Below are 55,453 nucleotides of genomic sequence, written 5' to 3' on the forward strand. Positions count from 1 at the left end.
ATTTTTAAACCTGCTTCTCCGAATATGGTGATAAAGGATAGCCTGATGATTATGCAAAGTCGGAATGCGCCTTTTTATATATTCCGTTATCCTGAGTTTACTTACATAAAAACCGTCGGAAGAACCGGTAACGGACCGGATGAATTTGTTGCGCCTTATGTGATAGCTTCCCTTAATCCTGCTTATTTGTGTTATTTGTTCGAACGACCTAAAGGAATGCTTTACGGGCTTGATAAAAAGTTGGAGATACATCCGATACAAAAGATACATAGTTCAAAGTCGATGTGGGACTATATTGAACACATCTATGCTGCCGGTAAGAATAGTTTCGTTTATCCCAAAGGACGAAATATATATCGGGCTACTTTGGAAGGAGATTCCGTCAGGACAGAAGAAATAAAGGACATGACCCTGAAACAGGCAAAGAAGATGCCGGCTACCGGTTGTCTTGGCATCAATCCGGCGCGTCATCGAATGGTTTATGCATATAAATATGCCAGAATTATAAAGTTCATGGACTTGGACAGTAATGCAGAACGTACGCTTAACTTCCAGCAGTCCGGTTTTGACGAAGGGACTCTGCACATCGCAGATGGGCTGGATGCTAATGTGACGTATTATATGCAGGTGCTTCCGACCCGTGACTATGTATATATCACTTATTCGGGAAGAACGCCTTATGTAGTGGCAGCGGAGAACAACAAAGGGAAGCATCATATGTACGTTGAGAAATACGACTGGAATGGGAATCCTGTAAAGAAGTATAAGTTGAATGACTTTTGTGTATATACGGTTTTGGACGAAAAAACGAACCGTTTGGTATTGTCCACTTATTACTATGATGACCCGCTGGTGGTATATCAGTTGGATTGATGCAGAGAATATGTTTGTCGATTAAAGAAAATAAGCCCGGTAAAATGAACTTTTATCGGGCTTTTTCTTTACTTTTGTATAAAAGGAAAAAGGTTATGATTAAGAATATATTGACAAATTTAAAGATTGAGCAGCTGAATGCAATGCAGGAGGCGGCTATAGATACTTGGAAAGAAGGAAAAGACCTGATTTTATTGTCACCTACAGGCTCCGGCAAGACTTTGGCTTATCTGTTGCCTTTGTTACAGAGCTTGAAACCTGATGTGAAAGGTGTTCAGGCCATAGTGCTTGTACCCTCCCGCGAACTGGCTTTGCAGATAGACCAAGTTTTCAAATCCATGAATACACCCTTTAAGGCTGTGAGCTGCTATGGTGGACGCCCTGCCATGGAAGAGCACCGTACTATCAAAGGAGTGCAGCCTTCGGTCGTCATAGGTACTCCGGGGCGTATGAATGACCATCTTTCGAAACAAAATATCGATGCAGAAACAGTGACTACATTAGTCATTGATGAGTTTGATAAATGTCTGGAGTTTGGTTTTCAAGAAGAAATGGCTACCGTTATCGGGCAGTTGCCCCGTTTGAAGCGGCGTTTTTTGCTTTCGGCTACCGATGCCGAGGAGATTCCTCAATTTACGGGTCTGAACAAAACGATTAAGTTGAATTTCTTGAATACCGAGGAACAAACAGTGCAGCGCTTGCATTTATATAAAGTGCTCTCTCCCGGAAAAGATAAACTGGAGACATTGTATAAATTGCTGTGTACATTGGGCAGTCGCTCTACATTAGTATTTTGTAATCATCGTGAAAGTGTGGAGCGGGTAGGGAAGTATCTTCAATCCAAAAAATTCCAATGTGGTATTTTTCATGGCGGTATGGAGCAGGATGACCGTGAACGTTCATTGTATAAATTCCGTAACGGTAGTTGCCATGTCTTGATATCCACAGACCTTGCCGCCCGCGGACTGGATATCCCCGAGATAGAAAATGTGGTTCATTACCATCTCCCGGTCAATGAAGACGGATACATCCATCGTAACGGCCGGACAGCCCGTTGGGAAGCTGAAGGAAATTCTTATATTCTACTCCATCAGGAAGAAATGCTCCCTGAATACTTGACGGAAGTCCCTGAAGAATTCCTCTTACCCGAAGTGACTCCCAAGCCGTCATTACCCGAATTTGTGACCTTATATATAGGAAAGGGCAAAAAAGATAAAATCAATAAGATAGATATTGTAGGGTTTCTCTTTAAAAAAGGTAACCTGAATAAAGATGAAATTGGGCGGATTGATGTGAAAGACCATTATTCGTTTGCCGCAGTATCTCGCAAAAAGATAAAGCAAACACTTAATTTGATACAGAATGAGAAAATAAAAGGGGTGAAAACGCTGATAGAAGAAGCAAAATAGTGTCATTATGTCATTTTACAACTCCTAATAATGAACGAATAATTCTAAAAGATTATTTTTATATGCTTTAAATCATTGTTTGTTGGAGTATAGCTTACAAAATGAAAGCATTGAAAAATAGATTTAACTAATTTGAAAGAAAATTATGTGGAAAATCGTAATTTTATTAGCGTTTTTTTTGGAAAGCTGAAAATAATGTGTAAATTCGCAAATGTAAGACATAAACAAATTGTATAACCAAAACTAACTTCAAATGAAAAAGCATAATTTCAATGCGGGACCATCTATCTTGCCTCGCGAGGTTATAGAGAAAACAGCTCAGGCTATTTTGGATTTTAATGGCTCCGGGCTTTCTTTGATGGAAATCAGTCATCGTGCTAAAGATTTTCAGCCTGTGGTAGACGAAGCAGTCGCTTTGTTCAAGGAATTGTTAAACATTCCTGAAGGGTATTCGGTACTGTTCTTGGGTGGTGGCGCCAGCTTGGAATTCTGTATGGTGCCTTTCAACTTCCTTGAAAAGAAAGCTGCTTATCTTAATACCGGTGTTTGGGCGAAGAAAGCAATAAAGGAAGCGAAAGCGTTTGGCGAAGTTGTCGAAGTGGCATCTTCTGCGGAAGCAACGTATACGTATATCCCGAAAGATTATACTGTTCCTGCCGATGCGGATTACTTCCATGTCACCACCAATAATACAATTTATGGTACGGAGCTTCATGAGGATTTGGACTCTCCGGTTCCTATGATTGCCGATATGTCATCTGATATTTTCTCTCGTCCGATTGATGTTTCTAAATATATCTGCATTTACGGCGGTGCACAAAAGAATCTGGCTCCTGCCGGTGTTACTTTTGTTATTGTGAAGAATGATGCTTTGGGCAAGGTATCACGCTATATTCCTACTATGCTGAACTATCAGACCCATGTGGACGGAGGTTCTATGTTCAATACACCTCCTGTTCTTCCTATCTATGCAGCGTTGCAGACTTTGCGCTGGATTAAGGCTAACGGTGGAGTGGCGGAAATGCAGAAGCGTGCCAAAGAGAAAGCCGAAATGCTGTATGCGGAAATTGACCGTAACAAGTTGTTCCGTGGTACAGTAACGGATAAGGCGGACCGTTCTTATATGAATATCTGTTTCGTTATGAATGATGAATACAAAGATTTGGAAGCAGACTTCCTGAAGTTTGCAACCGAAAAAGGTATGGTAGGTATTAAAGGTCATCGCTCTGTGGGTGGCTTCCGTGCATCTTGTTATAATGCCATGCCGAAAGAAAGTGTTCAGGCTTTGATAGATTGCATGCAAGAATTCGAGAAACTTCATTAATTGATTTATAAGAATAAGGGCGTGCTGTGAGTACGTCCTTATTTATTAATACAAATAAGACCATGAAAGTATTAGTAGCAACAGATAAACCGTTTGCTAAAATTGCAGTAGACGGTATTCGCAAAGAGATAGAAGCAGCAGGTTATGAACTGGCATTATTGGAGAAATATGGAGAAAAGGCAAAATTGCTGGAAGCGGTTAAAGATGCCGATGCCATTATTATCCGTAGTGATGTAATTGATGCTGAAGTATTGGACGCTGCTAAAGAGTTAAAAATTGTAGTGCGTGCCGGAGCAGGGTATGACAATGTGGATTTGGAGGCTGCTACGGCTCACAATGTATGTGTCATGAATACTCCGGGACAAAACTCCAATGCTGTGGCCGAACTGGCTTTCGGGTTGATGGTGATGGCTGTCCGCAATATGTATAACGGTGCTTCGGGTACTGAATTGAAAGGTAAGAAACTGGGTATTCATGCATACGGTAATGTGGGACGTAATGTAGCTCGTATTGCCAAAGGCTTTGGTATGGACATCTATGCATACGATGCTTATTGTCCGAAAGAGGTCATTGAAGCAGACGGTGTGAAGGCGGTTGCATCTACCGAAGAATTGTATGCTACTTGTAATATTGTATCTCTGCATATTCCTGCTACTCCTGAAACAAAAAATTCTATCAATTATGATCTGGTAGACAAAATGCCTAAAAACGGTCTGCTGGTTAATACTGCACGCAAGGAAGTTATTAATGAAGCCGACTTGCTGCGTCTGATGAATGACCGTCCTGATTTGGAATATGTTACTGACATTATGCCTGTACATCATGCCGAATTTGCTGACCATTTTCCGGGTCGTTATTTCTCTACACCGAAGAAAATGGGCGCCCAAACTGCCGAAGCGAATATAAATGCCGGTATTGCAGCTGCCAGGCAGATTGTGGGTTTCCTGAAAGATGGTTGCGAAAAGTTTCGCGTAAATAAATAAGTATTTATAACTTATAAATCTAATATTCTATGGCTATAATAAAACCCTTCAAGGGCATTCGCCCTCCGAAAGAACTGGTGGAGCAAGTCGCTTCCCGTCCTTATGATGTGCTTAATTCGGAAGAAGCCCGTGAAGAAGCAAAGGGTAATGAGAAATCACTTTATCATATCATCAAACCGGAAATAGACTTTCCGGCAGGTACAGACGAGCATGATGCGAAGGTGTATGACAAGGCTGCTGAGAATTTCCGGATGTTTCAGGACAAAGGTTGGCTGGTGCAGGACGAAAAGGAAAACTATTATGTGTATGCACAGACCATGAATGGTAAGACTCAGTATGGTTTGGTAGTAGGTGCCTATGTTCCCGATTATATGAATGGTATTATCAAGAAGCATGAATTGACCCGCCGTGACAAGGAAGAAGACCGGATGAAACATGTACGTGTGAATAATGCCAACATTGAACCGGTATTTTTCGCTTATCCCGATAATGCAGAACTGGATGCTATTGTTAAGAAATACACTTCTCAAAAACCGGAATATGATTTTATAGCTCCGGGTGACGGCTTCGGCCATTCATTTTGGGTTATAGACCGGGAAAATGATATTGAAGCCATTACTAAAGCTTTTGCCGCAATGCCTGCATTATATATTGCTGACGGCCATCACCGCTCGGCTGCCGCAGCATTGGTCGGAGCAGAAAAGGCAAAGCAGAATCCAAATCATAAAGGTGATGAAGAATATAATTATTTCATGGCAGTCTGTTTCCCGGCTAATCAGTTGACTATCATCGATTATAATCGTGTGGTGAAAGATTTGAACGGCTTGACTCCCGAAGAGTTCTTAGCGGCTGTCGGAAAGAACTTTGTCATCGAGGAAAAGGGTGTGGAAATCTATAAACCGCAAAGCCTCCATAATTTCTCCCTTTATCTGGAAGGCAAATGGTACAGCCTGACTGCCAAGGAGGGAACTTACGATGATAATGATCCTATCGGAGTGTTGGATGTAACTATTTCTTCTAATCTGATATTGGATGAAATCCTTGGTATTAAAGATCTTCGTTCTGATAAACGAATCGATTTCGTGGGTGGTATCCGTGGCTTGGGAGAACTGAAAAAGCGTGTAGACAGTGGCGAGATGAAAGTTGCTTTAGCGCTCTATCCTGTTTCAATGAAACAGCTGATGGATATTGCCGATACCGGCAACATTATGCCGCCGAAGACTACTTGGTTTGAACCAAAACTTCGTTCGGGATTGATTATTCATAAACTGAATTAATTTTTTGGAGAGGTGTATCAGAAGAAACTTTGGAGTCTTGATACACCTCTAAAACAATACAGTGATAAGAAGAAATCCAACTCTTCATATTCGGAAATGATTTATTATTGTTGTTGTATAGGTGGAATATAGATAAATTGTTGTTAGGACAAAAGAATAAATTTCTTTCCCTTTGTTTATTGCGAACAAATATCTAATTTCGCGGCGATTTTAAGAAGATAGACTATAATGACTAACAACAAGACTAAAGGATTTATCCTTGGAGCGATTGCAGCAGCCAGTTACGGCATGAACCCCCTTTTCACTCTTCCCCTTTACAGTGCAGGAATGAGCGTAGATACAGTATTATTTTACCGTTATTCGCTGGCTGTTATCGTTCTTGGCATTATGATGAAATTTCAAAAGCAATCTTTTGCCATAAAAAGGGTAGATGTGCTGCCACTCTGCATAATGGGATTATTGTTTGCTTTCTCTTCTTTGTTCCTTTTCATGAGCTACAACTATATGGATGCAGGCATTGCTTCTACCATTCTGTTTGTTTATCCGGTATTAGTGGCTATTATTATGGCGGTGGTCTTTAAAGAGAAGGTTTCCCCCATTACGATGTTTTCCATTGCTCTTGCCTTTGTAGGTATATCCATGTTGTGCAAGAGTCCGGGCGGACAGACACTCAGCCTGGTAGGAATCACATTTGTCTTCCTTTCTTCATTGTCTTATGCCATTTATATAGTGGGGGTCAATCGCTCATCGCTCAAAGATATGCCGATTGCCAAACTTACCTTTTATGTTTTGTTGTTCGGATTATCGGTGTATGTAGTGCGTTTGCAGTTCTGTACAGAATTGCAGGTCATTCCAACGCCGATGCTATGGATAAATGCTGTTTCGCTGGCAGTCTTTCCTACTGTCATCTCACTGGTGACAATGACTAAGGCTATTCATTATATAGGTTCTACTCCAACTGCCATCTTGGGTGCATTGGAGCCGGTTACCGCTTTATTTTTCGGGGTACTGGTATTCGGTGAACAGTTGACTCCACGCATTATTTTGGGTATCTTGATGGTGATTACCGCAGTAACTCTGATCATTGGAGGAAAATCATTACTGAAGAAAAGAAAGATTAGAGTAAAACACAGCAGATAAAACGGATTGTTGTATCTTTGCCCTTGCAACAAATTATTATATTTTAAACAATGAAAAAGCAATTTATGCAATGGGCAGGACTTGGAATGTGGGTAGCACTGACCCTGTCTGCATGTACCCCTACAAAAAGAGAAGTAGGTAATCTGAATGTTATTCCTCAACCGCAAGAGGTCGTTCAAAATTTTCAGGAAAATCCTTTTGTTATTCATTCGGGCACAAAAATTGTTTATCCGGCAGGTAATGAAAAGCTGGAACGGACAGCTGAATTTTTGGCTTCTTATATAAAAGAAGCCACGGGACTTACCGTTCAATGTACGACAGAGAATAAAGAAAGTGATGCCATCATTCTGTCTGTTGATACTGCTATAAAACAAAAAGAGGGATATCGGCTGGAGGTAACATCCAATAATATCCGTTTGGCAGGTGGAAGTGAAGCGGGAGTGTTTTATGGTATTCAGACTTTACATAAATCTATGCCGGTGACGAAGGATAGAGAGTCGGCATCTGCCATTCCTGCCGGTATCGTCAATGATTATCCCCGTTTTGATTATCGCGGATTTATGGTCGACGTAGGTCGTCATTATTTCCCGGTTTCTTATCTGAAGCAGATTATCGATATGCTGGCGTTACATAATATTAATTATTTTCATTGGCATCTTACGGAAGATCAAGGGTGGCGAATTGAGATTAAGAAATACCCTAAGCTGACCGAAATAGGTTCGACGCGCCCACGTACCTTGATGGATTGGAGCACAAGAGAATACGACGAGACTCCACACAGCGGATTTTATACTCAGGAAGAAGCAAAGGAGATTGTGAAATATGCAGCAGACCGTTTTATTACAGTTATTCCCGAAGTAGACCTTCCGGGACACATGATGGCTGCATTGGCTTCATATCCCGAATTGGGTTGTACCGGAGGTCCGTATGAAATACCGTGCGAATGGGGAGTTTTCCCGGATGTGTTGTGTGGCGGAAATACGAAGGCTTTGGAGTTTGCCAAAGATGTATTAAATGAAATAATGGATATTTTTCCTTCCCCTTACATTCATATCGGTGGAGACGAATGTCCGAAGGTACGCTGGAAAGAATGTCCTAAGTGTCAGGCGAAGATTCGCGAACTGGGACTGAAGGATACTCCTAAACACAATAAAGAAAACCGGTTGCAGACCTATTTTATGGCTGAAGTCGGAAAAGTAATCAGTGAGAGAGGACGTAAGATGTTGGGATGGGATGAAATGCTTGAAGGGGGCTTGGCTCCGGGGGCAACCGTTATGTCGTGGACAAGTCCCCGAGGCGGCATAGAGACAGTGCGTCTGCATCATAACGCTATAATGACTCCCATTCAATACCTCTATTTCAGTAATCCTACCTACAATCGCATCAAGGGAACAAAGAGCCTTGAGCGCGTTTATACTTTCGAACCGGTATCGGATGAATTGACAGAGGAAGAAAAACAATATATCATAGGGGCTCAAGGATGTATCTGGACTGAATGGACTCGTGACAGTCTTAAGATGGAATGGCAGATTCTTCCTCGTATGGCAGCCCTTTCCGAGATTCAATGGACAGAACCTGCGCATAAGGATTTTGACGGTTTCCTGAATCGTCTTCCGGCTTTATTGGCTATTTATAAAGATCGTGGTTATGACTTCCGTCAGGATATTTATGATGTTACCATTCAGGTTGTTCCCGAAGAACAAGAAGGAAAAGCTAAAGTCTTTTTTCTTACTTTCGATAACGCCGAAGTGCACTATACATTAGACGGCAGCGAGCCCAATGCCCAATCTTCTCTTTACACAGATACATTGCACCTGGATAAGGATGCAGTTATTCAGGCAATAGCCGTTCGTCCGCAAGGCAATAGCAGTATCAGTAAGGAAGAAATTCATTTCAATGCTGTTACCATGAAGCCTGCGACGCTGAATGTAGAACCTCACAAATCATATACTTTTCAAGGAGGAAGTACATTAACAGACGGACTTTATGGAGACTTGAACTACCGTTCCGGTCGTTGGGTCGGTTTTTATGGTAACAATCCGGATATCACCATTGATATGCAGGAGCCGAAAGAAATCTCATCGGCCTTTATCAATACATTATTGAATCCGGGAGATGCCATATTCGGAGCGACCGGTCTGAAAATAGAAATCTCTGATGATGGAAAAGTTTTCCGTGAGATAGCCTCTAAGAAGATTCCCGTATTGGAAAAAGGAACAAAGATGCAAATTCGTAAAGAAGAGATTTCGTTTGATAAAGTCAAAACCAGATATGTACGGATAATTGCAGAGACAACTTCAAAACTTCCTGCCTGGCATTCTATGCCCGGAAAGAACGCTTTCTTGTTTGTGGATGAGATAGGAGTGGAATAATATAAAATTAAAAGGAGGCAAAACGTTGATAATGCTATTATTTTGCTAGTAGGGGGGTGTCAAAACTAAACCGGCCTATCCCATCGTCAGCTGTAGGGGCAGGGTTTGCCTGCCCGAAGACATAAAGCCAACTGTTTTCGGGCGAGCGAACCTTGCCCCTACGAACGAAACGACAGTTTTGACACATCCTCTTTCTTTGAATCGAAATTGTGAAAGAAAAATTGTATGTTAAAAATCTATTATGATTAAGTGGCTATCCTTTGTCCGACTGTTCCTTACGAGAAATCTCTCAAATCCTTTTGAAGTTTCTTTCGGGCAAAGTGCAAACGGCTTTTGATTGTTCCGATGGGCAAGTCCATTTTTTCTGCTATCTCTTTATATTTCAGTCCTGATACAAACATCATAAAAGGCTGTTTCGTGTCATCGGGCAATTTGTTGATTATCCTATACAGCAGTTTTAAATCATAAGTTTCTTCAAATTTGTCATCATCTTTGGCTACCTGAATCTGTGCATAGTCCGTGAAGTTGGAATCCAGGAAATTAAGCTCACGAACAGAACGGCGGTAATTATTGATGAATAAATTACGCATGATGGTATACATCCATCCTTTAAAGTTTTCCTGGCGGATAAATTTCTGTGTATTATCCAGAGCCTTTAAGATAGAATCTTGTACCAAGTCGTTTGCAGAATCCTGATTTGCAGTCAATTTAAAAGCGAAGCTCATAAGTTCCGGTTGCATCGCTACTATTTTATTTATGATTTTAGAGTTTTCCATATCCTTCTTTTGTTGTTTTACGATATACAAAGGTCCGTTTTATGCAAGAAAAAAGAAATGGCGATTTATCCGAAAAACTTGGCAATTATTCCTTAATGCATGGAGAAGGTCGGTAAAGAACTAAAATAAAAGGAGGGTAGTAATTGTGTACTTCGATTATATTCTATACATTTGTGATAACGGATAAAAACAGAAGAATACGATGAATATTAATAAAATTATAGCTGGTTATAGAGAGGCTTTTGGCGAAAAGGCTGAACTTTCGCATTCTGCCGTCCCGATGTCCTGCTTTAAAGTGATGTACCACACCATGCGCAACAGTTGTCTGTTCGATACCTATGCATGGGGAAAAATCAGAGAAAGAATCAATGGATAATTTTGCGGCAATAGACTTTGAAACGGCAAATAATGAGCGCACCAGTGTGTGCAGTGTGGGTGTTGTGATAGTAAAGGATGGTGAGATTGTAGATAAGTTTTATAGTCTTATTCATCCCGAACCGGACTATTATTTGTATTGGAACACACGTGTACACGGGCTGACTCGGGAAGATACGGCCAATGCTCCTGTTTTTTCCGAAGTATGGAAACAAGTAGAACCCAAAATCACAGGACTTCCGTTGGTTGCGCATAACAAGGCGTTTGATGAAGCCTGCCTGAAAGCAGTATTCAGAACCTATTGTATGGATTATCCTGATTATGAGTTTTATTGCACTTATCAGGCATCACGCAAATTAAAAGGGTTACGGAATCATCAGCTACATACGGTGGCCGAGTTCTTCGGGTTTGATTTGAAGAATCACCATCACGCATTGGCAGATGCGGAAGCTTGTGCATGGATAGCCCGATATGTGTTGTAGTTTTTATATTTTTCCAATAATAATGATTTCCTTTGATGATGATACAAGAAGATACATATAAAACGATAATCGGTGTAGCCGAAGGTATTTATACAGAGAAGAGAAGTAAATTTATAGCTATTGCCATTCCTGTACATACCGTTGAAGAGATAAAACAGCATCTTGATATTTATCAAAAAAAATACTATGATGCGCGTCATGTGTGCTATGCTTATATGCTTGGACATGAAAGAAAAGACTTTCGTGCCAATGATAACGGAGAACCGTCCGGTACTGCCGGAAAACCTATTTTGGGACAAATAAATTCTAACGGGCTGACTGATATTCTTATTGTTGTCGTGAGATACTTCGGTGGCATCAAACTGGGAACAAGCGGATTAATCGTCGCCTATAAAGCTGCGGCAGCAGAAGCGATAGCCAATGCCACAATAATAGAAAAAACGGTGGACGATGAGATTGCCGTTGCTTTTGAATATCCTTTTATGAATGACGTCATGCGTATCGTAAAAGAAGAAGAACCGGAAATCTTGGAACAGTCATACGATATGGATTGCCTGATGAAGCTCCGTATCCGCCGGTCTATGATGGGGAAATTGCGTGCTCGCTTGGAGAAAGTTGAAACAGCCCGAATTATCGAATAACCCTTTTGGCATTATTGTTGGTTCAATGGTGTTTCCGGGAGGCTTTGATTGAAACATGTTTGTAACATGAATGACACATCGCAGATATATCGGTTCTCTATCTTTGCAGTCGAAAATAAAAAGTCACATTAATAATAAAGATGAGAAGAACACTCGCAGCCGCTGTCTTTACAGCTTTAAGCATAGCAACCGCAGGTGCGCAACTAACTATTCCCAAGGAATATCTTCCTAAGGTTCACGGGACTATACGTAGTAAATACGAGCTTCAGACTACTACAGGCATGCAACGCTTTCAGGTAAGAAACGCCCGTGTCAGTTTGGACGGAAAGGTACTGCCGGTTATTGCATATAAGGCAGAAATAGATTTATCGGATGAAGGAAGCATCAAGATGCTGGATGCGTATGCCCGCTTCGTTCCTAATGATACATGGAATTTGACAATGGGACAGATGCGTGTTCCGTTTACTATTGATGCGCATCGCTCTCCTCATCAGCAATATTTTGCCAATCGCTCCTTCATAGCCAAGCAGGTGGGGAATGTGCGTGATGTGGGTGCTACCGGAGCTCTTGCTTTAGATGGTAATTTGCCGATGAAGTTGGAAGCCGGACTATTCAATGGCTCGGGACTGACTCAACAAAAAGAATGGCATAGCACCCTGAACTATTCAGCCAAGCTGCAATTAATGCCTTGGAAAGGTTATAACCTTACTTTAAGCACGCAAAAAGTACACCCGGATAAAAATAGTATCTATATGTATGACATCGGTACGTATTATGAATTTTCCAATTGGCATTTTGAGGTGGAATACTTATATAAAACATATGCTCACGATGCTTTTAAAGATGTGCACGCTTTTAATGGCTTTGTAAATTATGATTTGCCTATCAAGAAAGGGCTGTTTAAGAAAATATCTTTCTTGGGACGATATGACAGTATGGGCGATCATAGTAACGGTGTTGCCAATGAAGAAGGACAACTTTATATCACGGACTATTCCCGTCAACGTCTGACCGGTGGCGTGACGCTGAGTTTCGGAAAAGCTTTTCAGGCAGATTTGCGTATCAATTACGAGAAATATTTTTATGATGACTTATCTCTGGCTAAAGAATCGGAGCAAGACAAATTCGTAATGGAACTGATGGTGAGATTCTAATCTCACCAACGTTCCTTCATCATTTCTTCCATTTTCAGCAGCTCATCTCTATATTGGGCAGCTTCGATAAATTCCAGTTTCCTGGCAGCTTCCTGCATTAATTTTCGTGTACGTTCGATAGCCTTTTCCATTTGAGGCTTAGACATGTATTGGACAACCGGATCGGCGGCAATACTGCCGTTGGATGGCTCAACGTATGCTTTCGGAACTTTTACTTCATCATCGGCATTGGTATTTCCTGTGCCCAGAAGAGCTGCATTGCGTGCACGTTTAATCTGTTTCGGAGTAATACCGTGCTCCTCATTGTAAGCCAATTGTTTTTCGCGGCGGCGGTTGGTTTCATCAATGGTCTTTTGCATGCTTTCGGTAATGCGGTCGGCATACATGATGACTTTTCCGTTGATGTTACGGGCAGCGCGTCCGGCCGTCTGTGTCAATGAGCGGTGAGAACGAAGGAAGCCTTCTTTATCGGCATCCAATATAGCTACCAAAGACACTTCCGGCAAGTCAAGACCTTCGCGAAGCAGGTTTACGCCTATTAATACGCTATATGTTCCCTGACGTAATTCATCCATAATTTTCACCCGCTCCAACGTATCTACATCACTATGGATATAATTACATCTAATGTCGTGACGCAATAAATAATCGGTTAGCTCTTCTGCCATACGTTTGGTCAGTGTAGTGACTAATACGCGCTCTTCTTTTTCGATACGCTGCTGAATCTCCTCCATCAGGTCATCGATTTGGTTCATGCTGGGGCGTACTTCGATGACAGGGTCAAGCAATCCCGTCGGGCGGATCACTTGCTCCACCACAATCCCTTCACTTTGTATCAATTCGTAATCGGCGGGAGTGGCACTGACATAAACAACTTGTTTTGCCAATTCTTGAAACTCTTCGAACTTTAGCGGGCGATTATCAAATGCAGATTCCATCCGGAAACCATATTCCACCAGGTTGGTTTTACGTGCGCGGTCACCGCCATACATGGCACGAATCTGAGGCACACTGACATGGCTTTCATCAATGACAATCAGAAAATCATCGGGAAAGAAATCCAGCAGGCAATAAGGACGCGTACCGGCTACACGACCGTCAAAATAGCGCGAATAATTCTCTATGCCCGAGCAATGACCTAACTCCCGTATCATTTCCATATCGTAAGTGACACGTTCATAAAGGCGTTTCGCCTCATAATGCTTGCCTTCTTCTTCAAATTTAGCCACTTCTTTTGCCAAATCATCCTCTATTTGATAGATTGCCTGCAACTGGCTTTCTTTGGTGGTCATAAAAAGATTGGCGGGATAAATCTTGTATTCATCAAAAGAAGCGAGACGTATGCCGGAAACAGGGTCCACTTCTTCAATACTGTCAATCTCATCATCCCAAAACATCACGCGGAGCAGGTTGTCGCTGTATGCCAGATAAATATCTACCGTATCTCCTTTGACACGGAAATTGCCACGATTCAGCTCCAAATCATTGCGGACATACAGGCTGTCTACCAAACGGCGTAGAAACACATTGCGGTCCAGTAATTTACCCTTTTTGATTTCAATGACATTATTATAGAAATCAGAAGGGTTTCCCATACCATAAATACACGATACGGAAGAAATGACCACCACGTCCTTACGGCCGGAAAGCAAAGCGGAAGTGGCTGCCAGCCTGAGCTTGTCAATCTCCTCGTTGATTTGCAAGTCTTTCTCTATATAGGTATCGCTGGATGGGAGATAGGCCTCCGGCTGGTAGTAATCATAATAAGACACGTAATACTCGACTGCATTATTAGGAAAAAAGTTCTTGAACTCTCCATATAACTGTGCTGCAAGCGTTTTGTTATGGCTTAATATCAGTGTGGGTTTATTGATGTTTTTGATGACATTGGCAATGGTAAACGTCTTGCCGGAACCTGTTACACCCAAAAGTGTCTGGGCAGGCACTCCTTTTAATATGCCTTCTGTCAGCTGGGCGATAGCTTCAGGTTGGTCACCGGTCGGTTGATAATCAGAAATCAGTTCAAAATTCATAATTCCATGTTTATAAAGACTAAGCTGTAAAATTACAGTTATTTTCTCTTATAACACGTATACATCCTGAAAAAAACAAGATTGGTCGACTTTTTAGTATTAAAAAACATATAACTGTTGTATTTTTCGGTGGAAAGGCGTAAATTTGCGCAATTATTTAAATAAGATGAAAAAATATATCATTATAGCTCTTGTCTCCGGCAGTGTATTAACATCATGCGGAGAGTACAACAAAGTTCTAAAAAGCACGGACTACGAATATAAGTACGAAGCAGCCAAAAGTTACTTTGGCAAGGGGCAGAACACAAAAGCTGCGGCAATTCTGGAAGAGTTGATAACTATTTTGAAAGGAACCGATAAAGCTGAAGAATCCCTTTATATGTTAGGAATGACATATTATAACCAGGGTGACTTTATAACGGCGTCGCACTATTTCTCCACATACTATAATACATATCCTCGTGGAACTTATACCGAACAGGCTCGTTTTTATTCGGGAAAAGCATTATTCTTGGATACACCGGAACCCCGTTTGGATCAAAGCAGTACTTATAAGGCCATTCAGGAGTTGCAGATGTTTATGGAGTATTTCCCTGCCAGTAACCGTCATCAGGAAGCACAGCAAATGATATTCGATTTGCAGGATAAGTTGGTGATGAAAGATTATATGGCAGCCCGATTATATTATGATTTGGGTTCTTATACGGGAAACAGTTCATATAGCACTACCGGAAATAACTATCTGGCATGTATCGTTACGGCTCAGAATGCTTTAAAGGACTATCCTTATACCAAGTTGCGCGAAGATATTTCTATCCTGCTTTTGCGCGCCAAGTATGATATGGCCAAGGAAAGTGTGGAAGAAAAGAAAGAAGAGCGTATGCGTGATGCCATTGATGAATACTATGCCTTTAAGAACGAATTCCCCGAAAGTAAATATATTAAAGAGGTGGAAAACATTTATAAGGATGCCAAGAAATACGTGAAGGAAATTAACGAATAAAAAACTAAATAAGAAATTATGGATTACAAGAAGACAAACGCTCCGTCGAATACCATTACCCGCAACATGGTGGAACTGTGTGAGGATACGGGCAATGTATATGAAACCGTTGCTATCATTGGTAAACGTGCCAACCAGATTGCTGTTGAGATGAAGAATGACCTTTCAAAGAAGTTACAGGAGTTCGCTTCATACAACGATAACCTGGAAGAAGTCTTTGAAAACAGAGAGCAAATCGAAATCTCTCGTTATTACGAAAAGCTCCCGAAGCCGACTTTGATTGCTGCCCAGGAATACGAAGAAGGTAAGGTTTATTATCGTAACCCAGCCAAAGAAAAAGAGAAATTACAATAAAAGGTTCTTTCCCTAAAGGCCGTTTCACTGAAGCGGCCTTCTTTTTTGTATAACCGTTATTAAAAGATTATTATTATGATACAACGCATTCAATCCGTTTATTTATTGGTAGTTACCATTCTGCTCATCGTTTGTATGTGCACTCCTGTAGGAGCCTATATTGCTGAGGATTACAGTGTCTCAAAGTTTACTAATCTGTGTATTGTCTCTGCCGACGGCGTAAAGGACTATGCTCCTTGGGCTATGTTTGTCATTCTGGTAGTAGCGGCATTGCTTTCTTTTACTACGATATTTATGTTTAAGAAACGTATGTTGCAGATTCGTATGACTATTTTCAGCACTATCTTACTGGTAGGTTATTATGCTACACTGATTACTTTTATCTTTATGTTGAAGGATGATAGCATGACATTCTCTGCTTCGTGGACTTTATGCTTGCCTTTTGTCGCTATTATTTTAAATTGGCTGGCTATTCGTGCTATCGGTAAAGATGAAGTGTTGGTGAAAGCTTATGATCGTTTAAGATAACGATTCCTTCATTTGACTGAAGAATATTATAAGGGGTTGTGTCAAAAAACGTGGATAATGCTGTCTTTTGGTTCGTAGGGGCGAGGTCCGCCCGCCCGAAAACAGTTTGCTTTGTGTCTTCGGGCAGGCAAACCCTGCCCCTACAGCTGACGATGGGATAGGTCGGTTTAGTTTTGACACAACCCCTTATAACAATAAAGCATATTTTTTATAATACACCGGCGTCTGTGTCGCTATTGTTAATCTTCTTGTTCTTGCTTTGATATTGGCGGCCGAAACTGAAGTTGTAGGCAAAGGTCAGGAAAGCCATGTGAGCCGACTCCTTCACATGCCATGCTCCCTTGGAGCCGGCGTAGCGATTCCTGTTTTCCTGTTCGCGCTTATAGTTATCAGAGAAAGGATTGATGATTCCTGCTCCCAAATTGACTTTGCCCAAGCGATATTGCAACATAAGGACATGCAAGTTCTCGCCACTGCTCAAGCTTTCGCCAAAGAAACTGTTGCGGTTGCTCTGTATCATGAAGTATCCCATAAATCGTTTATACATGGCGGTTGCCTCCAATTCGTAATACCAGTTTGTATAGGTGTGATTATAATCCGTTCCGTGACTCCAATAACGGCTCAGCCCCGTACTCCCTCTTAATTGCAGTACATCCCAAAGCATTCCCACGCGGACAGATAACTCATTTTCCAAAGACTGGAAGCGATGGTGGTTGGCATAGCTGCGTATGAATTTCCCGTTCTCACGATAAGTTTGCTCCATGATGACATCGGGCGCATTGCGATAGTTGGTATACCAATTTATCTGCACTTTCTTCTTGTTATACCCCAATGTCAGGTTCAACCGGTAGTTGTTATATGGTTTCAAATCAGGGTTTCCACGTCTGATTTGCAATGAGTCTATCAATTGGTCTACAGCACTTAACTGAGATAGTGAAGGCTCATTACTGTTTAAACTGCCATTCATGCGGGCATAAAATTCTTCATTAAATGTATAACTCAGGCTGAAACGTGGATTGAATTGGTAAGTTTCATAATCTTCTTGTCCGATTTGTTGGTACCAGGAACGGGTGACACCTACCCCCAGCGTATAATTCATCTTTTTCCATTTTCCGTTATATTGCGCATAGGCATACGTGTCGGCTTGTTTCATCTGTGTGTTATAGTTCAGTGTTCCGCTATACTCATTGTCCGAATATGCCTGGGTGTGTTTGATACCCGAACTGAAACGGCTTTTCTTGAATGTCTTTTCATAGATTCCTTCCGCGATGATGGAGTATTTGTCACCCTGCACACCTGAGAAGTAATCGGCAACAAACTCATTATCGAGAATTTCCTGATAGTTTTGGCGGTTATGACTGCCGATATATGTTCCTACAACGTTCAATGCCAGAAACTGCTTCTTTTTTAGTTCCTTCTGAAAATAGATGTCGAACCAGGGACGACTGTTACGGTTGTGAGCAAAGTCAAGTCTTTCTGTGGCAAGTTCGGGATATTCACGGGTATACAGTGTGCTGTGGAAACCGGTCCGTGGTTTGTTTTCATTCCAAAATCCGACGGAGGCGTTCAACATATAATTATCCGCTTCCTGCAAGTTATAACTGATACCGCCCCATTGTGCGTATTCCGAAGTAACATCAGGAATGCCTTCTTCCGTCCGGTGCAGAAAAGTACCGTCTTCCTTTGCAAACGTTTCTTCATTGGTGCGCCATGCATTCTCGAATTTATGTGAATATGCGCCATACCATATTCCGAATTCGGATTTCTTGTAGTTCACTTTTCCCGACACATTATAGTTTCCCCACATCACATAGGGCGACTGCTGAGCCGAGGTGCTGACAGAACCTCCAAGTTCATAACGGCGGACAATGTAGTTTACCACCGCTCCTGCATCTCCGTAGCGCAGTCCGGGGTCTTCCAGATATTCTATTCGGAGGATATCCGATGGGATAAGTGCCTGAATTTCTTCTTTCCCCACTTTGCGTCCGTTGATACACAGTTGTACAGAACTTCCGTCATTCAGGGAAACACTGCCATCCAGAGGATTTACATTCAGTCGTGGAAGCATCAGATTGCGTAACAAATCGACACCGCTATTTGAAGCAGTGATTTGTTGCTTGTTGGGAAACACTAATTTTCGGTCGAACTTACTGACCACATTGGTTGCGGAAACCGTCACTTCTTCCAGTTGTTGGGAGGCTTCTTCCAGTTCCAGCGTACCCAAATCGACAGATTGGGAAAGTCCTTGCAGGTCAATGACGCTTTTCTTAAAACCGATGGCAGAGATGACCAATTTATAACTTCCTTCCGCCACTTTTTCTATTCGGAAAATTCCTTTGTTGTCGGTTGCGGCACCGTTGACAAAAGTCGAATCATTGGTTTGCAGGACCACATTGGCTGCTATCGCCGCTTGCTTAGTGCTTGCTTCCAATACTTTACCGGATATGCGTATTTGTTGTGCATGGCATATACCTGCCAATAAGCATACGGTCATTAAAATACCAATTTTTTTCATGATGTAGTTTTTTTCGTGTCTTCTTGGTCGGAGACCAATTAATACTGTTTATCGGATTAGACGGTAATAATTAACTTTTAGTTTCAAATGAAATCGTAATAATAGTTAAAAAGAAAATGACCGGGACACACATACGTATGTATCGGTCTTTACGTATATACGCATGAGGCTATACATACGTATGTATAAAGCAACACGTATATATGTGTAGCCCTACACATATATACGTGTCATGCGACCTTTGACCGAAAGGCAATATCTTCTTCGGATGAGCCTGCCTTATTTGGTTATATCGAATAAATAAGTTGCCCTTACGCCTATATAGGAGTGGGCAGACCGACCGAAATAATCTTTTTTTGTACTCTTATAAAAGTCTCCCAACCCCATGTAATAACGCCCTTCCAACAAGAAGTGTCCGATGCCTGTGCTTAATTCCAGTCCGGCGCCGGCTGCAATACCATAATCAAATTTATTTTCTACAGCCTTACCGTATTGCTCTGTTACCCCATTGGGGCGTTGGGAAGTATCCCAATTATCACTCATTTCTTCTTTATCGCTTAAAAAGAAACCGATCTGGGGACCTGCATTGATAAAGAACTTTACTCCTCGGTTCAGTGCGTCTTTTCCGAAAGCAAGATGAGCCAAAAGAGGAATCTCAACATAGTTCATGGTGCGGCTGTATGTATTTCCGGAGCCATCCTCAATCTTTTCACTCCAACCGCGTTGTGAGTAATTGATTTCCATTTGCACTCCACACATCATCTTGAAGTATTTTTCGGACATATAGCGCATGGTGACACCCATTTCCATGCCATTCAAGGTATTTTGTTTGATTTTAGGATCAAAACTAACAGAGTTCATGTTCAGTCCTCCATTTATTCCAACTGCAAAATTATGTCGCTCTTCACCTAATTGTGCAGTTGCCGGCAAGGTGAATAACCATGCCAGAACCAATATACCTATATATTTATAGTTCTTCATTATTCAAAATCGAGTTTAATCAATTCATAGTTCTTCGTAAAATGAACAAAGAACACTTTCCGGTTGATAAAGCCTCCCCAGTTATTTACGCGTTCAAATTTAAAACCTGTCTGAATAGGAGTGACTGTCACTTTATTCAGCTTGTCTTCCAAGTTGCTTCCATATTGTGATAACCCTTTCAGGAAGAAATAGCCTGTGTCGAATCCTAACATTCCATATTTGGGGAATGTGTTCGACATATCCTTGCTGTACCATTTGCGATAGGCAGAAGAGAATCGGATAGCTTCGGGAAATAAATTGTTAGTATAGAAAGAAGAATAGAAATAAGTATCCAATTCATAAAAACTGGCCAAATGGTCGTTAGTATACGTTTGCCATTCGGGGTAGCCGAATAATTGCATCCGATAATCAGGATTGTCACGCAGGGTAACAATTAACTGCGGTAATAATTTAATCAGAGCAATGTTTGTACCGGAAGTAGGAATAAATACATTGTCCAAAGTAGCATTCATGGCCCCCTTTAATGATTCGGGAGTAATGGCCTCACCTTTTAATTCAGTAAAAGGTATGTGCTTGCCTTTCAATTCCTCTTTCAGTCCCTTAATAAAATCCGCTTTGTCTTTATCGCCATCCTCTGCATCAAGGAATATTACATTGGCATTGGTAAATTTGCGTGTAAAGTGCTCATATACTTCCGAATATAGATAAGATTGAGGAGTATTAATCTGATAAATAGACGGGTTGTTGAACACCTCATTACCCTTTGAAGTAAATGGAATCACTAAGCGGATATTATTTTTCTTGGCAAAATCCGCCACCGGTTTAACCTGTTCCGGATAAGCAGGACCGAAGATGATATTCATGTTTTTCATTTCATCTTTGGCAAGAATGGATTTTACCGAAGAGGTATTATTATATGTATCATAAGTGTATATATCAATAGAAACACCTTTTTCTTTCAAACTGTCTACTGCCATCAAGAAACCTTCATAGTACTCTACCATGCGGGTTTGTTCATCACGATTACCGCTGCCGTCGGTCATGAACGGAAGCATAACGGCTGCTTTTATGGTGGCAATCTTAGGATTTTCCTTCTTACTCTTATCAAAGAGCTCATTGTCGGTCGGTATAGTAGTCGGCGATACAGGTTGCTCCTGTTCCTTTTGGCTGTTTCCGGCAGATGTGTAGGGGATACACAAAAACTTTCCTTTTTTGAGTTTCTCAGTACGGAGTTCGGGATTGGCTGCAATCAGTTCGGCTTCCGTAATGCCGTATAGACGGCTGATGCTGTATATCGTTTCTTTTCTTTCCACCCGATGCATATCCCGACATTTAGGTTTTAAAGGGGTGGAAGCGGAAGAAACAGCTCCGGCCGATTTTACTTCATTGATAATGGTTTCCTCACTGCTCTCTGTTTGTGCAGGGATAACAATAACCTGTCCGATACGGAAGTTTTCCGCACTGAGTCCCGGATTGGCCTTACATATATGTTGTGCAGTGACACCATATCGCTGCGTAAGCTTATACAGAGTTTCTCCGGCCTGAATGGTGTGAAACGTTTGTTGTCCGCTTCCTGCGTTCTTCTGCGGAATCTTCAATCTCTCACCGGCCTTTATTTGTTCCGAGCTTCCCGGATTCAGTTTAATGATATCGGCAGTAGTAACGTTATACATACTGGCTATCGAATACAAACTCTGCCCTTTGGTAATAGTGTGCAGAAAATAGCTGTCAGAGGAATGCGTCTGAGCCATCATTCCGACTGGAGCAACAGACAAAGCTGCGACCAGATATAATGCTTGAATAAATTTCATTTGTAGTGTGTTGATTATACTAAGGGGCAAAAGTACAAAAAAAACTGTTTTATTCACATTATATGGAAAGAATAGCAAATAATATTAGGCTTTTTAATTAATTATTTCGTCCAGAAGCATTAAATTTGCCTGCCAAAAGTAGCTGAAAGCATAAATATATGATTGAAGATAAAGAATTAATTAATGTATACGGTGCCCGTGTGCATAATTTAAAAGATATAGATGTAGAAATTCCACGTAACAGCCTGACTGTGATAACCGGACTTAGCGGTAGCGGTAAATCTTCATTGGCATTTGATACTATCTTTGCTGAGGGACAACGCAGATACATAGAAACATTCTCTGCATATGCCCGTAATTTTCTGGGTGGAATGGAACGTCCTGATGTAGATAAGATAACAGGATTGAGTCCGGTGATTTCTATAGAGCAGAAAACAACGAATAAGAATCCGCGTTCTACCGTAGGTACAACAACCGAAGTGTATGACTATCTTCGCTTGTTGTTTGCCCGTGCAGGTATTGCATATTCTTATCTCTCGGGAGAAAAAATGGTGAAATACACCGAAGAACAGATTCTTGAACTGATTCATAAAGATTATCAAGGCAAAAAGATTTTTATGCTGGCTCCGTTGGTGCGTACACGTAAAGGTCATTACAAAGAACTTTTCGAACAGGTGAGGAAGAAAGGTTATTTGTATGTGCGTGTGGATGGGGAAGTGCGTGAGATTGTTCACGGCATGAAACTCGACCGTTATAAGAACCATGATATAGAGGTGGTCATTGATAAACTGGTTGTAAATGAAAAGGATGAGAAACGCTTGAAGCAAAGTGTTGCAACTGCCATGCAGCAAGGGGATGGACTGATTATGATATTGGATGCGGAAACAGAAACGGTACGCCATTACAGCAAACGCCTGATGTGTCCGGTTACAGGATTGTCCTATAAAGAACCTGCTCCCCACAATTTTTCATTTAATTCTCCGCAAGGAGCTTGTCCGCGATGTAAAGGATTGGGATATGTCAACCTTATTGATGTAGACAAAGTGATTCCTGATCGTGAATTGTCTATTTATGAAGGTGCCATAGCACCTTTGGGCAAGTATAAAAATGCAATGATATTCTGGCAGATAGAAGCATTGCTTGAAAAATATGATTTCAGCATAAAGACACCTGTCAAGGACTTGACAGACGAAGCCATTGATGAAATTCTTTATGGTTCCGATGAGCGGATTAAGATAAAAAGCAGCCTCATCCATACTTCTTCCGACTATTTTGTGACGTATGAAGGAATAGTGAAGTACATACAGATGATGCAGGAAAAAGATGCTTCCGCTACAGCTCAGAAATGGGCGGAGCAGTTTGCCAAGACCGATGTTTGTCCCGAATGTAAGGGAGCCAGATTGAACAGGGAGGCATTGCATTTCCGCATACACGATAAGAACATCTATGAATTGGCCAGTATGGATATCAATGAGTTGTATGATTGGCTGATGAAGGTAGATGAATTTTTAGAGGATAAACAACGCAGAATTGCGAGCGAGATATTAAAGGAAATTCGTACTCGTTTGCGTTTCTTGCTTGATGTGGGCTTGGACTATCTGTCATTGAACCGCACCTCGGTGTCTCTTTCGGGAGGAGAAAGCCAGCGCATCCGTTTGGCAACTCAAATCGGTTCACAATTGGTGAATGTACTCTATATATTGGATGAGCCGAGTATCGGACTTCACCAGCGCGACAATCTCCGACTTATCAATTCATTGAAGAAACTTCGGGATACAGGCAACTCTGTCATTGTGGTGGAACATGATAAGGATATGATGTTGGCCGCAGATTATGTAGTGGACATGGGACCGAAAGCCGGCCGTTTGGGGGGGGAGGTAGTATTCGCCGGAACTCCGCAGGAAATGGTTAAGACAGAGACACTTACCTCGCAATATTTAAACGGGAAGATGAAGCTGGAGATTCCATCTGAACGAAGGGCAGGAAACGGAAAATCCTTATGGCTGAAGGGTGCGAGGGGAAACAACCTGAAAAATGTGGATGTGGAGTTTCCATTGGGAAAACTTATCTGTGTGACAGGGGTGTCGGGTAGTGGGAAATCCACCTTGATCAATGATACTCTGCAACCTATCCTGTCTCAGCATTTTTATCGCTCCCTGCAAGACCCGTTGGCATACGACAGCATAGAAGGACTGGAAAATATAGACAAGGTGGTGAACGTAGACCAATCTCCTTTGGGACGAACTCCCCGTTCCAATCCGGCAACGTATACCGGAGTCTTTTCGGATATAAGAAATCTTTTTGTCAATCTGCCCGAAGCGAAGATACGCGGCTATAAACCGGGACGTTTTTCATTCAATGTGACCGGAGGACGTTGCGAAGCTTGTGGCGGTAACGGTTACAAGACAATTGAAATGAATTTCCTGCCTGATGTCCTGGTCCCATGTGAAGTATGTCATGGCAAACGTTATAACCGTGAAACGCTGGAAGTGCGTTTTAAGGGAAAATCCATAGCCGATGTGCTGGATATGACTATTAACCGGGCTGTGGAGTTCTTTGAGAACGTACCTCAGATTCTGAATAAAATAAAAGTCTTGCAGGAAGTAGGGCTGGGGTATATCAAGTTGGGACAACCTTCCACCACCTTGTCCGGTGGAGAAAGCCAGCGTGTGAAATTGGCGACAGAGCTTTCCAAGCGCGATACGGGAAAAACTTTATATATATTGGATGAACCTACCACCGGCTTGCACTTTGAAGATATCCGTGTGCTGATGACCGTGCTCAACAGATTAGTGGACAAAGGAAATACGGTTATCGTTATCGAACATAACCTGGATGTCATCAAACTGGCGGATTATATTATAGATATGGGGCCGGAAGGAGGACGCGGCGGAGGACAACTTCTATCCACAGGTACTCCCGAAGAAGTAGCCAAGAGTAGTAAAGGCTATACACCCCGATTTATCAAAGAAGAATTAAAGAATTAAGATTATTCGGTATGAAAGAGAAAATAGCAAAAACAAATGCAGCGCGTCTGCTTGATAAGGCTAAGGTTTCTTATGAGCTGATTCCTTATGAGGTGGATGAAAATGATTTGAGTGCCATTCATGTAGCTGCCAGTTTGGGAGAAAATATAGAGCAGGTATTTAAGACCTTGGTACTTCACGGAGATAAAACAGGGCATTTTGTCTGTGTTATCCCCGGAGAACACGAGGTAGACTTAAAACTGGCTGCCAAAGTATCGGGCAATAAGAAATGTGACTTGATTCCGATGAAAGAACTGCTTCCTTTGACGGGATATATCCGTGGCGGCTGTTCTCCCATTGGCATGAAGAAACACTTTCCTACTTATATACATGAAACATGCACTGAATATCCGTTTATTTATATCAGTGCCGGCATACGGGGATTACAAATTAAAATTGCTCCCAATGACCTTATAAAAGAAGCTAAAGCGGAAGTAACATCCCTTTTCATCGAATAATCATGCAAAAAGAGCCACTTTCGTGGTTCTTTTTTTTTCAGATTGGCTAAAAGTTATATCTTTGCAAAAAATCAATATTAACTATTAATTATAAATCTTATTACTTATGTTTGAAGGACAGCCTAAAGGCTTATATGCGTTAGCTCTCGCCAATACCGGCGAACGCTTTGGTTATTACACAATGCTTGCGATTTTCACACTCTTTTTGCAAGCTAAGTTTGGATATACGGCAGCCGAAACATCCGAGATTTTTTCTACATTCTTGGCTGGTGTTTATTTTACTCCTCTAATCGGTGGTTGGTTAGCCGATAAATTTGGTTATGGAAAGATGGTGACCACAGGTGTTTTTGTCATGTTTTTCGGTTATCTGCTACTTTCTATTCCTGCAGGAAATGATATCGCTAAATGGATGATGTTCGGTGCATTGACAATGATTGCATTAGGTACCGGTTTATTTAAAGGTAACCTGCAAGTAATGGTAGGAAATCTCTATGATGCTCCTGAATACAGAAGTAAGCGCGATTCGGCATTTAGTATTTTCTATATGGCTATTAATATCGGTGCCTTATATGCCCCTACAATGGCGACAGAAATAACAAACTGGATGTTGGCAAAATCTAACTTAACATACGATGGACAGATTCCGGCTTTGGCACACCAGTTTCAAAATGGAACCATAACTCCTGAGGGTTCACAATTACTTGAAAGCCTGAAAGTAGCTCAGAATTTTGCTGGTGATACTGCATCATTCTGTTCTACATATATTGATAAATTGGGGGAAGCTTATAATTATGGTTTTGGTGTAGCTTGTATCTCATTGATTATTTCTATCATTATTTATTATGCATTCCGTTCTACGTTTAAACATGCAGATGTCAATACAAAACAAGCTAACGCCAATAAGAGTACACAACAGGCTGCTACTTCCGAAGAACTTACTCCAGCTGAGACAAAACAACGCATTATTGCTTTGTGTCTTGTATTTGCTGTCGTTATTTTCTTTTGGATGGCATTCCATCAAAATGGTCTTACCATGACTTTCTTTGCCCGTGACTATACAGCTCATTCTGCTGAAGGGCTCGATCGGTTAGGCTTTAGTGTATGGAATCTTACTTTACTGATTGTATTGGTTTACGCTGGTTTTTCTTTCTTTCAATCTAAAATTAGTAAAAGCAAAACTATTTCAGGTATTGTAGCAGTTGCTGTCATTATTCTTTTGGGAGTAAATTATAGTACGATGGATGCAACTCTGCCTATTCTTCCCCAGATATTCCAGCAATTCAACCCCTTCTTCGTTGTTGCTTTGACTCCGGTATCCTTAGCTGTATTTAGCTCTTTGGCTAAAGCCGGAAAAGAACCTTCCGCACCTCGTAAAATTGCGTTTGGTATGCTTATTGCTGCGATTGGTTTTGCTATTTTGGCTATGGGTTCTATGGGACTTCCCACACCGTCGGAAGTGGAAGCGAATGGTATTTCTTCTTCTCAATTAGTATCTCCTAATTGGTTGATTTCTACTTATTTGGTGTTGACTTTTGCTGAATTGCTGCTATCACCAATGGGTATTTCATTTGTTTCTAAAGTTGCACCTCCCAAATATAAAGGATTGATGATGGGTGGTTGGTTTGTAGCTACTGCATTAGGTAATAAGTTGGTTGGTGAAATTGGTAAGATTTGGGGTGAAATGCAGTTGTGGATGGTATGGAGTGTATTGATTGTATGCTGTCTGGTTGCTGCTTTATTTATGTTCTCTATTATGAAGAGATTGGAAAAAGTGGCTAAGTAAAAATCAGGGAACTAAAAAATACTCAAATACTTTTTAGATATAAATCTCTTTTCTCTGCTGTCATAAAGAACTGAAATATAGTTTTTGATTGACAGTAGTGAAAGGAGATTTTTTATTTGATTTTGGGTCAATAGAAGAATTTAACTGAACACCAATGCAAATGTGGTAGTCTGCCTGTCTTCTTTATAAGGCAACAATGTCAGTGTGCCACCGCTAAGTCTCATAATTTGTTTGCTCAAGCTCAGACCGATTCCGCTTCCTTCTTCTTTGGTGGTAAAGAAAGGAATAAAAATCTGTTCGGCAGCTTCGGGGTCGATCACAGGACCATTATTAGCAATCTCGATATGTACACTTTCCTGTTCGTCACAGTATGCTCTCAGGGTGATTAGTCCGTCCGGTGTATCACCAATTGCTTGAATGGCGTTTTTAAGCAGGTTAGTCACCACTTGAGCAATGAGGTTCTCGTCGGCAAAGACAATCAAATCGTCTTTCGCTTCATGCAGGGAGATGCTGATATGAGGACAAGGATGCTGATGACACGCCAGTTTTATCATTCTTTCGAGGAAGGGACGTACATAGAACAGTGAAGGTTCCGGTGAAGGAAGACGTGTCAGTTTGCGATAAGACATGACGAAATTTATCAGTCCTTTGCCTGTCGTGTGAATCGTTTCCAATCCTTGCCGCATCTCCTCGTTTTCAGCTCCCGGTAATTGCAGCAAGGTTTCACTCAACGAAGTGACGGGAGTAAGGGAGTTCATGATTTCGTGAGTTAAAACCCGGGTAAGCCGAATCCATGAATCAATCTCCCGTTCGTCCAACTCGCGGTTGATATCGCTGAGAGCGATAATACGTAGTTCTTCCTCTTTGATATTTATGCCCGACACGCGTAGCGCCAGATTGATTGTACCGCGCTCCGTACTGACCTGTACTTGTGATTTATCTCCCGGAAGAGCTTCTTCCATCACTTTTTTCAGTTCGTCTGAAATGCGGGATAGTTGTTTGGTATGTGTAAAGACGTCCATTCCCAATAGTTGCGTTGCTTTTTTATTTTTTTGATAGACAGCACCTTTACTGTTGAGTACAACGATTCCTGTTTCCACGAAGTCAAGAATCAGCTCGTAATACTTCTCACGTTGGGCTGTTTCCTGTTTTACATTATATAAGATTCGCGCTATGCGGTTCAGCATCATGTTGACCGATGAATTGTCTTTGTCGGGGCTATGTTCATAGAATCGCACAGCCGGGTCGTCATTCTCAATGGCGTCAAGCAAAAATGCCACTTTTCTTGTATTATAGGTATACAGGCGATGAAACCAATATATTGAAACGAAGAATAAGGGAACGACAAGGCATAACCATAACCAATTGTGGTGCATATACAGCCATAAACCGGATGTCGCCAATGCGACAACAACAAGTAGGCGGAAGATAAAAGAGGCAGTCACTTTTTTCATCATAAACCGAATTTCTTCATTTTATTATATAAGGTCTGACGCGTTATTCCCAGTTGGGCAGCCACGGCCGAAAGGTTTCCGTTACATTTTTCCATGGCTCTTTGAATCATCTGCAACTCCATTTCTTCCAATGTGGAGACGGCAGCTTCGGCAGGAGGCGTGCCGGCTTTACGGGGAAAGTGAAAATGTTCGTTATTCAATATTCCATCTTCGTTAATGATGACAGCCTTCTCAATGGCGTGCTCCAGTTCCCGAATATTCCCATACCAAGGATGCTCGCGCAGCTTGTCCTTTGCGGAAGAGGAAAGAATGATATTTCCTTTGTCATACTGCTTACAGAAACGGTCGATAAACCGTTCGGCAAGGGGGATAATATCTTCTTTTCTGTCACGTAAAGGAGGAATTTCAATATGGATGGTGTTTATTCTGTATAATAAATCCTCCCTAAACCTGCCTTTGAGTACCATCTCTTCCAAATTGCAATTAGTGGCGCAAATCAAACGGATATCTACAGGAATGGGATCATTGCTGCCCACACGCACCACACTACGCTGTTGAATGGCAGTAAGGAGCTTGGATTGCAGGTGATAAGGCAAATTGCCTATTTCGTCCAAAAAGAGAGTACCTTCATGAGCCGCTTCGAATTTTCCTTGCCGGTCGGAATGGGCGTCGGTGAACGAACCTTTTACATGCCCGAACAATTCGCTTTCAAACAAAGATTCAGTAACGGCACCCATATCCACCGTTACCATATTGCGCCGGCATCGTTCGGAAAGCGCATGGATTTCGCGTGCCAGCATTTCTTTCCCGGTACCATTCTCTCCGGTAATCAGGATATTTGCATCTGTTTGGGCTACCTTCTCTATCAGTGTCCTCAACTGTTTCATGGCATTGCTTTCACCCCAATACATTGATGATACCACCCTGCGGAGTTCTGCTTTTTTCTTTCCTTTAGAACTGTTTCGGCATGTAGCTGACAGTGTATCTACCAATCGGGTATTATCCCAAGGTTTCACGATAAAATCCGCGGCTCCTTCTTTTATACCACGTACAGCCAAATCGATATCAGCGTAAGCAGTAAATAGCACGACGGGTAATGACGGTTGCATTTTTTTTATTTCGTGCAACCAGTAAAGCCCTTCATTGCCGGTATTAAGCCCACTGCTGAAGTTCATATCAAGCAATACCACCTGTGCATTCTCTTCACGCAGCACGGCAGGCAGTGTGATAGGTGAGGTGAGGGTAATGATACGCTCAAAGCTATTCTTCAACAGCAGCTTAACGGCAGAAAGCACCCCTTTATTATCGTCTACCACAATTATGGTTCCTTGCATATCTATAATCTTTTGGTTTATTCTTGAAACAAAGATAAGTATTTGGCGCCTAACCTCCTAAGCAGTGTCTAATTATTAGACATAAGCTTTTTGGAACAGCAATAAACCATTGTTGTCTAATTATCATACACTGCTGTCTAATTATTAGACACTATCGGGGCGGAATGAAATAACTAAAGCTCTTATTTATAGAGAACTGTGACTTTGGCACGTTTTCTGCATTATTCTTTAAGAGAACGAATAGAAACAAAAAATAAAATATGAAAGAACTTTATTATGTAATTCAGACATTGATTCATGGGCGTGGGGCTAATCTTATAAAGGTTATCTCGCTGACTCTGGGTTTGACGGTCAGTATCTTGATATTCGCGCGCGAAGCCTTCGAGTTTAATTATGATACTTGCTATGAGGATTCCGAATGTCTGGCTGCAGTGCAGATTGAATGGAATCATAACGGAGAGAAGGACACCGGCTTTATGACAATGGGCCCTATGGCCGGTGCCATAGCCGAAAGTTTTCCCAAAGAAGTGGAAAGTGCCACAACAACGCATTTCTGGTGGGGAGGAACTTCTCTTTATAAGGATGACGTTCGTTTCAGTCCGGGTGTATTGATAGCCGACAGTTGTTTCTTTAAGACAATGAGAACAAAGATATTGCAAGGGCAGGCTTCGGAAATGAATAATCCCGATATACTGTTTATCAGCCGGAGCTTGGCACAAGAAATGTTTGCCGGGACTGATCCTGTCGGCAAGGTTGTGAATTTGAATAAAAGCATGCCGATGACCATAAAAGGTGTTTATGAAGACTATCCTGAGAATTCTACATTTTATGATTTGAGGGTTATCATATCTATGGCTACCACACGAAAATATGGCTGGGACTATTGGGGGTGGAATGGAGGTGACAGTTATTTTGCTTATATTCGCTTACGCCATCCTTCCGACATGGAAACGATAAATAATCGTATAGACCAAATGCTGGAAAAATATATTCCGCAGGAAGATAAGGATAAGAATTATACTTGGTCGCTTCGTCTGATTCCCTTTTCTGATTTAAGACTGGCCAGAAATTATGATGGTATGGGCATTATTTGGGTATTGCTTATCTTAGCAGGTATTCTATTGTTTACTGTTACATTGAACTATGTGCTGATTTCCATTTCTTCACTGAGTCGCCGTGCCAAAATCATTGGTGTGCACAAGTGTAATGGAGCGTCAGATTGGGGAATCATGAAAATGTTTCTGTGGGAAACAGGGATTCTTATTTTCCTCTCTGTCCTATTGATGGCTTTCCTTATGCTTAATTTCCAAGAACCGCTTGAAAGAATGGCAGATGCCAGTCTGGAGGCCATGTTTACTTATGAGAATCTATGGGCACCGGTTTGTGCCGTTTTATTTATCTTCATAGTGGGTGGTGTATTGCCGGGATTACAATTTTCAAGAATACCGGTTACGCAGGTCTTTCGCAGATATACGGAAGGCAAGAAAAGCTGGAAGCGTCCGTTACTTTTCATCCAATTTACCGGTACGGCATTCATCTTTGCATTGTTGGCGCTTGTATTGGTGCAATCCAATCACATGACCAATATAGACCGAGGTTTCAGCACAGAACGCATGGCTTTTACCTATTACTATTTCAGTAATCCTGAAAACGCACGCTCTACTTTTCAAAATTTGCCTTATGTAGAAGCTGTTGCAAGTAGCAGTCTGCCTCTATATGAAGGAATGAGTGGTTGTCTGGTTACTACGGAAAGTGGAAAGCAATATAGTATGCGAGGCAATACAATTGACAAAGACTATCTTCCGTTTGTAGGAATAAAACTGAAAGAAGGACGTAACCTGAAGCAACAGGATGAAGTTGTGGTTAACCGGAAGTTCCTGGAAGTTATGCATTGGAAAGAGAATCCTATCGGTCGCCAGGTTCGTAACAATGATGAAATATTGGGTACTATTGTGGGAGTGACGGAAGATTTTCGTTCATCTAATCCTATTTTCGTGCCGGAGGAACCGGTTGTATTCCAATATCGTTCTGATTTTAGTGGCTGTATTCAAGTAAAGCTGAAAGAGCCGTTTGATGAGAACTTAAAGAAACTCAATGAAGATGTGAAGAATATTTGGCCGGATGGAGATTTGAATTTTGTGTCTGAAACACGGGCAACAGAACTACAAATCAGCACTGTGGTCGATTTTCGAAGTGTTGCGCTAATGGCCACCATAACCATCCTTTTTGTTACCTTGATGGGATTGATTGGTTATATTAATGATGAGATGCAACGTCGCAGTAAGGAAATAGCCATTCGTAAGGTAAATGGGGCAGAGGCGTCTTCTATTTTGCTTTTGCTTTCGAAAGATATATTTTGGACTTCAATGCCTGCGGTGTGTATCGGAACATTGGGGGCCTGGTATTTGGGAGCTTTGTGGACGGACCAGTTTTCTGAAACGGCTGAATTTCCGATATACTATTATATCCTGATAGCTTTTGTCTCTTTACTTTTTATCATTGGTTGTGTAGTGATAAAGACATGGAGAATAGCAAATGATAATCCGGTGAACAGTATTAAAAGTGAATAATTAAACAATAAAAACGAATATGATACAGATTGAGAATTTGAGTAAAGTGTTTCGCACTTCAGAAGTGGAGACCATAGCATTGAACCACGTAAGTATGGAAGTCAAAGAAGGAGAATTTGTTGCTATCATGGGACCTTCCGGTTGCGGCAAATCTACTCTGCTGAATATTTTGGGATTACTGGATAACCCAACCGAAGGAAGTTACAAGTTGATAGATAAGGAAGTGGCAGGATTGAAAGAGAAGGAGCGTACACAACTCCGCAAAGGAGTAATAGGTTTTGTCTTTCAGAGCTTCAATCTGATAGATGAGCTGAATGTGTTTGAAAATGTGGAGCTACCTTTGACTTACTTGGGTATTAAGGCGAGTGAACGCAAAGAGCGTGTCCTCGAAATATTGAAACGTATGAATCTCAGTCATCGTGCCAAGCATTTCCCTCAACAGTTATCGGGAGGTCAGCAACAGCGTGTTGCCATTGCACGTGCCGTGATAACTAATCCGAAACTGATTTTGGCGGACGAACCTACCGGTAATTTGGACTCAAAGAACGGAAGCGAAGTTATGAATTTATTGACAGAACTGAATAAAGAGGGTACCAGCATTGTTATGGTGACTCACTCACAACACGATGCAAGTTTTGCGCATCGAATTATCCATTTGTTTGATGGTAGCATTGTAGCAAACGTCAAAGAGTAACAGCCCAAGACAACACAGATGAAACAATTATATTATGCAATCCAGACGATTCTTCACGGGCGTGGAAGTAATGTGACGAAGCTCATCTCTCTTTCACTCGGACTGACTATCGGCATATTGTTATTCTCGCAAATCGCTTTTGAATTAAGCTATGAGAAGTGTTATCCCGATGCAGAACGTCTGGCTTTAGGCTGAAAATCTGCCCGAACAAATCGAAAGTGCCACTTGCATTTATCCCGATAATGCCTGGAATCTATATAATGTTTTATATTTTATTGGAGTTGCTTTGTTCGTAATGTTGCTTGTCGTGACCTGTGTGGTAATCAGAGCGTGGCGCATTGCTAATGAAAATCCGGTAAAGAGTATCAAATCAGAATAAATTAGTAATTAGTATTGAGTAGTCATAAATAAAACACCATAATGCAATGAAACAATTGAAATATGCTATCCAAAATGTCATTCGTGGAAAAGGTTCAAATATAGTCAAAGTGGTATCCATTACTTTAGGTTTGCTTGTCTCCGTTATTTTGATTGCTAAAGTAGCATACGAATTGAGCTATGATAATTTTTACCGGGACAACGAACAGCTGTATGTGGTAAAAACAGGGTGGGATGGTGGAAAGCCGCTTCATGGCAATAACATTTATCCTACTGCTGCTGCGATTGCCCGGCACTTTTCCGCTCAAGTGGAAAGTTTTACGACAGTAACAGAGGCTTATGGGAAGATGTCTCATGGAAATAAAGCTTATAGGGAAACGGTTCTTATGGTCGATTCTGCTTTTTTTCAAACAATGGGGCTTCCTTTATACAAAGGCAATGCGCTTGATTTAGCTAACCCGGATATGATATTCTTGTCCGAATCCTTTGCCAAAGAGGTTTTCGGAAGTGATGGTGCGGTAGGAAAAACATTGTTATACAATATTGGTGGAGATTATCAGCCTTTTATAGTCAAAGGTATTTATGCCGATATCCCTCTGAATACCACATTATATCGCCCGAAAGCCGTTATCTCTATTGCCAATCGCACGAAATATTACAAAGGCGGATTGGGATGGAACACCGGTGGCAATTATCAGGCTTTTGTCCGCCTGAAGCATTCAAAAGCAGATGCGGAAATTATCAATAAAGGTATAACGTCTATCATCATGAGCCAATATATGCCCATGGATCACTATGGAAAGTTTGGAGTAAAAGGTATTGAGGTAATGGTTTCTCCATTGCGCAGACTGCATCTCGACAATTGGAATACAGTGAAAATGCTTTATATTATGGGTATACTTGCAATAGCATTACTGTTCACCGCGACATTGAATTACGTGCTTATTTCTCTCTCTTCGCTGGCTTACCGTGCCAAAGCCATTGGCGTACACAAATGCAATGGGGCAGGTACAGGAGGCATATTCGGAATGTTTTTGTGGGAAACAGCCATAATCGTATGTATATCTTTAGCTTTGATTGCTTTTATCATTCTCAATTTCAATGAAAAAATAGAAGAACTGATTCAGACACCTGTCGGAGAACTGTTTAGCTTGCAAAACATTTGGGCTCCTGCTTTGGTGGTGCTGTTTCTGTTCTTCATAGGAGGTATCATGCCGGGACGGTTCTTTTCTTCAATTCCTATTACCCAGGTTTTCCGCCAATACACTGAAAACAAGAAACGCTGGAAGTATCCGTTGCTTTTTGTGCAATTTGCAGGTACGGCATTCTTAGTCGGGATGACGTGTGTAGTCTTTTCTCAATACCATTATACGATGTCAAAAGATTTAGGCTACAATATGGAACGGTTGGCGTCTGTTTATGATTCGTATGAGCATGTGGACAACACACTCAGTTTGCTTCATAACCTGCCATACGTGGAAGGGGCTGCTACGGCAGAAGCCGGAATGTTGGGATTTCCGTCTCCTTATCCGGTGAATGACAATAGTGGCAATATGATTTTTTCTCCGCGCCTGACTTTCTTTGACAGGGAGTTCTTTAATTTTATAGGGATGAGGTTGAAAACGGGAAAAGCACCGACAGCCGAAGGGGAAATACTGGTCAACGAAGAATTTGTGCGTGCCATGAAGTGGGACAATAACGGAGTAGGTGAGTATGTACCCGAACATGGTACGGTGACAGGTATATTGGATGGGTTCAGATTTATTGATGCGGCGCAAATGGAGCCGGTCGAGATTCGTTGGAGCAGCGGACGTGGCAATGTAATGCATGTGAGGCTGAAAGAACCGTTTGATGATAACCTCAAACGCTTGAACGAAGAAATGAAGAAACTTTATCCGCAAGATAATGTACAGTTTACCTCTTATGCCAAACAGATGGAACGTTCTTTCCATTCAGAACGCGTTTTTCGGGATTCTATCATTTTGGCAACCATTGCTATCTTAGCCATCACACTGATGGGATTGGTAGGTTATATTAATGATGAGATACGGCGTCGGAGTAAGGAAATTGCCATCCGCAAGATTAATGGGGCGGAAGTGAAAGGCATTTTGCTGATGTTGTCAACAGATGTCATCCGTATCGCTGTACCGGCCATATTGATAGGCGTTGTTCTTTCGCACTATACAGGAATGGTATGGAAGTCGCAGTTTCGGGATGTAATGACTACCGATTGGCTGTTTTATACAGGTGTATTCATCGTTGTATTGGCGTTCATCGTGGGCTGTGTGATTATCAAGTCATGGCGGATAGCCAACGAAAACCCCATTCTCAGTCTGAAGAACGAATAACTTTATCTACATTATCAAAGAAAGTACTGATATGGAAACGAGGCGACTGCCTTTTGACAGCCACCTCGTTCTTTTTTCCTAATACCTTCCTTTAAAATAAACTTCTGTACCGTCAAGCAAACCACTTAGTGTATTGTCGCTCATCCAGATGCGTTCAAAATAAGAGACGTCATCCGGTCCGTATTTCATACGGATACATGTTTGTGTATTGTTATCCCAATTCCAATCAAAGTAATATATGTCTTCAGTTACGCAGCCATCTCGATACTCCACTCGTATATAGTCTTTTCCGGTCCGATTTTCATAAAAGTCCAATCGCTGGGTGTAATATTTTCCATCTTGCTCCCAACTTTCCTGCCATGTACGGCTGCACAGTTCATGTGTCTTTCTATAATATACCTCACTATAATCATCATTATCATACCAGCTATCTATTTCTACTTCGCATGAAGTCAAACTAAGCATGGTTAGGACAAATACCAATAGACCGAAGCATTCTCTTATCTTTGTTTTCATAATCCATTTGATTTTAGTTTACTGTTTTTTTCTTATACTGCAAAAATAGGTGGGGAAAATGATACTATAAAGAGAATATTACTATTTATATAGGGAATTTCCCTATTTGCAAGAGGGATTTACGAATTTTAGATAAGAGGAAAGAAGAATCCGTAATCGAGGTTATTTTATCTGTAAATTATCTACAGAAATTATTGGCGGATAGTTTATCTTTGCCGTTGGAAAAGAAACAAAAATAACTCTTAAAATACGAATTATGGCAAAGAAAGTGCTGATATTATCTTCCAGTCCGCGTCGTGGCGGAAATTCTGATACATTGTGTGACGAATTTATGCGTGGAGCAATGGAGTCAGGCAATGAAGTGGAAAAGATATTTCTACGTGATAAAATAATAAATTACTGTACCGGGTGTAGCACATGCAGCCGTTACAATAAGCCTTGTCCGCAAAAAGATGATACTGCTGAAATATTGGAAAAAATGATAAGGGCAGATGTGATAGTAATGGCAACTCCGGTTTATTTCTACACGATGAGTGCTCAAATGAAGACTTTGATAGACCGTTGCTGCGGACGTTATACAGAAATGGGTAACAAAGAGTTTTATTTTATTGCCACTGCTGCAGAAGGAGACCGGAAACTGATGGAACGTACTATTGATACTTTCCAAGGATTTTTAGATTGCTTGGAGAATCCGGTTATCAAAGGGGTTGTGTATGGAGCAGGTGTTTGGCATACAGGAGAAATAAATGATAAGCCGGCGATGCGGGAAGCTTATGAGATGGGCAGACATTGTTTGGAAAGTTGATGAGGATTTTCATCTCTCTCAAAAAGACTTAGGACTTTCTGAAAGACTTTGAGAAGTATATCGTTCTACATAACAAACATACTAAAAAAAGGTCAGGCGATAATACCTTGTGATAAAGGTTAACCGCCTGACCTTTTTTAATATTTAGCTATTTTTTAAGCTTCTTCTACCGCTGCCTGCGCCGCTGCCAAAATAAGATACTTTTCAATGAGTTATATAATACTTCTCAACAATATTCGTTTATTCAATTTCTTCGTATCTGTCTATTATGATTAATGTTTTCGTCCATTTATCGAAGAACTCGCCGCTACCAGTCTTGATATATTACCCATTTAAGGCAAATAGATAAGCCACAATCAACACAAATACGAAAAACGATACTTTTATCATCTTAAAGGTTTGAACGCTTTAAAACGGATTATTTACGTTCGTTCACCTGCTTTGATTTAATCAATTCATTGTAGATTGTATGGGCAAACTCCCCTGTGAAATATTCTGCCCAATTCTGATAAGTTAGGCAAATACCGGTTCGAGGGTCTTCATAATCCATGGTTTCCCATATATCTTCCAATTCTGCATAAACCTCATTGGGATTATTCCCAAGAGCGTCCACCACTTCTTCGGAATAACAGTTTACCAATGTATCTATCCAATCTCCACAATTATCACAACCATCTTTGTAGATAGCATTGAATGCGGCTTTTTTCAATTCATCCATAAAAGGCTCTGTTTTACAATATGGGTACTCTCCGTTCATTGCTTTTCTAATGTGCCGATATTTTTATGTTCAGGAGATAATTCTGTTAACCTACATTCGTTACCATCAAGCGCGGCTTCAAACATATAATCACTATTTGACAAAGTTATGCTTCTACCATTGCTTTTGCAGGAGAATACTCCCTTGTAATTTTCTGTCTCTGTATCTTGTTTGGAATATTTTTCTCCAATTGGCTCAGTACGTATTAGTGTAAATTTTTGAAGTTTACAATATGGATATCCGTTGACCGTAATAGCATTTTCTGATACTTCAATCACTCCGTAAGTTCCCTGCTTAAAAACATATTTATATACACAAGTTGCCTCAAACATTTTATCTGTTCTTTTTTCTGTTTTTATATACAGATCAGCTTCGGATTCTCGCATGATTAAGTCGTAAGTAGTTTCTGTCTTCACAGTGTAATCACCAGCTTCTATAGGCTCTCCTTTTCCTACTTCCACTTTTTCAAACTCAACATTATGCAATATGACATCAGAAAAAGAATCTTCCGGAGTAATAGCATCTATAGCCTCCATACTCAAAAATACACCCGAATAGCGTTCAGCGCCTTTCTCGTCATCTTCACTGCAAGCACATAACAGTAAAGAAGTAATAAGACATATTATTCCAACTATATATCTCATTTTTTTCCCTCTACTAACTTTTCATAAACCTTAATCAACCTCTCCTTTTCAGCCAACAATTCTTCCAAATGCTTCACTCGTTCTACAAGAATAGCATCTGTGCCTACAGACACGTTGCCCATCATCGAAGCAGGACTAAAATCGCCGTTTGTTTCAACTGTATTATTTGATAGTCTTGATACTTCATCATCAAAAAAAATTCGTATGTCAGCTTTTAATAGAAAAGCAATCTTCTCTAAGTCTGCCGCTTGAATCTTATTGTTTCTAATGCATCTATGTAGATTTTGTTCGCTCATTCCAACATCAGCAGCAAGTTTCTTTAATCCACCACCTCTGTTTTCGCTCAATTTTCTAACAATTTCTAAATTCATGATTTACAGGAACTTGAATTAGTCGACTAATATTTAATTTCGCATACACTAAATTTTATGACGAAAATATTTGTTCGCCACGAATAAATATATTAGTTTTGCACTATAAAGTTAAACAATAACCCATAAAAAACAAATAAAATGGCAGAAAATCAAGTAAAAGTACGTCCAACTTTAACGGATTTGGAAGTAGGTAAAACGGTTACTTTCCCCATTGAAAAGACTAAGAGCGTCCGTGCTCAGGCTTCCGATCTCGGACTTATCCTGAATCGTAAGTACCAGACAGAAACGGACCGAGAAAAGCGTATCATAACAGTAATCAGAATATCGTAATTTGTAATCATCATGAACAAATTTGTAAATATTTCACAACTGATACTATCCTGCATCATGCTTTTTGCGGTGGTTGTCAGCATTGTGGCACATATCATACTTGGAAACATCGCATCGTTCATTGGCTATCTTGTATCAGCTGTATTCATCTTTCTCACATGGAAACTGGTACGTATATCATGGATGGAGTTTCAAAATGAAAACAAATAACCTCTTAACTTACAATATCATGTCTATCAATTTCAAAAAATTAAATTCTCAAATCAAGCCTCTTAAACCGGAAGCAAGACACGTGGGCTACATCTTTATTGCTACAGACAAGCAAAAGAGAGAAAGTCTGGTTGACTCTATTGCCAAGCCCGGTTCTAAACGTTCCCTAATAAAAGTGCTTACATATTTCATTAAAACCGATGAAAATTATCGTGCAGAGTATTCACTTTAATCCGTAATCCTATGCTCACTATTGATTTTCCCGATAAATCCGTTACTTATGACACTTTCGTCCGCGATGTAGCGTCCTCTGTAGTCCGTATGCTTGCCGATACACACAATGACCCCGAAATGGTCAGCCAGCGAAAAGCATACGCTATGTTTGGGCGTGGCAATGTGGATAGATGGCGCAAGCAGGGTAAAATAACCCCCTGCAAGCGTCCGGGCAAAGTTGAATACCGCACAATCGAACTGCGTACACTACAAAGGTTACAACAAGACTATTTCAAATGATAAGGGAGGATAGCTCAGCGGATAGAGCGGCGGTACGTACCCAAATGGCCAAGATGCAGCAGGACACAGGTTCAAATCCTGTTCCTCCCACTATTTTTTCACTATTAAAAATCAAAGTAGATGAAAGCAATTCAGCTAAAATCAATCACGCTTCGCAACTGGCGTGGAGAAAAAGAAAGGACAACACAGTTCCATACAGATGGCACTGTTACACGTATCTGTGGTCGTAACGGTCTCGGCAAGTCCAGGCACATGGATGCGTTCTGTTGGCTGCTTTTCGGCAAGGACAGCAAAGACCGTAAAGACTTCAACTTGCGCACCACAGACGAAAAGGGCAATCCCCTACAGCATTGTGAATGCTCCGTAGAGGGAACATTAGTCGTTGATGGAACGGAAATTACCATCAAACGAGAGTATAAGGAGCAATGGGTCAAACCTCGTGGACAAGTAGAGGAAGTGTTCAAGGGGAATGTCACCGAATGCACATGGGACGGCGTACCTGTTCGTGTCAATGAGTATAAGGAACGTATAAATGCCGAAATCATTGATGAGAACCTTTTCAAGATGCTAACCAATACCGAGTATTTCCTATCGTTAAAACAAGATGTTCAACGTGAAGTGTTAATGTCCATTGCCGGAGCCAAAACAGACAACGAATTGGCGCAGGGAAATGCAGAATTTACCGCTCTCGTAGACATGTTGAGTGGCAAATCATTGGCAGATTATCGTCGGCAGATTGCCGCAGAGAAAAAACGTCTAAAAATGCAAGCGGATGAAATCAAGCCACGTATCGACCAAACGGACAAGATGAAACCAGAAGCCGAGGATTGGAACTCATTGGAAGAAATGCTCACCGACAAAAAGAAAGAGCTGGAAGAAATAAACGAACTTCTGCATTCTGAAGATGCTCGCAAGCAATCTGCCATCGATAAAAAAGCTGCGCTGAACCGTGAAAAACGGCAAATCGAACAGCAACAGAAGGATATTCTTGCCGCAGAAAGGAGAAGTCGTCAGGAGGAAGCCGATAAGCAGAACGAAACACGTAATGAAATCGAGAAAGAGTTGAAGAATATTCATTCCGAACGATCGGATTGCAATATAGACATTACCCGTGCAAAAGAACGCATCAAGTATTTGAACGAAGAAATAACTAGAACAACAAGCAGACTTGAAGAATTACGTTCCGAATGGGCATCCATTCGTGCCACACAGTACACCGGTGATAATATCTGTCCTCATTGCGGCCAGCCTTTACCCGACAATATGATACAAGACGCTCTCCAAAAGTTTGAAGAATATAAACAAAACAGGCTCAAAGAGAATCAATCACGTGGAAAATCCCTGTCGACACAAGTCGAATCATACCGAGAGGAATTAAACAGGCGTAATGAAGAACTTGTAGAGCATTCTAAAAAGATTACTGCCATTGACGAATGTATTGCAGGGCTGTATGATCGTCTGAAATCCACCCCGAAAGCAGCACCGTCCGCCATCAACGAAAACGAGCTGCCTGCGTATGCAGCAAACCTAAAACGTTTGGATGAGATAGAAAAAGAAATAGCAAATATCACATATACTCAGACAGATACCGAACTGTCCGAACGTGCCGAGTTGGTGAAATCTGCTATTAAGAACTTGGAAATCCAACTAAACAACCGTACCATTATCGCCAACTATGATAAAGAAATAGAGCGTCTTGAAAAGGAAGGTCGTGAACTCGCACAGAAGATAGCCGACATAGAGAAACGTGAATATATAGCTGCTAAGTTTGCCAAAGCTCGCATTGATGATTGTGAGAGCCGTTTGAACTCGCTGTTTGGCATGGTACACTGGAAACTTTTCGATACCACTCTTGACGGAAACGAATACGAAGTATGTATCCCTATAATTGATGGTGTGTCCTATGGTACGTGCAATACAGCAAAGCAAGTGAACGCAGGTATTGACATCACCAACACATTGGCAAGGCATTACGAAGTCTATGCTCCAATGTTCATTGACCGTGCCGAAAGCGTGAATACATTCATTGCTTCCAACGCACAAATGATATTCTTGCAGGTTACAACAGACAGTCAACTAACAGTAAAATAAATAGTTAAATCTTTAATTATTAGAATTATGAACGAAAGACAAATCACACCGGTTACACATCAAAGTAACGTTCCTGCTGGCATCAACTTCTTTGACCCGACAACCATTGAAACGCTCAACCGTTTCTCCACCATGTTTGCCAATTCCAGTCTTGTACCCGAAAGTTACCGCATTGGCGGTGTTGTTGGCGGTAAGACCGGAGAAGGACCTAAAAAAACGGTCTCTGAAGCCGAAGCAGTAGCCAACTGCGTAATCGCATTCGATGTGGCCACACGCATTGGCGCATCCCCTCTTATGGTAATGCAGAACTTGTACATTGTATATGGTCGCCCATCTTGGTCGTCCAAGTTCCTAATTGCCACTATCAATACTTGTGGACGCTTTGAACCACTGAAGTTTGAATTGACATCAAATGGAGTTTGCAATAACGGTGTGGCAAATGTCAAGTGTGTGGCATGGACTACTCCTAAAGGTGTTACGCATGATGAGAACGGAAAACCGGTTACATCAAAATCACCACTTGCCTTACGTGGTACAGCCGTTACCATACAAATGGCGATTGATGAGGGTTGGTATAGCAAAAACGGCAGCAAGTGGCGTACTATGCCCGAACAGATGTTACGTTACCGTGCCGCCTCGTTCTGGTGCTCTACATACTCACCGGAACTGTCAATGGGTATGCGTACCGTTGAAGAAAATGTAGAGGACGCCGATTATGTCGATGTTACAGAACAGGTTGCGAAAGAAATTTCCACGCAAGCCAACAAAGGCACTATCAGTTTTGATGATGCAGTAGCTCCGGTTTCCAACGAAGTTCCGGCAGGTGTTGACCCTGAAACAGGAGAAATTAAAGAGCCCCAAGGTGAAACAAGTACCGAAAAACAAGCCTCAACCGAGGATGATGGACCGGGCTATTAATCCTATTTGAAATGAAACTTCATGTGTTAGGTTCTTCATCATCAGGCAACTGTTACCTCTTCCAGTCTGAAAAGACTGGTGAGGTACTTGCAGTGGAAGCCGGAGTTAAGTTCAACAAAGTAAAAAAGGTTCTTGACTTCAATCTAAACAGCATTGTTGGTTGTATCGTCAGCCATGAGCATGGCGACCATGCCAAATGTGTGGGCGATTTTATAAACGCCTGCATACCTTGCTATATGAGTCAAGGCACAAAACATGCGCTTGGTTTCTCTTCCAGCTATTGGGCAAAAGGGCTGTTGCCATTCGAACAAGTTGTGATAAATGGATTTAGAGTGATACCGTTCCCTGTACAACATGATGCTGCGGAACCTTACGGATACCTCATCCGTCATGAAGAGTGCGGAACAGTGCTGTTTGCCACAGACACCTATTTCCTAAAATACAAATTTCCCGGTCTTAACAATGTAATGTTGGAGTGCAATTATAGCAAGGAAATTCTTGATGCAAATTTCACTGCCGGGCGCATTGACAAGAAACGCTACGAACGCACCATTAAGTCGCACATGTCCTATGATAACTGTCTCCTCACATTGCAAGCCAATGACCTGTCTCAAGTATGCAACATTCTACTCCTGCATCTGTCCGACAATAACAGCAATGCTACGGAGTTTATCCATGGAATAGAAAGATTATATCCAGAGATAGAAATAACAGCCGCTACAAATGGGCTTTCGTTAACATTTAACAAGAATCCCTATTAGCATTTGTGATTATGAGGAAAAATAATAGTAACCAGTAAATAAAGAAGTAATATGAGAATCTATTTTGATATAATATTTATTGTTTTGAATATCATCATTTTTGCTGTTAACTTTCATTTTGCTTTAGAATCCAAATCCTCTAAAGCATATACGTATGCCATTTTAGGAATGAGTTTTGCCATTGCAGCCATCGTCCTACTTCTATCTGCGGATTTAAATCAAGAATCATAATGAAAAAATCAGTTGAAAATACTCAATACAAAACTGAGAATTGTAGGCCAAACAATAGTGATCTATCATTTTAATAAAAATAAAAACAATGAGAAAAATTGAGATCGTTGAACATGTTATCAACAATACGACTATTAGTCGCTCACAGGCTATTCAAGCCGTAGATTGTGCTTTTGATGCTATTGAGAAAGCACTTTGTAAAGGTGAAAGTGTCTATATACGTGGTTTTGGCACTATCAAGACTTATATCACAAAAGAAAGGAAAGCCCGTAATATCTACAAGAGAACAACGGTAATCATTCCGGCAAGACGAACAGTAAAACTTGTAGTCAGTAAACAACTCAAAGAAAAAATGAACTCATGATGCACACGTGGTTTGAATGTAAAATCCGTTATGAAAAGACAATGGATAACGGAATGAACAAGAAAGTAACAGAACCCTATCTGGTTGACGCGCTCAGCTTCACGGAAGCGGAAGCACGCATCATTGAAGAAATGACACCCTTTATTTCCGGTGAGTTTACAGTTTCCGACATTAAACGTGCCAACTATAGCGAGCTCTTTCCCTGTGAGGAAGACAGTGCCGACCGCTGGTTCAAGTGCAAGCTGTATTTCATTACCTCAGATGAAAAAAGTGGAGCAGAAAAAAAGACGGCTACCAACGTACTGGTACAAGCAGCCGACTTGCGTGATGCAGTAAATAAACTGGATGAGGGTATGAAAGGCACAATGGCCGACTACCAAATTGCATCGGTAGCGGAAACTGCCATTATGGACGTCTATCCATATGCCGCAGATGAGTCCATTACGGATATCATCAGTGAAAATGCCAATTCGCCTGTTGTACGAAATTTCATACAATCTCTCCCCGAAGGTTGCAGGACAACGATAACCGTTGGTGGGAAAAAAGTTGTAGTAGACAAGACCGGAAAAGACACCATTGTTACACCCGAAAAGCAAAGCGACAATGACACTTGAGGAAATGCTTCAAATGGAAAGGAAACGAAAAAAGAAGCAAAAATATGACGATGAGGAACATCGCATACAATGCTCTTGCGTAAAGTGGTTCAATTTGAAGTATCCGAAGTTAAAAGGCCGGTTGTTTGCTGTGCCGAACGGAGGAAGACGTGATACTGTTACAGGTGGCAAATTGAAAGCTGAGGGCGTAACAGCCGGTGTATCCGATTTGATTCTGTTGAAAAGCAATCGTGATTATGGTGCGCTGCTCATTGAAATGAAAAAGAAAGGCGGCTATCAATCTCCATCACAAAAAGAATGGCAAAAGATAATATGTGAAAACGGAGAATACAAATATGTTCTGTGCTTTTCGCTAGATGATTTCATTCGTGAAGTGGATGATTATTTGAGAAATGAATTTTAAAAAAGTCAGATATGGCACGAACTTTTAAAAAAGGTCTTGACTATTTCCCTCTGGATATAGATATATTTAACGACCTTAAAATAAGAAAACTAATCAAGTATCAAGGTGGAAAAGCTATAACGGTATATGCTCTGCTGCTCTGCAATATCTACAAGAGTGGGTATTATATGAAGTGGGATAAAGAGTTGCCTTTCATTTGCTCGGAGCTTACGGGATTTGAGGAGGCATATATATCAGAAGTAATCAAAACCTGCCTGACACTGGGGTTGTTTTCAAAAGAATTGTTTGACGCTGAAAAAGTATTGACTTCTAAAGGTATTCAGGAAAGGTATAGTCGTATATGCGTACAGTGCCGTCGTGTTTGCTATATTGGGGATTATAACCTAATCGAGAAAAGAAAGCCCAAACAAACTGAAAAACTGCCACGAAAGAATGACAATCCACAAACGATACAAGGTAGTACAACAGTGCAAAACGAACTGCAATACGAGCCTTACTCCATGACTATCGATGAAGAAATTGCCGAACTGAAAAAAGACGAGTGTTGGCTTGACCAATTACAAGTGCTTCATGCAACGAATATTTCCTCTTTGCGCAGCAGTCTTGACGACTTCCGGGTGCAATGCCTGGCAGACGGGAAAGACCGGCATTCTTCCTTACAGGATGCCAAACAGCACTTCAACGCATGGTTGAGAATTGTAAATGATAAAAATAAAAGAAAAGATGATAAAGTTAGACCCGAAAGCAGAAATCAACGCAGAGGTAATCTTCTCAAATCTGATGAAGAGAAAACATATGGTAACTCGTTTTAGATTGCCATATACCGCCAAGCAAGTTTACGCTATGCTATATGAAGCGTGCCGGGTGGAAGTTGCTCATAGGCATAGGGAATTTAATGCCACCGAACAATACAAAAAGCACCTTTGGGACATTTCCAATTGGATTACATCGGAAGCCTCCACTTTCGGATTGTTCCTTTGCGGCGATGCCGGAAATGGGAAAACCACCATTCTGCGTGCATTGCAAAACCTTATAAACTACTTGCGCTCTGATGAGGGGTATAACAGCAATGCGGATGCATATCCGATACGCGGCTACATGATGGTATCGGCTAAAGAACTCGTCTTGCTGGCTAAAGCGTATAACAATCCCACACGCGACAACACCTCCGATGTGGCACGCTACAAAAGGCTGCGCCAAATCGAAATACTCGCAATCGACGAACTCGGCTCCGAACCGAAAGAAAGCATTCATTATGGCGATTACGTAACCGCCGCCATGGATATGCTGTCTTTCCGCTATGAAGAGCAGTTCTGTACGCTGGTCTCATCCAATCTTACGGCAAAAGAAATTGCAGAATATTACGACGAACGAATTGCAGACCGTTTCCGTGAAATGATGCTAATCATCAATTTCGGCAATGAGCAGTCATTCAGAAAACAGTAAACTAATTAAAAACATTACGACGATGAATACAGATTATAGTTATTGTTCGGGCGTTACCTGCTCAATTCGCAAGAGTTGTAAACGCTATTTGCCCGATTCACCCGATATACGTTTGCGATGGGTATGTCCGGCATACAATCCGGAAACAGACAAATGCAAGTACTATGAACCAACTGAAGTAGCAAAAACAAAAAATCCGTAATCATGGAAAAGAACAAGTTTACCCATGGTAGTTTGTTCAGCGGCATCGGTGGTTCGGAAATAGCTGCCGAGATAATGGGCTGGAAAAATATGTTCCATTGTGAAATAAACCCGTTCGGGAGAAAAATACTTGATTATTGGTTCCCAAACAGCAAAAGTTATGAAGACATCACGAAAACAGATTTTACAGAGTGGCGGGAAAAAATCAATGTCCTCACCGGAGGTTTTCCCTGTCAGCCCTTTTCCGTTGCCGGACAGCGAAAGGGAGCGGAAGATAACCGCTATCTCTGGCCGGAAATGCTACGAGCGATACGGGAGATTCAGCCCGATTGGGTTGTTGGTGAAAACGTTGCTGGAATCCTCTCAATGGTACAACCCGGCAGTGAAACTGCGTTGGGACGTGAAGAATCTCTGTTCGGAGAGGTTGACCGAGAAAGAATATTGCATCGGCAGGAATACGTCGTCGAAACAGTGTGTAACGACCTTGAACGTGAAGGATATTCCGTCCAACCGGTTGTTATTCCGGCTTGTGCCGTCGGAGCGCCGCACAGAAGAGACCGTGTCTTCTTTATTGCCCACCGTGCAGACGCAGGGGTTAAAGGTATGCAACGAAAATGGGAAGACAACATTCTATCCGGTAGGACTGCTTCCGACACCGATGGCAAGCGATGCAACAACTGGAGCGATAATTGGCAAGAACGACCAATTTGCTACGACCAGAAACGGTACTCCGAAGAAAATCAATCAGAACGGACAGAACGGAAGCGTAGGACTTGCGAGAATGGTTCGGTTGCTTCCTACTCCCAATGCTCGGGAAGCGGACAAATACAGCAAGAAATACAATCCGAACAGCCAAATGGGCACAGCTTTGACAGCAATGGCAGTAAACGGAATGTTGCCTACTCCGACAGCGAGCTGTTACAATACAGGAACTCCGGCAGACAGGAAGGACGGAAAAACGAGAAAAAGCCAATTGAACCACCTTATTGCCCGGAAGACTGGTCACGCTTCCCAACTCAATCCCCTGTTTGTAGCCGAGATGATGGGATTTCCACCAGATTGGACGGTATTGCCTTTTCAAAGTGGCGGCAGGAATCGATAAAGGCATATGGCAATGCGATTGTTCCACAAGTAATGTATGAGATATTCCAAGCTATTCAAGAAACTTATAATCAATAATAACCATGGACAATTCAATTTATAAAAAATGCACAGAGTGCGGGCAAACAAAGCATATTTCAGAGTTCAGCAAATCATATCCTAACAGGTGTAAAACTTGTGTAGCAGAACACACGAGACAAATGAGAGCTGCTGAAAAACTTAAAGCTAAAGTAAAGGTTACCGGCGAGGTCATAGATGTTGAACCGTCAGGTACTATGCAGGTTTTATGCGGTTCATTCATAACGAAAGACGGTCGAAGAATGCCCGGAACAGCACTTGAATTTGAAAAAGCCATAGACTGGGAACAACGCAGATACGAGATTGCGAAAGAGCTAATGAAAGGATTTTCAGCCAATTCACATAATCAGTGTGTGGATGCAAGTAGCGAAACGTTAGCCCAGTGGAGCATTAGCGGTGCTGATGCTCTTATTGCAGAATTGAAGAAAGGAGGTAAAGGATGAAAGTAATAGTTTCATTCAGTGGTGGCAAAGATAGTCTTGCATCACTTCTTTGGGTGCGTAATAACCTAACAAAAGATTTTATTACAGTATTTTGTGATACAGGTTGGGAACACCCATTGACCTATAAATATATCGAAGAAGTACAGGAACAACTTGGCTTAAATCTCATTACCGTCAAGTCAAAGAAGTTTAACGGCATGGTAGATTTGACAAAAAAGAAATCACGCTGGCCATCCTCGCAACGGAGATTCTGCACATCTGAATTGAAAACCATTCCGATGATTGACTACATACTCGATGAAGTAAACGATGATGTTCTGATTATACAAGGAATACGTGCTGCCGAGAGTGCCAAGCGTGCCGAAATGTCCAAGCAATGTACGTACTTCAAGTATTATGTGCAGCCATACGGTAAGGATAAGAATGGTAAGGACAAGTACCACACCTATCGTCGTAAAGATGTATTGGCATTTCGAAAGAAATATGCTGATGACCTATTGCGTCCGGTATTCGATTGGTCGGCACAACAAGTGATTGACTATATACTTGAAAATGGAATACAGCCTAATCCGCTCTACCGAATGGGCTACAAACGTGTTGGTTGCTTTCCTTGCGTGATGGCTTCACAACAAGACATTTACAATATCAGCGTACAAGAGCCAGAAAGGATAAGCTACATTGCAGGTCTCGAACAACAGTTCAACAGCAGTTTTTTCGGCCCTGATAAAATTTCATCTAAGTATTATAAGGGTGAATATCCTCTAATCAGCGATGTTGTTCGTTATGTACAAAGTAAACGTGCAGGTGGTTCTCTGTTCGATGATGATGTGGCAACAAGTTGTATGAGCTACTATGGGCTTTGTGAATAAAAAAGGAATGGTATGGCAAATATAAAAGACAATAAAAAAGGATTCAAGGTAATCCAAATAAGTAGGAAAGAACTTGTAGAGGAATTAGGACAATATGGTGCAATAGGAATTTGTGACTACTGCAACGAAACTGCATCTACAGGCTATTACATAGCTGTGCTAAATCAATGGTTTTGCCCGAAATGCTATCAAGAATGGTATCATCGCGCTACTTATTATCCGGAAGATGCAAAGGTAGAAAACAGAAATTTTGAATTTTACAAAAATATTTTTGGGTTATGACAAAAATAAAACTGAATTGGGCATACGCCAAAGGCGAATTAGATACTGATACATTGAAACTTATTTGCCTACCAGCACGAGGCAAACGCTTATTTGGTGCGGATGAATTGGATGCAGAACTTTGTATAAAGGACGGGATGAATTACCAAATAGCCGAAATCCACTTAGGTGATGTGGAAAGTTCAAACATCCTTTGCGAAGAGATAGCAAGGCGTTGGAATGAGTTTGAGGAATGGCACGAGTGTAAAGAAAATACGGAAGATATGCCGGTAATTGGAACGAAATGTATTCTCCGTGTCGAGTATTTGAACTTGGACGATGATGAATTGCATACTGATTACTTGCTATCCGTTTGGAATGGTTTAGGTTGGACGAAAGATGATTTGAAGCGGATAGCGGAGATAACGAATAAATATAAGATAACCCATTGGAAACAGATTAGCAAACCGAAAGGAGTTGAAGAATGAAAAAGGACATCAAGGATGCAATAAAGGAGCATCTTCGTGCAAAAGCGTTTGTAGCAGACCCGAATAATCTAGGTTTTGTAGATAGGTTTTTAGAACACACTAAAGCTGCGGAATGGGGCGCAGAATGGCGCATCAACAGCGTGTGGCATGATGCAAAAGAATGTCCGGAAAGGAAAAGAAATTATCTTGCTCAATGCAAAAATGGTAGATTTAACGTAATCCCTGATTCGATGAATTGGGATAACTTTTACAAAAAAGCAGAAATTATCCGTTGGGCATACATCGAAGATTTACTACCTAATATGGAGGATTAAATCATGAAACCTATATTGAACACTGAAGACATTAGGAAATTAAAGACTGATGAACGCTTAATTGAATGTTCTTGCGGCAAAGTGAATTATTATAGATTCCTATGTTTCCACCCACGAAACACGAATTATGTAATTCTATTGAATCATTGCGAAGAGCCTGAAAGGTTTTTTATTCAAAACCTTATAGACCGGTTCTATACAAATTATACAAGTCGTGATATAATCACTTATCGTAGAGATTACGCCATTAAGAAACTCAAAGAGTTTGAACAAGCGTTGTCTGAATTAGGAGATAAAGATGAGTTATGAGATATGCACTTAGAAATCAAGATAAGATTGCTGCTGCATATAGCTCCGAATACTTGAAAGAGCATATAATCGGAAGCCTTGACAGTTATTTCAATGTTCCAAGAAGTCAAGAAGAGGTTGAGGATTTTATTTACAGTTCGTGTGTTTGTTATAGCACAAATCAAGGTAACTACCCAATCATGCAAATTAATGACATTGCAGACGATAATGCCATGTTGGAATTTGCGTGGATAGGAACTCAATATGATGTGATTAAACTTGCTTTTTTAGGCAGAATGAAAGGATAAACCAATGAAAAATGTAACGAAACTCGCTAAAAAGTCCGCAGGGCTTAGCCAAAAATGTTCGATTTGCCCACTTATGCAAAGATGCACTTTAGAAATCCATAGAGCTTGTTTTGACAGCTTTGTAGAGGGTTTCAAGAAAGGAGCCAGAGTAGCAGAAAAAGAAAAAAACAAGAAATTCAAAACAATAAGAAATGAGTAAAGCAAAAATCATATTAGATGCCTGTTGCGGCAGTAGGATGTTTTGGTTTGATAAAGAAAACCCTTTGGTCTTATTTACTGACATCAGAGATGAAGAACACATTCTTTGTGATGGTAGAAGTTTGAAAATCCACCCAGACGTTGTATCTGACTTTACGGCAATGCCATTCTTGAATGAATCCTTTAAACTGGTAGTATTTGACCCTCCCCATTTGCTAAAGGTTGGTAAAGATAGTTGGTTAGCCAAGAAGTATGGTAAACTTCCTGAAGATTGGCCAAGATTGATAAAGAAGGGCGTAGATGAATGCTTTCGTGTGCTGGAAGACTACGGAGTTTTGATTTTCAAATGGAATGAAGACCAAATAACAGTCAAAGAAGTGTTGAAAGCTATCGAACGGCAACCTCTGTTTGGGCATACCACCGGAAGACATGGAAAGACCATGTGGATGTGCTTTATGAAATTACCAATTAACGAATAACGGATTATAAAATTTGAAAATATAAGTATGAAAAAGGTAATTGGGAAAATATATATCTATAAGGTACTGCCACCTTATAAGAATTGGTACAGTATCAAGACTGATGATGGGCTAAATCGTAGTAATGTCGTAATTGTTGGGAAAAAGCAATTATTGAAAGTAGCTTTAGCATTGATTGTTATGGCTCTGTTTAACAAAAATACTACTATAAATAAATTCAAAACAAATTAGGAAAGATATGAAAAAAAGATTAGCAAGAAAGATTCTTTATGTCACTTCCGTATTTGGAAATTGGGATAGTAATTATCAACCGTATTCAATTCCACAACAGCAGAAAGCATTGAAAGTTTTGAAAATTCCAATGGATATCAGAGATACGATCTTAGAATACGGAGTATTTGGCAAAATCCCTGTTGAATACAGAAAGTATAATCCGGTGGAGATTTTCCAAATTATGCTTAGTAAAAACATGAATCCCGGATCTGTAAAAGAGTTTCGCAGGTGTATGAAGCAGATTCTAAACAAATAATTCAAATCGGAACAAATATGAATAAAAAAGAAATCATACGAACCATCAAATCCTTTAAGAAGATTCGGAAAAAAGGCATTCCTCAGACAGAGCGTGGAATCAGTTACTGGGACATTCATGAGAAACGATACACCACCTATGAAATAGCTGCACGCTTTTTACGGATGAAAGGCTATAACGTGCGAATTGAGATAGGTGATAATACAGAGAATCCCTCTTATTGTTTCGGATACATACGGTTCTATAGGTATGTGGCAATCAGTTTTAACTAATAACAAAAATAAGAGCAATGGAATTTAAATCGCAAATATGTACTACCCATGAGCAGTCAAAAAGATTGCTTGCTTTGGGACTAAAGCCGGGAACGGCAGATATGGTGTATCATTACACAAAGAGTAAAGTACCTGCATTGGAATGGGAGTTGCAAACTAAGCCGCCAACATCAAGAGGGAAGTTTTGGACGCCGGAAAGAATAGCAAAGTTAGCATCGCCTTTTCATAAGCATCCAGATGGAACACCGATGACCGGTGAAGAAGTATTTGATAGATTGTGGGGTGAGGATGTCCCTGCATGGAGTTTGTGTAGGCTGTTGGAGTTACTTCCGACCGAAATCAGAATAGGAACCAGTGAGAATGTTTTTGGCTTGTTTCACGAAACAAGCGATGCATGGTTACTCTCTTATCCTTATGTGAAATCCTTTGAAACCGCATCACCTATCGAATCTTGTGTATTGGCTATTGGTTGGCTGATTGACAATGGACGCTTTAACAAAGAATACTACAATGAAAAAGATAATGTTCAACGATAAATACGGCTTAACTCAGGCTGTATTGGATGGTCGGAAGACGCAGACCCGAAGAGTCATCAAATGTCCGAGAGAATTTAAAGGGGAATGGGTAGCCGGATTCAACATACATATACGTCAGTCCGATAAGAAAGTAGTTGGCTGGCCATGTATGTACGATGCAGACGAAAGAGAATTTGACGGCGGAGAAATTCTACCACGTTACAAGGTTGGTGAAATTGTGGCTGTAGCGCAAAGCTATAAGAACGCAGGTTTTAGACCTGATAAGGTCTTGTATAGAAGCATTCCCGAAATAGATGGATATGTCAAAGAAACTGCTTGTTGTCAAAAGGGCTGGAACAACAAAATGTTTGTTGCACCTAACCTCATGCCCCATCAAATTCGCATAACCAACGTCCGCATACAGCGATTGCAGGATATTTCTGATGAAGATTGCTTGGCAGAAGGTGTTGTGAAGATTGTACATAGTATTCCGACAAAAGCTCCTCAGTACATAACTGGGTATTATCCATCTATGTCATTGAAAGAAGCCGCCGGTAAGCTCGGATGGGGACGTGCTTACTCTACTCCTCAATATGCCTATGCCGACCTCATTGACAAAGTGTCCGACGAAGGCACATGGGAAAGTAATCCGTGGGTGTGGGTTTATGAATTTGAATTAATGAAATAATCATGAGCATTGCAGAAGATATTATAGACGGTTGGTGTTGCCAACTTTGTGGTGTGTACTTTGAAGAAGAACACGGTTACCCTGTTGTTTGCGAAAGCTGCTACAACGAACTATCAGAAGAAGAAAAGAAAGATTATCAATTAGCAACCCATAAAGAATTTTAATGTATTTATCATATGGATGCAAAAACATTCTTTACCAAGGTAGTTCTGATGCGCAAAGCACAGAAAGACTATTTCAAGTGTCGCACCCAACAAAACTTGCGGAAATGCAAGGCATTTGAAACGGAAATTGACGGAGAAATTGAACGTGTAAATAGTATTACCGGAGTTTCTTCCGTTTCCAAAGAACCCCGACAGACAAATTTATTCACTGATTAAATCATACAATATGAACTCAACTGTATTAAAAGAAATCATGGCATTCCTTTTCGGACGCAAATATTATGCCAACATTGTAGCAACAAAAGGAACAACAAAGCAAGAAATCTGTTCTTACATTTTTGCAACAAAAGAAGCCGCCAACCGGCATCGACTGGAAATCGAAACAACTCTGTCATTCCGATTTGTCGAAACAGTTTCTTTCCGTTCACGCCGGATATATTTCGATTCGTCTGTAAAAAGTTAAACCATAATAATCTGTGAATCATTCTATTTTCGTATTATGATTATCAAAAAACTAAAAACATGGTGGCAGTCACGTAACTACTATGTGATTGCCGATGGTAACGACAATTCAATCACGCTATCCAAACGCTTGTTTCTCCATATCAAAGGTAAGGCGAAAAAGGGCGATGCAGCCCAAGTGTTTGTTTTCAGAATTGCCGGACAAGATTCTTTCGGCTTCACCGTCAATCCAAATATCGGACAACCGACGCAACTATGCGATATTCAATATAATGACAAGTATAAGTGCATAGGCTTTGAAAGTCTGTGCCCGTCGGTCGGTCTTATGCTTTATGAGCATGGGTTACCCGGTGATAGTATAGTCAAACTGTCTGTGTCTATACATCATACAAGCAAAGGTCTCATCTATTATCAAATTGAAAAGCCCAATGGAAAGTATATTAGGAAATACAAGAAAGGCTGATATAGTATTCTATTCTTCGGGAAGAATAGACATTACATCTCATATAGCCAAGCAACTTCATCTCTCGCGAGGTGATGTCCTGGATATTATGAGTGAGAACGGAGAATTATATCTTTATGTCAGATACCGCTCACCAACCGGCGGTCGGCATGAAGCATGTGTGTTTCCATCCAATAGGCAAGGGAAACATTTCAGAGCCTCATCTAAAAGGCTGTGCTCCGCCATACTTGATGTGTCGGGTGTAACAGACAAGGCGAGATTATGCGTTGGAGAGCCTAA

64 protein-coding genes, 1 tRNA gene and 3 pseudogenes (2 of these 68 running past the window's edge) are annotated in these 55,453 nt (G+C 41.1%); 56 read left to right on the forward strand and 12 right to left on the reverse strand.

Annotated elements, in window-relative coordinates:
* The 7 genes from HMPREF1534_RS13825 to HMPREF1534_RS13795 form a co-directional block, all read left to right on the forward strand.
* Positions 1-873, forward strand: the 3' portion of a protein-coding gene (locus tag HMPREF1534_RS13825; protein ID WP_005937986.1) for a BF3164 family lipoprotein. The gene continues 231 nt to the left of window position 1, outside the view; only the last 873 of its 1,104 coding nucleotides appear in the window; its start codon lies beyond the left edge, outside the window; it ends in the stop codon at positions 871-873.
* Between the two features lie 95 nt (positions 874-968).
* Positions 969-2,282 carry a DEAD/DEAH box helicase gene (locus HMPREF1534_RS13820; protein ID WP_005937989.1) on the forward strand — a complete coding sequence of 438 codons (1,314 nt, stop codon included), beginning with the start codon at positions 969-971 and terminating at the stop codon, positions 2,280-2,282.
* Between the two features lie 253 nt (positions 2,283-2,535).
* Positions 2,536-3,606: a 3-phosphoserine/phosphohydroxythreonine transaminase gene (gene serC, locus HMPREF1534_RS13815; RefSeq protein WP_005937992.1), complete on the forward strand. Its 1,071-nt coding sequence runs from the start codon at positions 2,536-2,538 to the stop codon at positions 3,604-3,606.
* 62 nt (positions 3,607-3,668) lie between these two features.
* Positions 3,669-4,589: an NAD(P)-dependent oxidoreductase gene (locus HMPREF1534_RS13810; RefSeq protein ID WP_005937995.1), complete on the forward strand. Its 921-nt coding sequence runs from the start codon at positions 3,669-3,671 to the stop codon at positions 4,587-4,589.
* Positions 4,590-4,618: 29 nt separating this feature from the next.
* Positions 4,619-5,866, forward strand: a complete 1,248-nt coding sequence (locus tag HMPREF1534_RS13805; RefSeq protein WP_005937998.1) for a DUF1015 domain-containing protein — start codon at positions 4,619-4,621, stop codon at positions 5,864-5,866.
* A 228-nt stretch (positions 5,867-6,094) separates the two neighbouring features.
* Positions 6,095-7,006: a DMT family transporter gene (locus HMPREF1534_RS13800; protein ID WP_005938004.1), complete on the forward strand. Its 912-nt coding sequence runs from the start codon at positions 6,095-6,097 to the stop codon at positions 7,004-7,006.
* A gap of 50 nt (positions 7,007-7,056) precedes the next feature.
* Entirely contained in the window at positions 7,057-9,378 is a 2,322-nt protein-coding gene (locus HMPREF1534_RS13795) for a glycoside hydrolase family 20 protein (protein ID WP_018452104.1), read from the forward strand.
* A 275-nt stretch (positions 9,379-9,653) separates the two neighbouring features.
* Here the strand turns inward: HMPREF1534_RS13795 and HMPREF1534_RS13790 are convergent, their stop codons facing one another.
* A complete protein-coding gene (locus tag HMPREF1534_RS13790; protein WP_005938009.1) occupies positions 9,654-10,154 on the reverse strand; it encodes an RNA polymerase sigma factor in 501 nt (166 codons plus the stop codon).
* Positions 10,155-10,356: 202 nt separating this feature from the next.
* Here HMPREF1534_RS13790 and HMPREF1534_RS20660 point away from each other — a divergent pair, with 202 nt between their 5' ends.
* From HMPREF1534_RS20660 to HMPREF1534_RS13775, 4 genes are all read left to right on the forward strand, one after another.
* A complete protein-coding gene (locus HMPREF1534_RS20660; protein ID WP_005938013.1) occupies positions 10,357-10,530 on the forward strand; it encodes a hypothetical protein in 174 nt (57 codons plus the stop codon).
* Positions 10,523-11,011, forward strand: a complete 489-nt coding sequence (locus tag HMPREF1534_RS13785; RefSeq protein ID WP_005938016.1) for a 3'-5' exonuclease — start codon at positions 10,523-10,525, stop codon at positions 11,009-11,011. Before HMPREF1534_RS20660 ends, HMPREF1534_RS13785 begins: the two co-directional genes overlap by 8 nt.
* Positions 11,012-11,049: 38 nt before the next feature.
* Complete coding sequence (locus tag HMPREF1534_RS13780; protein ID WP_025066841.1) at positions 11,050-11,652, forward strand: IMPACT family protein; 603 nt, start codon at positions 11,050-11,052, stop codon at positions 11,650-11,652.
* Between the two features lie 140 nt (positions 11,653-11,792).
* A complete protein-coding gene (locus HMPREF1534_RS13775; protein WP_005938022.1) occupies positions 11,793-12,806 on the forward strand; it encodes a porin in 1,014 nt (337 codons plus the stop codon).
* Between the two features lie 2 nt (positions 12,807-12,808).
* Here the strand turns inward: HMPREF1534_RS13775 and uvrB are convergent, their stop codons facing one another.
* On the reverse strand, positions 12,809-14,839 hold the full coding sequence (gene uvrB, locus HMPREF1534_RS13770; protein ID WP_005938025.1) for an excinuclease ABC subunit UvrB: 2,031 nt from the start codon (positions 14,837-14,839) through the stop codon (positions 12,809-12,811).
* A 166-nt stretch (positions 14,840-15,005) separates the two neighbouring features.
* Here uvrB and HMPREF1534_RS13765 point away from each other — a divergent pair, with 166 nt between their 5' ends.
* From HMPREF1534_RS13765 to HMPREF1534_RS13755, 3 genes are all read left to right on the forward strand, one after another.
* On the forward strand, positions 15,006-15,842 hold the full coding sequence (locus HMPREF1534_RS13765) for an outer membrane protein assembly factor BamD (RefSeq protein WP_005938029.1): 837 nt from the start codon (positions 15,006-15,008) through the stop codon (positions 15,840-15,842).
* Positions 15,843-15,860: 18 nt separating this feature from the next.
* Positions 15,861-16,196: a DNA-directed RNA polymerase subunit omega gene (locus HMPREF1534_RS13760; RefSeq protein WP_005938031.1), complete on the forward strand. Its 336-nt coding sequence runs from the start codon at positions 15,861-15,863 to the stop codon at positions 16,194-16,196.
* A 75-nt stretch (positions 16,197-16,271) separates the two neighbouring features.
* Entirely contained in the window at positions 16,272-16,724 is a 453-nt protein-coding gene (locus HMPREF1534_RS13755) for a DUF4293 domain-containing protein (protein WP_005938034.1), read from the forward strand.
* Between the two features lie 208 nt (positions 16,725-16,932).
* Here the strand turns inward: HMPREF1534_RS13755 and HMPREF1534_RS13750 are convergent, their stop codons facing one another.
* The 3 genes from HMPREF1534_RS13750 to HMPREF1534_RS13740 form a co-directional block, all read right to left on the reverse strand.
* A complete protein-coding gene (locus HMPREF1534_RS13750) occupies positions 16,933-19,239 on the reverse strand; it encodes a TonB-dependent receptor (protein WP_018452103.1) in 2,307 nt (768 codons plus the stop codon).
* 279 nt (positions 19,240-19,518) lie between these two features.
* Positions 19,519-20,220, reverse strand: a complete 702-nt coding sequence (locus HMPREF1534_RS13745; RefSeq protein WP_005938040.1) for a porin family protein — start codon at positions 20,218-20,220, stop codon at positions 19,519-19,521.
* Entirely contained in the window at positions 20,220-22,031 is a 1,812-nt protein-coding gene (locus tag HMPREF1534_RS13740; RefSeq protein WP_018452102.1) for a PBP1 and LysM peptidoglycan-binding domain-containing protein, read from the reverse strand. Before HMPREF1534_RS13740 ends, HMPREF1534_RS13745 begins: the two co-directional genes overlap by 1 nt.
* Positions 22,032-22,189: 158 nt before the next feature.
* Here HMPREF1534_RS13740 and uvrA point away from each other — a divergent pair, with 158 nt between their 5' ends.
* The 3 genes from uvrA (at position 22,190) to HMPREF1534_RS13725 (ending at position 27,298) form a co-directional block, all read left to right on the forward strand.
* Positions 22,190-25,018, forward strand: coding sequence for an excinuclease ABC subunit UvrA (gene uvrA, locus HMPREF1534_RS13735; protein ID WP_005938046.1), 2,829 nt, complete (start codon positions 22,190-22,192; stop codon positions 25,016-25,018).
* Positions 25,019-25,029: 11 nt separating this feature from the next.
* Positions 25,030-25,515 (forward strand): Cys-tRNA(Pro) deacylase, encoded by a 486-nt coding sequence (gene ybaK / locus HMPREF1534_RS13730; protein ID WP_005938050.1) that lies wholly within the window; start codon positions 25,030-25,032, stop codon positions 25,513-25,515.
* 106 nt (positions 25,516-25,621) lie between these two features.
* On the forward strand, positions 25,622-27,298 hold the full coding sequence (locus HMPREF1534_RS13725; protein ID WP_005938053.1) for a peptide MFS transporter: 1,677 nt from the start codon (positions 25,622-25,624) through the stop codon (positions 27,296-27,298).
* 140 nt (positions 27,299-27,438) lie between these two features.
* On the opposite strand, the gene HMPREF1534_RS13720 is transcribed toward HMPREF1534_RS13725, so the two are convergent.
* From HMPREF1534_RS13720 to HMPREF1534_RS21385, 3 genes and pseudogenes are all read right to left on the reverse strand, one after another.
* Positions 27,439-28,755, reverse strand: a complete 1,317-nt coding sequence (locus HMPREF1534_RS13720; RefSeq protein ID WP_005938056.1) for a sensor histidine kinase — start codon at positions 28,753-28,755, stop codon at positions 27,439-27,441.
* A pseudogene (locus HMPREF1534_RS13715) lies at positions 28,752-29,672 on the reverse strand (sigma-54 interaction domain-containing protein); the annotation flags it as partial. The pseudogene HMPREF1534_RS13715 and the gene HMPREF1534_RS13720, both read right to left, overlap by 4 nt.
* Before the next feature lie 117 nt (positions 29,673-29,789).
* A pseudogene (locus HMPREF1534_RS21385) lies at positions 29,790-30,086 on the reverse strand (response regulator); the annotation flags it as partial.
* 260 nt (positions 30,087-30,346) lie between these two features.
* Here HMPREF1534_RS21385 and HMPREF1534_RS13710 point away from each other — a divergent pair.
* The 4 genes and pseudogenes from HMPREF1534_RS13710 to HMPREF1534_RS13700 all read left to right on the forward strand — a co-directional run bounded on the left by HMPREF1534_RS13710 (position 30,347) and on the right by HMPREF1534_RS13700 (position 36,076).
* Positions 30,347-32,656 carry an ABC transporter permease gene (locus HMPREF1534_RS13710; RefSeq protein WP_005938063.1) on the forward strand — a complete coding sequence of 770 codons (2,310 nt, stop codon included), beginning with the start codon at positions 30,347-30,349 and terminating at the stop codon, positions 32,654-32,656.
* Between the two features lie 19 nt (positions 32,657-32,675).
* Complete coding sequence (locus HMPREF1534_RS13705; protein WP_005938066.1) at positions 32,676-33,350, forward strand: ABC transporter ATP-binding protein; 675 nt, start codon at positions 32,676-32,678, stop codon at positions 33,348-33,350.
* 18 nt (positions 33,351-33,368) lie between these two features.
* Positions 33,369-33,729: pseudogene (locus tag HMPREF1534_RS21390) on the forward strand (hypothetical protein).
* 46 nt (positions 33,730-33,775) lie between these two features.
* Complete coding sequence (locus HMPREF1534_RS13700; RefSeq protein WP_005938068.1) at positions 33,776-36,076, forward strand: ABC transporter permease; 2,301 nt, start codon at positions 33,776-33,778, stop codon at positions 36,074-36,076.
* 78 nt (positions 36,077-36,154) lie between these two features.
* Here the strand turns inward: HMPREF1534_RS13700 and HMPREF1534_RS13695 are convergent, their stop codons facing one another.
* A complete protein-coding gene (locus tag HMPREF1534_RS13695; RefSeq protein ID WP_005938071.1) occupies positions 36,155-36,592 on the reverse strand; it encodes a hypothetical protein in 438 nt (145 codons plus the stop codon).
* 256 nt (positions 36,593-36,848) lie between these two features.
* Here HMPREF1534_RS13695 and HMPREF1534_RS13690 point away from each other — a divergent pair, with 256 nt between their 5' ends.
* A complete protein-coding gene (locus tag HMPREF1534_RS13690) occupies positions 36,849-37,397 on the forward strand; it encodes a flavodoxin family protein (RefSeq protein ID WP_005938074.1) in 549 nt (182 codons plus the stop codon).
* Positions 37,398-37,815: 418 nt separating this feature from the next.
* Here HMPREF1534_RS13690 and HMPREF1534_RS13685 read toward each other — a convergent pair whose 3' ends face one another.
* From HMPREF1534_RS13685 to HMPREF1534_RS13675, 3 genes are read right to left on the reverse strand one after another with little or no spacing between them, the layout of a single operon-like run.
* Complete coding sequence (locus tag HMPREF1534_RS13685; protein ID WP_005938076.1) at positions 37,816-38,115, reverse strand: hypothetical protein; 300 nt, start codon at positions 38,113-38,115, stop codon at positions 37,816-37,818.
* Positions 38,116-38,150: 35 nt separating this feature from the next.
* Complete coding sequence (locus HMPREF1534_RS13680; RefSeq protein WP_005938079.1) at positions 38,151-38,798, reverse strand: hypothetical protein; 648 nt, start codon at positions 38,796-38,798, stop codon at positions 38,151-38,153.
* Positions 38,795-39,169 (reverse strand): hypothetical protein, encoded by a 375-nt coding sequence (locus HMPREF1534_RS13675; RefSeq protein ID WP_005938081.1) that lies wholly within the window; start codon positions 39,167-39,169, stop codon positions 38,795-38,797. Before HMPREF1534_RS13675 ends, HMPREF1534_RS13680 begins: the two co-directional genes overlap by 4 nt.
* 141 nt (positions 39,170-39,310) lie before the next feature.
* Here HMPREF1534_RS13675 and HMPREF1534_RS13670 point away from each other — a divergent pair, with 141 nt between their 5' ends.
* From HMPREF1534_RS13670 to HMPREF1534_RS19685, 34 genes are all read left to right on the forward strand, one after another.
* Positions 39,311-39,502, forward strand: coding sequence for a hypothetical protein (locus HMPREF1534_RS13670; RefSeq protein ID WP_005938084.1), 192 nt, complete (start codon positions 39,311-39,313; stop codon positions 39,500-39,502).
* 12 nt (positions 39,503-39,514) lie between these two features.
* Positions 39,515-39,712, forward strand: a complete 198-nt coding sequence (locus tag HMPREF1534_RS13665) for a hypothetical protein (RefSeq protein WP_005938087.1) — start codon at positions 39,515-39,517, stop codon at positions 39,710-39,712.
* The gene (locus tag HMPREF1534_RS13660) at positions 39,699-39,944 is read left to right on the forward strand and encodes a hypothetical protein (RefSeq protein WP_018452100.1); all 246 of its coding nucleotides are present in this window, start codon (positions 39,699-39,701) and stop codon (positions 39,942-39,944) included. Before HMPREF1534_RS13665 ends, HMPREF1534_RS13660 begins: the two co-directional genes overlap by 14 nt.
* Before the next feature lie 11 nt (positions 39,945-39,955).
* Positions 39,956-40,225, forward strand: a complete 270-nt coding sequence (locus HMPREF1534_RS13655) for a hypothetical protein (RefSeq protein ID WP_005938093.1) — start codon at positions 39,956-39,958, stop codon at positions 40,223-40,225.
* A gap of 3 nt (positions 40,226-40,228) precedes the next feature.
* Positions 40,229-40,315, forward strand: a tRNA-OTHER gene (locus HMPREF1534_RS0118850).
* A gap of 30 nt (positions 40,316-40,345) precedes the next feature.
* Positions 40,346-42,316 carry an ATP-binding protein gene (locus HMPREF1534_RS13650; protein ID WP_005938096.1) on the forward strand — a complete coding sequence of 657 codons (1,971 nt, stop codon included), beginning with the start codon at positions 40,346-40,348 and terminating at the stop codon, positions 42,314-42,316.
* A gap of 27 nt (positions 42,317-42,343) precedes the next feature.
* A complete protein-coding gene (locus tag HMPREF1534_RS13645; RefSeq protein WP_005938100.1) occupies positions 42,344-43,234 on the forward strand; it encodes a hypothetical protein in 891 nt (296 codons plus the stop codon).
* An 11-nt stretch (positions 43,235-43,245) separates the two neighbouring features.
* Complete coding sequence (locus HMPREF1534_RS13640; RefSeq protein WP_005938104.1) at positions 43,246-43,995, forward strand: MBL fold metallo-hydrolase; 750 nt, start codon at positions 43,246-43,248, stop codon at positions 43,993-43,995.
* Between the two features lie 51 nt (positions 43,996-44,046).
* On the forward strand, positions 44,047-44,226 hold the full coding sequence (locus tag HMPREF1534_RS19680; RefSeq protein ID WP_005938107.1) for a hypothetical protein: 180 nt from the start codon (positions 44,047-44,049) through the stop codon (positions 44,224-44,226).
* Positions 44,227-44,314: 88 nt separating this feature from the next.
* Positions 44,315-44,590: an HU family DNA-binding protein gene (locus HMPREF1534_RS13635; RefSeq protein WP_005938110.1), complete on the forward strand. Its 276-nt coding sequence runs from the start codon at positions 44,315-44,317 to the stop codon at positions 44,588-44,590.
* Positions 44,587-45,204, forward strand: a complete 618-nt coding sequence (locus HMPREF1534_RS13630; RefSeq protein WP_018452099.1) for a DUF4494 domain-containing protein — start codon at positions 44,587-44,589, stop codon at positions 45,202-45,204. Before HMPREF1534_RS13635 ends, HMPREF1534_RS13630 begins: the two co-directional genes overlap by 4 nt.
* Positions 45,194-45,607, forward strand: a complete 414-nt coding sequence (locus tag HMPREF1534_RS13625; RefSeq protein ID WP_005938117.1) for a VRR-NUC domain-containing protein — start codon at positions 45,194-45,196, stop codon at positions 45,605-45,607. Before HMPREF1534_RS13630 ends, HMPREF1534_RS13625 begins: the two co-directional genes overlap by 11 nt.
* Before the next feature lie 11 nt (positions 45,608-45,618).
* Complete coding sequence (locus tag HMPREF1534_RS13620; RefSeq protein WP_005938120.1) at positions 45,619-46,419, forward strand: DUF4373 domain-containing protein; 801 nt, start codon at positions 45,619-45,621, stop codon at positions 46,417-46,419.
* Entirely contained in the window at positions 46,388-47,053 is a 666-nt protein-coding gene (locus HMPREF1534_RS13615; protein WP_005938123.1) for a P-loop NTPase family protein, read from the forward strand. Before HMPREF1534_RS13620 ends, HMPREF1534_RS13615 begins: the two co-directional genes overlap by 32 nt.
* 22 nt (positions 47,054-47,075) lie before the next feature.
* A complete protein-coding gene (locus HMPREF1534_RS20265; protein WP_005938126.1) occupies positions 47,076-47,255 on the forward strand; it encodes a hypothetical protein in 180 nt (59 codons plus the stop codon).
* 2 nt (positions 47,256-47,257) lie between these two features.
* Positions 47,258-48,433, forward strand: coding sequence for a DNA (cytosine-5-)-methyltransferase (gene dcm, locus HMPREF1534_RS0118855; protein ID WP_005938127.1), 1,176 nt, complete (start codon positions 47,258-47,260; stop codon positions 48,431-48,433).
* A gap of 122 nt (positions 48,434-48,555) precedes the next feature.
* Positions 48,556-48,876 (forward strand): hypothetical protein, encoded by a 321-nt coding sequence (locus HMPREF1534_RS13610; protein WP_018452097.1) that lies wholly within the window; start codon positions 48,556-48,558, stop codon positions 48,874-48,876.
* Positions 48,873-49,745 (forward strand): phosphoadenosine phosphosulfate reductase domain-containing protein, encoded by an 873-nt coding sequence (locus tag HMPREF1534_RS13605; protein ID WP_005938131.1) that lies wholly within the window; start codon positions 48,873-48,875, stop codon positions 49,743-49,745. The genes HMPREF1534_RS13610 and HMPREF1534_RS13605 overlap by 4 nt, the downstream gene beginning before the upstream one ends.
* 12 nt (positions 49,746-49,757) lie before the next feature.
* Positions 49,758-50,027: a hypothetical protein gene (locus tag HMPREF1534_RS13600; protein WP_005938134.1), complete on the forward strand. Its 270-nt coding sequence runs from the start codon at positions 49,758-49,760 to the stop codon at positions 50,025-50,027.
* Positions 50,024-50,494, forward strand: a complete 471-nt coding sequence (locus HMPREF1534_RS13595; RefSeq protein ID WP_005938137.1) for a hypothetical protein — start codon at positions 50,024-50,026, stop codon at positions 50,492-50,494. The genes HMPREF1534_RS13600 and HMPREF1534_RS13595 overlap by 4 nt, the downstream gene beginning before the upstream one ends.
* Positions 50,491-50,808: a hypothetical protein gene (locus HMPREF1534_RS13590; protein ID WP_005938140.1), complete on the forward strand. Its 318-nt coding sequence runs from the start codon at positions 50,491-50,493 to the stop codon at positions 50,806-50,808. The genes HMPREF1534_RS13595 and HMPREF1534_RS13590 overlap by 4 nt, the downstream gene beginning before the upstream one ends.
* A 305-nt stretch (positions 50,809-51,113) precedes the next feature.
* Positions 51,114-51,404: a hypothetical protein gene (locus tag HMPREF1534_RS13580; RefSeq protein WP_005938146.1), complete on the forward strand. Its 291-nt coding sequence runs from the start codon at positions 51,114-51,116 to the stop codon at positions 51,402-51,404.
* Positions 51,405-51,408: 4 nt separating this feature from the next.
* Positions 51,409-51,603 (forward strand): hypothetical protein, encoded by a 195-nt coding sequence (locus HMPREF1534_RS0118860; protein ID WP_018452096.1) that lies wholly within the window; start codon positions 51,409-51,411, stop codon positions 51,601-51,603.
* Positions 51,596-52,081, forward strand: a complete 486-nt coding sequence (locus HMPREF1534_RS13575) for a class I SAM-dependent methyltransferase (RefSeq protein ID WP_005938148.1) — start codon at positions 51,596-51,598, stop codon at positions 52,079-52,081. Before HMPREF1534_RS0118860 ends, HMPREF1534_RS13575 begins: the two co-directional genes overlap by 8 nt.
* Before the next feature lie 27 nt (positions 52,082-52,108).
* Entirely contained in the window at positions 52,109-52,312 is a 204-nt protein-coding gene (locus HMPREF1534_RS13570; RefSeq protein WP_005938163.1) for a hypothetical protein, read from the forward strand.
* A gap of 7 nt (positions 52,313-52,319) precedes the next feature.
* Positions 52,320-52,610 (forward strand): hypothetical protein, encoded by a 291-nt coding sequence (locus tag HMPREF1534_RS13565; RefSeq protein ID WP_005938165.1) that lies wholly within the window; start codon positions 52,320-52,322, stop codon positions 52,608-52,610.
* 17 nt (positions 52,611-52,627) lie between these two features.
* A complete protein-coding gene (locus tag HMPREF1534_RS13560) occupies positions 52,628-52,882 on the forward strand; it encodes a hypothetical protein (protein ID WP_005938167.1) in 255 nt (84 codons plus the stop codon).
* A gap of 17 nt (positions 52,883-52,899) precedes the next feature.
* Positions 52,900-53,418, forward strand: coding sequence for a hypothetical protein (locus HMPREF1534_RS13555; RefSeq protein ID WP_005938169.1), 519 nt, complete (start codon positions 52,900-52,902; stop codon positions 53,416-53,418).
* On the forward strand, positions 53,393-54,085 hold the full coding sequence (locus HMPREF1534_RS13550; protein WP_005938171.1) for a hypothetical protein: 693 nt from the start codon (positions 53,393-53,395) through the stop codon (positions 54,083-54,085). The genes HMPREF1534_RS13555 and HMPREF1534_RS13550 overlap by 26 nt, the downstream gene beginning before the upstream one ends.
* Positions 54,086-54,087: 2 nt before the next feature.
* Complete coding sequence (locus tag HMPREF1534_RS20665) at positions 54,088-54,249, forward strand: hypothetical protein (protein WP_005938173.1); 162 nt, start codon at positions 54,088-54,090, stop codon at positions 54,247-54,249.
* Positions 54,250-54,261: 12 nt separating this feature from the next.
* Positions 54,262-54,465, forward strand: coding sequence for a hypothetical protein (locus HMPREF1534_RS13545; RefSeq protein ID WP_005938175.1), 204 nt, complete (start codon positions 54,262-54,264; stop codon positions 54,463-54,465).
* Between the two features lie 10 nt (positions 54,466-54,475).
* On the forward strand, positions 54,476-54,712 hold the full coding sequence (locus tag HMPREF1534_RS13540; protein WP_005938177.1) for a hypothetical protein: 237 nt from the start codon (positions 54,476-54,478) through the stop codon (positions 54,710-54,712).
* 36 nt (positions 54,713-54,748) lie between these two features.
* Complete coding sequence (locus HMPREF1534_RS13535) at positions 54,749-55,174, forward strand: hypothetical protein (RefSeq protein WP_005938179.1); 426 nt, start codon at positions 54,749-54,751, stop codon at positions 55,172-55,174.
* Positions 55,140-55,453, forward strand: the 5' portion of a protein-coding gene (locus tag HMPREF1534_RS19685) for a hypothetical protein (RefSeq protein ID WP_005938181.1). 55 nt of this gene lie beyond the right edge of the window; the window shows 314 of its 369 coding nt (coding positions 1-314); the start codon lies at positions 55,140-55,142; the stop codon falls past the right edge of the window. The genes HMPREF1534_RS13535 and HMPREF1534_RS19685 overlap by 35 nt, the downstream gene beginning before the upstream one ends.

The sequence above is a fragment of the Phocaeicola massiliensis B84634 = Timone 84634 = DSM 17679 = JCM 13223 genome, from assembly GCF_000382445.1.
Taxonomy (GTDB): Bacteria; Bacteroidota; Bacteroidia; order Bacteroidales; family Bacteroidaceae; genus Phocaeicola; species Phocaeicola massiliensis.

What these genes read in the sequence shown, in the direction of transcription:
- HMPREF1534_RS13820 (WP_005937989.1), top strand. Translation starts at nt 969, where the DNA reads ATGATTAAGAATATATTGACAAATTTAAAGATTGAGCAGCTGAATGCA.
- serC (WP_005937992.1), top strand. Translation starts at nt 2,536, where the DNA reads ATGAAAAAGCATAATTTCAATGCGGGACCATCTATCTTGCCTCGCGAG.
- HMPREF1534_RS13810 (WP_005937995.1), top strand. Translation starts at nt 3,669, where the DNA reads ATGAAAGTATTAGTAGCAACAGATAAACCGTTTGCTAAAATTGCAGTA.
- HMPREF1534_RS13805 (WP_005937998.1), top strand. Translation starts at nt 4,619, where the DNA reads ATGGCTATAATAAAACCCTTCAAGGGCATTCGCCCTCCGAAAGAACTG.
- HMPREF1534_RS13800 (WP_005938004.1), top strand. Translation starts at nt 6,095, where the DNA reads ATGACTAACAACAAGACTAAAGGATTTATCCTTGGAGCGATTGCAGCA.
- HMPREF1534_RS13795 (WP_018452104.1), top strand. Translation starts at nt 7,057, where the DNA reads ATGAAAAAGCAATTTATGCAATGGGCAGGACTTGGAATGTGGGTAGCA.
- HMPREF1534_RS13790 (WP_005938009.1), bottom strand. Translation starts at nt 10,154, where the DNA reads ATGGAAAACTCTAAAATCATAAATAAAATAGTAGCGATGCAACCGGAA.
- HMPREF1534_RS20660 (WP_005938013.1), top strand. Translation starts at nt 10,357, where the DNA reads ATGAATATTAATAAAATTATAGCTGGTTATAGAGAGGCTTTTGGCGAA.
- HMPREF1534_RS13785 (WP_005938016.1), top strand. Translation starts at nt 10,523, where the DNA reads ATGGATAATTTTGCGGCAATAGACTTTGAAACGGCAAATAATGAGCGC.
- HMPREF1534_RS13780 (WP_025066841.1), top strand. Translation starts at nt 11,050, where the DNA reads ATGATACAAGAAGATACATATAAAACGATAATCGGTGTAGCCGAAGGT.
- HMPREF1534_RS13775 (WP_005938022.1), top strand. Translation starts at nt 11,793, where the DNA reads ATGAGAAGAACACTCGCAGCCGCTGTCTTTACAGCTTTAAGCATAGCA.
- uvrB (WP_005938025.1), bottom strand. Translation starts at nt 14,839, where the DNA reads ATGAATTTTGAACTGATTTCTGATTATCAACCGACCGGTGACCAACCT.
- HMPREF1534_RS13765 (WP_005938029.1), top strand. Translation starts at nt 15,006, where the DNA reads ATGAAAAAATATATCATTATAGCTCTTGTCTCCGGCAGTGTATTAACA.
- HMPREF1534_RS13760 (WP_005938031.1), top strand. Translation starts at nt 15,861, where the DNA reads ATGGATTACAAGAAGACAAACGCTCCGTCGAATACCATTACCCGCAAC.
- HMPREF1534_RS13755 (WP_005938034.1), top strand. Translation starts at nt 16,272, where the DNA reads ATGATACAACGCATTCAATCCGTTTATTTATTGGTAGTTACCATTCTG.
- HMPREF1534_RS13750 (WP_018452103.1), bottom strand. Translation starts at nt 19,239, where the DNA reads ATGAAAAAAATTGGTATTTTAATGACCGTATGCTTATTGGCAGGTATA.
- HMPREF1534_RS13745 (WP_005938040.1), bottom strand. Translation starts at nt 20,220, where the DNA reads ATGAAGAACTATAAATATATAGGTATATTGGTTCTGGCATGGTTATTC.
- HMPREF1534_RS13740 (WP_018452102.1), bottom strand. Translation starts at nt 22,031, where the DNA reads ATGAAATTTATTCAAGCATTATATCTGGTCGCAGCTTTGTCTGTTGCT.
- uvrA (WP_005938046.1), top strand. Translation starts at nt 22,190, where the DNA reads ATGATTGAAGATAAAGAATTAATTAATGTATACGGTGCCCGTGTGCAT.
- ybaK (WP_005938050.1), top strand. Translation starts at nt 25,030, where the DNA reads ATGAAAGAGAAAATAGCAAAAACAAATGCAGCGCGTCTGCTTGATAAG.
- HMPREF1534_RS13725 (WP_005938053.1), top strand. Translation starts at nt 25,622, where the DNA reads ATGTTTGAAGGACAGCCTAAAGGCTTATATGCGTTAGCTCTCGCCAAT.
- HMPREF1534_RS13720 (WP_005938056.1), bottom strand. Translation starts at nt 28,755, where the DNA reads ATGATGAAAAAAGTGACTGCCTCTTTTATCTTCCGCCTACTTGTTGTT.
- HMPREF1534_RS13710 (WP_005938063.1), top strand. Translation starts at nt 30,347, where the DNA reads ATGAAAGAACTTTATTATGTAATTCAGACATTGATTCATGGGCGTGGG.
- HMPREF1534_RS13705 (WP_005938066.1), top strand. Translation starts at nt 32,676, where the DNA reads ATGATACAGATTGAGAATTTGAGTAAAGTGTTTCGCACTTCAGAAGTG.
- HMPREF1534_RS13700 (WP_005938068.1), top strand. Translation starts at nt 33,776, where the DNA reads ATGAAACAATTGAAATATGCTATCCAAAATGTCATTCGTGGAAAAGGT.
- HMPREF1534_RS13695 (WP_005938071.1), bottom strand. Translation starts at nt 36,592, where the DNA reads ATGAAAACAAAGATAAGAGAATGCTTCGGTCTATTGGTATTTGTCCTA.
- HMPREF1534_RS13690 (WP_005938074.1), top strand. Translation starts at nt 36,849, where the DNA reads ATGGCAAAGAAAGTGCTGATATTATCTTCCAGTCCGCGTCGTGGCGGA.
- HMPREF1534_RS13685 (WP_005938076.1), bottom strand. Translation starts at nt 38,115, where the DNA reads ATGGATGAATTGAAAAAAGCCGCATTCAATGCTATCTACAAAGATGGT.
- HMPREF1534_RS13680 (WP_005938079.1), bottom strand. Translation starts at nt 38,798, where the DNA reads ATGAGATATATAGTTGGAATAATATGTCTTATTACTTCTTTACTGTTA.
- HMPREF1534_RS13675 (WP_005938081.1), bottom strand. Translation starts at nt 39,169, where the DNA reads ATGAATTTAGAAATTGTTAGAAAATTGAGCGAAAACAGAGGTGGTGGA.
- HMPREF1534_RS13670 (WP_005938084.1), top strand. Translation starts at nt 39,311, where the DNA reads ATGGCAGAAAATCAAGTAAAAGTACGTCCAACTTTAACGGATTTGGAA.
- HMPREF1534_RS13665 (WP_005938087.1), top strand. Translation starts at nt 39,515, where the DNA reads ATGAACAAATTTGTAAATATTTCACAACTGATACTATCCTGCATCATG.
- HMPREF1534_RS13660 (WP_018452100.1), top strand. Translation starts at nt 39,699, where the DNA reads ATGAAAACAAATAACCTCTTAACTTACAATATCATGTCTATCAATTTC.
- HMPREF1534_RS13655 (WP_005938093.1), top strand. Translation starts at nt 39,956, where the DNA reads ATGCTCACTATTGATTTTCCCGATAAATCCGTTACTTATGACACTTTC.
- HMPREF1534_RS13650 (WP_005938096.1), top strand. Translation starts at nt 40,346, where the DNA reads ATGAAAGCAATTCAGCTAAAATCAATCACGCTTCGCAACTGGCGTGGA.
- HMPREF1534_RS13645 (WP_005938100.1), top strand. Translation starts at nt 42,344, where the DNA reads ATGAACGAAAGACAAATCACACCGGTTACACATCAAAGTAACGTTCCT.
- HMPREF1534_RS13640 (WP_005938104.1), top strand. Translation starts at nt 43,246, where the DNA reads ATGAAACTTCATGTGTTAGGTTCTTCATCATCAGGCAACTGTTACCTC.
- HMPREF1534_RS19680 (WP_005938107.1), top strand. Translation starts at nt 44,047, where the DNA reads ATGAGAATCTATTTTGATATAATATTTATTGTTTTGAATATCATCATT.
- HMPREF1534_RS13635 (WP_005938110.1), top strand. Translation starts at nt 44,315, where the DNA reads ATGAGAAAAATTGAGATCGTTGAACATGTTATCAACAATACGACTATT.
- HMPREF1534_RS13630 (WP_018452099.1), top strand. Translation starts at nt 44,587, where the DNA reads ATGATGCACACGTGGTTTGAATGTAAAATCCGTTATGAAAAGACAATG.
- HMPREF1534_RS13625 (WP_005938117.1), top strand. Translation starts at nt 45,194, where the DNA reads ATGACACTTGAGGAAATGCTTCAAATGGAAAGGAAACGAAAAAAGAAG.
- HMPREF1534_RS13620 (WP_005938120.1), top strand. Translation starts at nt 45,619, where the DNA reads ATGGCACGAACTTTTAAAAAAGGTCTTGACTATTTCCCTCTGGATATA.
- HMPREF1534_RS13615 (WP_005938123.1), top strand. Translation starts at nt 46,388, where the DNA reads ATGAAGAGAAAACATATGGTAACTCGTTTTAGATTGCCATATACCGCC.
- HMPREF1534_RS20265 (WP_005938126.1), top strand. Translation starts at nt 47,076, where the DNA reads ATGAATACAGATTATAGTTATTGTTCGGGCGTTACCTGCTCAATTCGC.
- dcm (WP_005938127.1), top strand. Translation starts at nt 47,258, where the DNA reads ATGGAAAAGAACAAGTTTACCCATGGTAGTTTGTTCAGCGGCATCGGT.
- HMPREF1534_RS13610 (WP_018452097.1), top strand. Translation starts at nt 48,556, where the DNA reads ATGAGAGCTGCTGAAAAACTTAAAGCTAAAGTAAAGGTTACCGGCGAG.
- HMPREF1534_RS13605 (WP_005938131.1), top strand. Translation starts at nt 48,873, where the DNA reads ATGAAAGTAATAGTTTCATTCAGTGGTGGCAAAGATAGTCTTGCATCA.
- HMPREF1534_RS13600 (WP_005938134.1), top strand. Translation starts at nt 49,758, where the DNA reads ATGGCAAATATAAAAGACAATAAAAAAGGATTCAAGGTAATCCAAATA.
- HMPREF1534_RS13595 (WP_005938137.1), top strand. Translation starts at nt 50,024, where the DNA reads ATGACAAAAATAAAACTGAATTGGGCATACGCCAAAGGCGAATTAGAT.
- HMPREF1534_RS13590 (WP_005938140.1), top strand. Translation starts at nt 50,491, where the DNA reads ATGAAAAAGGACATCAAGGATGCAATAAAGGAGCATCTTCGTGCAAAA.
- HMPREF1534_RS13580 (WP_005938146.1), top strand. Translation starts at nt 51,114, where the DNA reads ATGAGATATGCACTTAGAAATCAAGATAAGATTGCTGCTGCATATAGC.
- HMPREF1534_RS0118860 (WP_018452096.1), top strand. Translation starts at nt 51,409, where the DNA reads ATGAAAAATGTAACGAAACTCGCTAAAAAGTCCGCAGGGCTTAGCCAA.
- HMPREF1534_RS13575 (WP_005938148.1), top strand. Translation starts at nt 51,596, where the DNA reads ATGAGTAAAGCAAAAATCATATTAGATGCCTGTTGCGGCAGTAGGATG.
- HMPREF1534_RS13570 (WP_005938163.1), top strand. Translation starts at nt 52,109, where the DNA reads ATGAAAAAGGTAATTGGGAAAATATATATCTATAAGGTACTGCCACCT.
- HMPREF1534_RS13565 (WP_005938165.1), top strand. Translation starts at nt 52,320, where the DNA reads ATGAAAAAAAGATTAGCAAGAAAGATTCTTTATGTCACTTCCGTATTT.
- HMPREF1534_RS13560 (WP_005938167.1), top strand. Translation starts at nt 52,628, where the DNA reads ATGAATAAAAAAGAAATCATACGAACCATCAAATCCTTTAAGAAGATT.
- HMPREF1534_RS13555 (WP_005938169.1), top strand. Translation starts at nt 52,900, where the DNA reads ATGGAATTTAAATCGCAAATATGTACTACCCATGAGCAGTCAAAAAGA.
- HMPREF1534_RS13550 (WP_005938171.1), top strand. Translation starts at nt 53,393, where the DNA reads ATGAAAAAGATAATGTTCAACGATAAATACGGCTTAACTCAGGCTGTA.
- HMPREF1534_RS20665 (WP_005938173.1), top strand. Translation starts at nt 54,088, where the DNA reads ATGAGCATTGCAGAAGATATTATAGACGGTTGGTGTTGCCAACTTTGT.
- HMPREF1534_RS13545 (WP_005938175.1), top strand. Translation starts at nt 54,262, where the DNA reads ATGGATGCAAAAACATTCTTTACCAAGGTAGTTCTGATGCGCAAAGCA.
- HMPREF1534_RS13540 (WP_005938177.1), top strand. Translation starts at nt 54,476, where the DNA reads ATGAACTCAACTGTATTAAAAGAAATCATGGCATTCCTTTTCGGACGC.
- HMPREF1534_RS13535 (WP_005938179.1), top strand. Translation starts at nt 54,749, where the DNA reads ATGATTATCAAAAAACTAAAAACATGGTGGCAGTCACGTAACTACTAT.